The following is a 56,406-nucleotide window of genomic DNA, read 5'->3' on the forward strand; positions in this document are numbered from 1 at the left end:
GAAATCGCCGTGGCTCAGATCATATTCGCGGCGAATGTCACCATTCGACAGCGCGATATAGAAGGTCTGCCCGAAGGACGAGAAGAACATGAGCAGGAAGCCGCCGGCGAGCCAGCGGGCATTCCGCCCCATAAAGGTCAGCAATTGCATGATCCGTCCGTTTTCAGGCTGATGGACCGAGTCCGACACAGGCGCCCGAGCCCGGCCGGGCGCGCATCAAATGTCAGAGGCGGTCCATTGAAAGGCCGCAAGGCCTGAAGATTACACTGTCTCTCTTATCATCGACCGAGGACGACGCAAAATACGCCTCCGGCCGCGTCGGGCATCCTGTCGATATCGCGGATGGGGTGCCCGGACGACAAGACTGTGCCGGCCCATGACGGTGTCAAGCACGAGCCAGAGGTTAATGTCCGCCGAGGCCGATGATTCACGCCCGACGCGATCGACATCACATCACATCCGCGTCACCCTCGGTGACAGGATAGGCGTCCCGGCGTGCCAAGCCTTTTCTCCAGCGATCGCTTCCCACGTCTCGAATGCTGCCCTATCGACCTAATATGAGATGGCTTTTTCAATACTTCTCACGAATAATTTCACTGATCCGGCTACACCGGACCGAATGCAAGCACTGATCAAGCCCTTATTGACAACAATCCAAAGTTATATTCTTATGTATGCAGAGGAGCTAGAAAGCTCCCTTGGGTAATATATCTGGAAGATCGGTTGACGCGCCGACCCCGTTAAAGCCTGCACGCGGACCGTCTGAGGGATCGCGTACTCGTACCGAAACAGTCATTTATTCTCTGCCAGGGTTGTGACGCAGCCGCTGGAAAGGCTCGCACTGTCCGGTAGCCGGCGACCCGCCGGGCGAGTGACACCCGCGACGATCTTCCTCAGCGCATTGCTGTATCAGTGCCGTGTGCCTCGCAAATGTGGCCGTTTCCGCTTCGGGTCACTGGATCGACATGCGTTCGTTCAAAGCAAAATCGTCAGCAAAAGCAAAGCATCGGGAGGATTACGGAATGGGCTCGATCAATATTACTGCGTCCGGCATCGTCTTCAACGATCCGAAGCCAAGAACGCTCGGGTTGAACGCCGCCGGCCAGGCGGAAAATTCGTTTTCGATTCAAGTCGCGGGGATGGGGCAACTCGTCGGCCTCGCCTACACCGTTCCGGCCCATTCTTCCGGCACCATCAAGGCCGATCTCCAGATTTCCGCCATGTCCAGCCAGGACGTCAAGAACCTGAACGATCTGGCGATGAGCATGCTGAGCGCCTCCTACCAAGAGGAGGTCAAGGAATACGAGAAGACATCCGCAAGCGCCAATCTGTCGCTCTGGACCTGGGCCTTCGGCGGCGGCGGCGCCTCCGCGTCCTACGAAAAGACCAAGAATACCATGAAGTCCAAAGGTTTGACGGAGGCCCAAATCACTCAGCTGATGGACACGTTTCTCGATGTCGCATCGAAGATGTCGTCGGTGCAGATCAATTTCTACGTCAACAATCAGGACAACGACTATTCCGTCTCGGGCGATCTCTATCTTTACACGGTGTCGGGATCGATTAGCACCGAGAAGGGCACGCAGGAGTACCGGATGCTGGCCGATCAGGCGGCTGCCGGAGGGCCGCCGCCGACGGGTGGCGGAGCGCCCGCTTCCGGCCAGGTCATTTCCCTGAACTAGGCACCGCGCTGCCGCTCGAAACCGGCGCGCGAGCCATTCCGGCGGCGACCTTCCGAAGGCGGCGCCGGAAGAGCGGGAAGCGCCCTCAGGCCCCGTCGCGAAAGCGGTTGGTGATCGGGTAGCGCCGGTCCCGACCGAAATTCTTGCGGGTCACCTTCGTGCCCGGGGCCGACTGCCGGCGCTTGTATTCGGCGATGTAGAGCAGTCGCTCGATATGGGCGACCGTCTCGGCGTCGAAGCCGCGCGACACGAGTTCCTCGACGCCGCCGTCATGCTCGACGAGATGCTCGAGGATCGCGTCCAGAACGTCGTAGGGCGGCAGCGAGTCCTCGTCCTTCTGGTCGGCCCTGAGCTCCGCCGAGGGCGGCTTGGTGATGATCCGCTCGGGGACCACCTCGCCCTTGGGCCCGAGGACGCCCGCCGGCCAGTTCGCGTTTCGCCAGCTCGCCAGGCGGAAGACCTCGGTCTTGTAGAGGTCCTTGATCGGATTGAACCCGCCATTCATGTCGCCGTAGAGCGTCGCATAACCGACACTCATCTCGCTCTTGTTGCCGGTGGTGACGACCATGGCGCCGAACTTGTTCGAGATCGCCATGAGGATCGTGCCGCGCGTCCGGCTCTGCAGGTTCTCCTCGGTGATCCCGGGAGGGCTGCCGGCAAAGAGCGGCGCCAGCGCACGCTCGAACCCCTCGACGGGCTCGGCGATCGGCACCGTGTCGTAGCGGATGCCGAGCGCCTTGGCGCAGGCGGCGGCATCTTCCAGGCTGGTTTCGGCCGTGTAGCGATAGGGCAGCATGACCGTGTGGACCCGCTCGGGTCCCAGCGCATCCACGGCGAGCGCTGCGCAGACCGCCGAATCGATCCCCCCGGACAGACCGAGGACGACGGACTTGAAGCCGTTCTTGTTCACATAGTCGCGAAGCCCGAGGACGCAGGCCTGCCAGACGGCAGCGTCGTCATCAGGAATGGTCGCCGTCTTCCCGTCGACGCACCGCCATCCCTCCTTAGAACGCTGCCATTCGCTGACGAACACGCCAGCCTCGAACTGCGGCCCCTGAAATGCCAGCGACCGGTCGCCGTGGAAGGCGAAGGAAGCGCCGTCGAAGAGAAGTTCGTCCTGCCCACCGATCTGGTTGGCATAGACGATCGGCAGATCCGTCTCGATCACCTGCCGCAGGACGGTCTGATGACGGATATCGAGCTTGCCGCGATAGAAGGGCGAGCCGTTTGGCACCAGGAGGATCTCGGCGCCCGATTCGGCCAGCGTCTCGCAAACGTCGAGATCGCCCCAGACATCCTCGCAGATCGGAACGCCCAGGCGAAGACCGCGAAAACTCACCGGCCCCGGCATCGCTCCCGGCGTGAAGACCCGCTTCTCGTCGAACTCGCCATAATTCGGCAGGTCCACCTTCGAGCGCCAGGTGACCACCTCGCCCTCGTCGAGAAGCGCGACGGCGTTGAACAGCCCCTCCTCGGTCTGCAACGGACAACCGATGAGGACGCCTGGACCGCCATCGGCCGTGTCCTTTGCAAGAGCCTCGACCGCCTCCATGCACGCGGTCACGAAGGCCGGCTTCAGGATCAGATCCTCCGGCGGATAGCCCGCGATGAAGAGTTCGGTGAACAGGATCAGGTCGGCGCCGGCCTCGGCCGCTTCCCGGCGCGCCGCCCGCGCCTCGGCGAGATTGCCGGCCAGATCGCCAACGGTCGGATTGAACTGGGCCAACGCCAGACGGAATCGATCACTCACTTGTCTCAACCGGCCATCCCCTTCTTCATCGACCCCAATTTGATCAGCCTCGTCTCGCTTGCCACGAATGTTTTCGAGAACCGAATCCGCTTGCCGCTTCAGCGAATTGACCCATCTTGAGGCCAGTCTTCCGGCGATTGGCTGCCTCAAGCATCATCGTCATGCCACTTTCTTGCGCCGCAAAGTTCTGCAACAAGCGCGGCAGCGGCCAAAGGCAAGCGCAAAATCGTTGGCGAGCGAGACCCTCAAGGCAAGGGTCCCGGATGACCTTCGCTCGCCAGAGCATTCGGAGCGTCCGTGTACGAGATTCTGAGCCTGATCGCCCAGTTCGGCCCGATCATCGTTCTGGCAGGCACTTTCTTCGAAGGGGAAGTGTTCGCGATCATCGGCGGCTTTCTGGCGTATCGCGGCTCCTACCCGTTCGAGATGATGATCGCGCTCGCCTTCACCGGCTCGTTCTTCGGCGATCTTTCCGTCTTTCTCTTCGCGCGCTTCTTCTCCACCCACCGCTGGGTGACCGTCTGGCGACAGCGAAAGCGGTTTGCCAATGCACTGGCGCTGGTGGAGCGCTACCAGGCCTATTTCGTCATCGTGAACCGCTACATCTACGGGCTTCGCATGCCCGGCCTGATCGCGCTCGGCCTGTCGCGCATTTCGATCATCCGCTTCCTGATCCTCAACTTCATCGGCGCCGGCCTGTGGGCCGGCATCTTCACGACAATCGGCTTCGTCTTCGGCTATTCGATCGGCTCGGTCTTCGCCCATCTGGAGGTGATGGAGCGGGGCGCCCTGGTGGTCCTGGCCACGATCGCCGTCGCCCTTGCGAGCTATTTCGCCTGGAGGCAATGGGGTCCGCTCGTCGTCGCCTGGTGGAAACGCCGGCGCGAGCGCCAGAAATTCTCCGACCGGACCGAGGCCGAAAAGCCCCGTTTCGTTCAGCTCATATCCCGAGACCGGCCTCTCCGCGATCGAGGATCAGAGGAATGATCAGGTCCTCCTCGTCCTCCAGATGGCGCATCAGCCGCTGGATCAGCTTCTCGCTGGCGAGCGCATAGGCATCGCGCGCGCGGCGGCCGTCGTCAGAGGTTAGAGACTCGACATCGGCGAAGCCGAGAAAGCGATTGGCGGTCTCGGCCACAGCCTCGAGATCATGATGGATGGTATCGTGATCGCCTTCCAGAAGTTCGAAGCCACGCGCCAGGCGCGGCTCGGCCCGCTGATAGACCGGGAAATAATGCATGTCCTCGATCTGATGGTGGCCTTCCAGCTCGCGCAGGAAGAAGCTCAATCGCGGCACGAACCAACGCCGGAACGGGTCGAGCTCGACGCGGCCCTCGCGGTGCTCTTCGAGCGCGTGGGTCAGCGCCTTGCCGAGTTCGCGGAACATGTCATGACGCGACAGCCAGAATCGCGCCGTGCCTTCGAGATTGGGGTGGGCCTCCCAGCTCTCTCGCGGATATTTCTCGATCAGAAGCCTGAGGTCGGCCGGCAGTCCCGGCCGCGTGTCGAGATCGAACGCAACGTTCATGACAGCCTTTCACGCGTCGTGCTTGTCGTGGAAGATCGGTCGGCCGGAACAGAAGCTCACGCGGCCTGACGGAAGGCGAAGGCCTCCATGGCGAGTGCGCCATAATCGCGGCTCTCGTGGAGCTTTTCGGTCCGAACCTCGCCACCGCCCGCTCCGAGCGCGACGTAGAGCGGCATCAGATGTTCGTCGGTCGGATGGTTCTCGCGAGCATAGGGAGCCCGTGCCCGGTAGTCCAGCAAGGCGGGCAGGTCGCCGGCCGCCAGCTTGTCGCTCATCCAGGTGACGAAGTCCTCGACCCAGACCGGCGTCTTGGCGGTGCGGTTCCCGATCCGAAGATGCTGGAAGGCCTCGCGCAGATTATGGGTGAAGGAACCGCTGCCGATGACGAGAACGTCTTGTCCGGGCAGTTCACGGAGCGCCTCACCGAGAGAATAGTGATAGGCGGCGTCGCGGGACGGATCGACAGAGATCGCGACCACCGGAATGTCGGCTTGCGGATAGATCAGCGACAGGGGCACCCACGCGCCATGGTCCAGCCCGCGGGCGGCGGCCGGCGCCGCCGCGAAGCCGGCTGTCTTCAGCATCGCGACGATTTCTGCCGCGAGCGCGGGATCGCCCGGGGCGGGGTAGCGCATCTCGTAGAGTTCACGCGAAAAGCCGCCGAAATCGTGAATCGTCTCCGGCCACTGGTCGCTCGTCACGAAGACCCGGCCCTGCGCCTCGAAATGGGCGCTGGCGACGACGATTGCGCGCGGACGCGGCAGATCCTGACCGAGCTGGCGCAGAAAATCCGTGGCCGGCGTCTGTGACAGGGCGATATCCGGCGAGCCGTGAGAGACGAAAAGAGCGGGCAGCATGGCGATCCACCGACGAAAGGGAGCAATAATCTTCAAGATAATTGCTGCCGCGCTCCGCGTCAGTTGCCCAAAGCCCGACGGATCGTTCACCGCTGCGTGGGGAATGGCCTAAGGCCGGATCGCCCGATCCAGAGCCTCCAACCCGCGCTCCAGACCATTCCGCTCTTCCGCTGAGAGGGAGTTGAGCACCGAGTCTTCGGCCTGGTAGATCTTCGGGAGCAGGCGCTCGAACGCGGCGATGCCGGATCCGGTCAATGCGAGATGCTCGAACCGCCGATCGGATACGGCCCGCGTCCGCGTCAGCCATCCGCGCTGGTCCAGAGACGACACGGCGCGACTGACCTTGGTCTTGTCCATGGCCGTCATTTCGACGATGTGCGAGGATGTCAGGCTCTCGCGTCCGCTCCGTCCCAGCGCCATCAGGACGGTAAATTCGGGGGCGGTCAGCCCCTCTTCCCCCTTGTGAACCTTTGCCGTGATCCGTCCCAAGGCTGTCGCCGTCCGCAGCAAGCGGTTGGTGATGGAGATCACCGCACGTTCTTCATCCCATTTCCTACCCATGGGTCCACCCTAGTGGTCTTGCGCCGACATTCGCGTGTTACTCATTTTGTTCGCCGGCTTGAATGTCGGATGAAAGGATCACCAGCGAACGTGTCGGCTCCGTTTCGTTTTTGGCTGGTCGCTGTGCGGCCCCACGCAGCGCCGCATATGATTTGACGAGCTCTGCAATCTGTTCGACCGTCCTGCTTCGTGGCGGCAGGCGATCACGACCCTCCTCAGCGACCAGGAGTTGAGCTCAGAGAAGAGAAACACTTTTATCTTCTATTCGATGCACACTCTTCCTCTTTCCAATCTTTCCCGGGACGCACCCACCCCCACTCCTGCGATCCTGAATACCCGGTCACCACTCGATCGCAAACTCATGCGAATCAAAATGTTGTCGACAAAATGTCGCGCAATGGTCGGCTTCGCAGGAGACGAGGCGCAAGCAGACCGACAGCCCGACACAAAAGGTCACACAACGATCTTGGCCTCAATTGAATCTGTTTCAAGTGCAGTCTGTAGCACTTCGCATCAAATTTAAGAGTGAATAATCTTTGTTTATCAAAATAGATGAAATAAACGTCATGCTGCGTCATCGAGCAAGGCACCGGTATTCGATGACCTATTGCCACGACAAGCCGCCCCGCCTCTGCAACTCAAATGCGAATCGGCGAGCATTCTCGGAGCCCATCGGGGACGGGGTTCCTTGCCTCGGCTTCCGACCGTAGCGGTTCGGCCACGCTTGCCTCTCCATTACCGACAAATGGCTTGAGGCGCTTTGCTTTTGGGATTCGTTTGCCTATAGCATCCCGCCAAATCCAACATTTCGAACGCTCAAGGGTAGGTCATTGTCTTCCACATTCGACCGAGTCGCTGATATCATTGCCGAAACCAGTGAAATCGACCGCAACGAAATCACGCCGGAAAGCCACACGATCGACGATCTTGGGATCGACTCCCTGGACTTCCTGGACATCGTCTTCGCGATCGACAAGGAATTCGGGATCAAGATTCCGCTGGAGAAGTGGACGCAGGAAGTGAACGAGGGCGAGGTCGCGACGGAAGAATATTTCGTCCTGAAGAACCTCTGCGCCAAGATCGACGAGTTGCGCGCCGCCAAGGCCGGCTGAGCCGTCTGGCCAGGGAAGGCCGGCGCGCTCACCCGGTCGGCCGCACCGGCAACGCCTGCCCGGCCGAAAAGAGCGACGATCATCCCGCGTGACGAGACGCGGCGAATTCGTCTGGCCTGCCGGTGATGGTCGGGAAGAGACGTCGGCAATCGCTCTTCCCGGCACCTCCGAGGCAAGCGTCGCAGCGATCATTTGTCGGCCCGTCGATTTGATCGGCACTCGCCACATCGGACAGACCGCCGGGAGGCCGACGGCCTTGCCGGGGCCAGGCTTTGCCGATACGGCTCCCTCACCGGCCCGGCAACCGTCACAGCTCAGCCATTTTCATCCCCGAAGAGCGCTGTGTCGACGGATCTGCCGACACGAGAGAGGAATGGGACAAATTCATGACTGATCGGCCACGCGATGTCTTGATCACGGGGATCGGCCTGGTTTCGTCCCTCGGCGAGGGCATCGCCCATCATCTCGACCTCTTCGCACGCGGCCCCGGTCTGCAGCCGAGTATCGTCACCGAGGGCTACGAGCCCTACTTCGTCCACGCCCTGCCGGCGATGGACTGGTCCCGCCAGATCCCCAAGCGCGGCGACCAGCGCCAGATGGAAACCTGGCAGAAGCTCGGCACCTACTCCGCCGGCCTCGCGCTGGAGGATGCCGGTATTCCCATGGACGAAGGAGTGCGCAGCGAGATCGACATGATCGTCGCGGCCGGCGGCGGCGAGCGTGACGCGAATGTCGACGCGATGGTCATGGAGCGGGCTCGCGGCTCGAACGATCCCGGCCGGGTCATCAACGAGACGCTGTCGACCGAGCTTCGGCCGACGCTGTTCCTGGCGCAGCTCTCCAACCTTCTCGCCGGCAACATCTCGATCGTCCACAAGGTGACGGGCTCGTCCCGGACCTTCATGGGCGAAGAGGCTGCTGGAATTTCCGCGCTCTATTCGGCCAGCGCGCGGATCGCCTCCGGCCAGAGCGAAATCTGCCTCGTCGGCGGCGCGTTTTCCGCCGAACGAAAAGACCTGATCCTGAACTTCGATCTGGCCGGGCTGATGCTGCGCGACGAATGGCGGCCGGTCTCTGCGCGTAACGAAGCGCATTCGGGAATCGCGGTCGGCAGTGTCGGCGCCTTCCTCGTGCTGGAATCGGCCGACCATGCGGCCAAGCGCTCGGCAACCGCCTATGCGCGGCTGGTTTCGGCCGTGGGCGATCGCGGCCGCCGCGAACGCGAGAAGACCGCGGAGCGTTTCACCGCGCTCTTGCCCGACAATTCCACTTCGGCTGAAGAGACGCTGGTGCTTTCCGGCGCCACCGGCCTCGCCGATCTGCTCGACATCGAGCGTCAAGTGCTGGCCGACAAGCTGCCCGGGAGCCCGACGCGCGCCTATGGCACGATGCTTGGCCATTCCTTCGAGGCTCAGATGCCGGCGGGCGTCGCCCTTGCGGCAGGTGCCCTCGCCCGCGGTGTCGCGCTGCCGCCCTTCGACAGCGGCGAGGAGAGCGAGGCCAATGCGGCCCCGCGCCGAGCCATCGTGACCGCATTGGGCCATCTGCATGGCGAGGGCGTCTGCCTCGTCGAATCGATCGCGGGCCCGAGCCGATGATTGAAAGAAAGACAGGCCTGCGAAGCGGGAGCGTCGCTCCTGGCCGCGGCGAGAACGAGGTTCGATGACCATGAGCGACACCGATTTTCTCGGCCGGCCGATCATTGCCGTGACCGGTCTTGGCATCGTCTCCTCTCTGGGGCGCGGTGTCACCGACAATTGGGCGGCCCTGACCGCCGGCCGCTCGGGCATTCACGCGATCGACCGCTTTCCCACCGATGGTCTGCGCACCACCATTTCGGGCAGCGTCGATTTCATGGGCGAGATGGGCGCGACCTCGACCGGCCTGTCCTACGCCATGGCGGAGGCCGCCGGCTCGGAAGCGATCGTCATGGCGGGGCTGAACGACGCCGATTTCGGCGGGCCTCTGTTCCTCGCCGCACCACCCGTCGAGATGGAATGGCAGCATCGGCTGAAGCTCGACCGGATGGATGGCGCGACACGGGAGGAGGCCGGCTACGACCGCCTGCTCGAAATCGCCCGCAAGCATCCCGATCCGTCGATCTACCATCTGACCCAGTGCAGCCGGATTTCCGAGCTGCTCGCGAATCGTCTCGGTACGCGCGGTCTGCCGATCACGCTGTCGACCGCCTGCGCCTCCGGGGCGAGCGCCATTCAGCTCGGTGTCGAAGCCATTCGGCGAGGCGAGACGGATCGCGCGATCACCCTCGGGACGGACGGTTCGATCACGCAGGAATCGCTGATCCGCTTCTCGCTGCTTTCGGCGCTCTCCACCCAGAACGACGTCCCCGAGAAGGCCTCGAAGCCCTTTTCCAAGGACCGCGACGGCTTCGTCATGGCCGAGGGCGCCGGCGCGCTGGTGCTGGAATCGCTTTCGGCGGCCAAGGCCCGCGGCGCGAAGGTGCTCGGCATCATCCATGGCTGCGGCGAGCGGGCCGACGATTTCCACCGCACCCGCTCCAAGCCCGACGGCTCGCCGATCATCGCCGCGATCAAGGCCGGGATCGACGATGCCGGCCTGAAGCCGGAAGAGATCGACTACATCAACGCCCATGGCACGTCGACGCCGGAGAACGACCGGATGGAGGCAACGGGTCTGGCGGCGGTCTTCGGCGACCGGCTGCCCGAGACGCCGATTTCCTCGAACAAATCGATGATCGGCCATACGCTGACGGCTGCGGGCGCCATCGAGGCGGCGTTCTCGATCCTGTCGCTCAAGGAAGGCATTTTGCCGCCGACGATCAACCACAACAATCCCGACCCGGCTCTCACCCTCGACGTCGTGCCGAACGAAGCGCGGCGGGGGGATATTTCGGCCGTGCTCTCCAATTCCTTCGGCTTCGGCGGACAGAACGCCTGCCTGGTCCTCGGCCGCGAACCGCGCGGCTGAGACGGCAGACCGATATTTCAGGACCAGACCATGCGCGCACTTCAACTCTTCGGCGACCGGGACCTCAAGGCGGTGGACGTTGCGCCGCCCCCTGCCCCCGAGGCTGGCGAGGTGACGGTCGCGATCAAGGCGGTCGCGCTGAACCACATCGATGTCTGGGGCTGGCGCGGCATGGCGTTCGCCAAGCGCAAGCTGCCGCTGACCGTCGGCGCCGAAGCCGCGGGCGTCGTCGAGACGATCGGCCCAGGTGTGTCCTCGGTGCTGCCGGGTCAGCTTGTCTCCATCTATGGCGCGCGCACCTGCGGGCTCTGCCGCCCCTGCCGCGAAGGCCGGGATAATCTCTGCGAGAATGTCGGCGGCGTGCACGGCTTCCATCTCGACGGCTTCGCCCAGGAGAAGATCAATCTGCCGGCTCGCCTTCTGGTGCCGGCGCCTCCGGGCTGCGACCCGGTCGCCGCGGCCCTCGCCCCGGTGACCTTCGGCACCGTCGAGCACATGCTGTTCGACAATGCCAAGCTCGAGCCCGGCGAGACGATCCTCGTCCATGCCGGTGGTTCGGGCATCGGCTCGGCGGCGATCCAGCTCGCCAAGCGCCATGGCGCCACGGTGATCACCACGGTGGGCTCGGACGAGAAGGCCGAGCGCGCCAAGGCGCTCGGCGCCGATCACGTGATCAACTACCGGGCCGACCGGTTCGAGGGCGTCACCCGCAAGTTGACCAAGAAGAAGGGCGTCGACGTCGTCTTCGAACATGTGGGCGCCGATACCTGGGCCGGTTCGATGCTGTGCATGAAGCGCGGCGGGCGGCTCGTCACCTGTGGGTCCACCTCCGGCGTGTCGACCCAGATCAATCTGATGCAGCTCTTCCAGCAGCAATTGAAGCTCCTCGGCTCCTTCGGCTGCCGGATGGAGAACATGACCCACGCCATGGAAAAGATGGCGCGGGGCCTCGTCCACCCGGTCATCGACACCGAGATCGGCTTCGAGGGAATCGATCTGGCGCTGAAGCGCATGGAAGCGCGCGAAGTCTTCGGCAAGATCATTCTGCGGCTCGACGAGGTCGGCGACACGACCGCTGCATGAACCCCAAGCTTCTCAAATTTGCGCTCCGGGCCAAACGCACCAGCGACTATGCCGTTGCCAAGCTCCTGTTCGGCATTCTGAAGATCCTGCGGCTGCTGCCGGCCGATACGGGTCTGAGATTTGCCGACCGTGTCGCGCGCCTCCTGGGCCCGCTCTCGCCCCGCCACAAACTGGCGCTGACCAATCTCAGGCGCGCCTTTCCGGAAAGGGACGAAGCCTGGGTCAGGGCGACCGCGATGGCGAACTGGGGGCAGATGGGCCGGATCGCTGCCGAATTCGTCTATCTGGACGATCTCTTCGACTTCGATCCCGACCATCCGGGCGAAGGCCGGATCGAGGTGGTCGGCGTCGAGACCTTCGTCGAGCTGCGCGAACGAAAAGGGCCGTTCATCTTCTTCACCGGCCATCTCGGCTGCTTCGAGCTTCTGCCGATCGGGGCTGCGGCCTATCACCTGCAGTTCACCGCCCTCTTTCGCCAGCCCAACAACATCTACATCGCCAAGCGCGTGCAGGCCGCGCGCCGCACCAGCGGCGGCCACCTCGTCCCTTCCAAGGCCGGAGCGGCCTGGGCGCTCGCCGGCATCCTGAAGGGCGGCGGCTCTGTCGGCATGCTGGTCGACCAGAAATTCAGGAAAGGCGTGAAGACGACGTTCTTCGGTCTGCCGTGCAAGACCAATCCGCTGCTACCAAAGCTCGCCCGCCAATACGATGCGGAGGTCTATCCGGCACGCTGCATCCGCCTGCCCGGCAATCGCTATCGCCTTGAACTGATGCCGCGCCTCGACCTGCCGACCGATGAAGAAGGCGCGGTCGACGTCGCGGCGAGCTGTCAGTTGCTCAACGACGTCGTTGAAGGCTGGATTCGCGAATATCCGGATCAGTGGATGTGGTTTCACGACCGCTGGAAGATCGCCCCGAAGCGCAAGAAGCGACGCTGACACGGGCGAGCCCGAGGCGCAGATCGCAAGAAAGCACCTCCAGCATGAGCAAACACAAACGACCGGCCCCATGAGGAGCCGGTCCCAGATCGTCGCGATCTTCTCGAACTCCTGCCGGACAAGAGACAGGCGCGCCGGCGCATGTCTCCCGCTATTCGGTCGGGTCAGCGCTGAACGATGATCCGCGTGTTGCCCATGCCGTGCTTGCGCACCAGCGAGTAGAAGCGCTTGGCGTTCGCCGGATGCAGCCGCACGCAGCCATGGGACGCCGGACGGCCCAGCCGGCTGATCGCGCCGGTGCCGTGAATGGCATAGCCGCGGTGGTAGAACACCGAATAGGGCATCGGCGACATGTCGTATTTGCGCGAATACCACATGCGGTGCAGACGCTTGGGCTTCCAGGTGCCCGTGGGCGTGACATAGCCGCGCCGCGCCGTCGAGACCGGCCAGCGGTACACTACCTTGCCGTTCTGGATGACGGTGAGGGTTTGAGAGGAAAGATCGACCTTCCCGACCAGGCCGGCTTGTGCCGCCGAAAGCGTCAGGAAACACGATCCGACGATCATCGCGATCGCCAGAGCCAAATTCTTCATTACGCCACTCCTGCCAATTCGTTGTCGTCTTTTTGCCACGAAAAAGACTATTTCCGCCTGTGGCCGGAAAATCAATTGCCAAGTTCGTGAACGGTTAAGCGCGTCACTCTCGGAGGTTAAATCGGCTCTTACGCAGGGTCATTTGTAGATTGTCTCGGACTTGACCGCGGGGGTGGGGCCGTCCTGAACGAGGGCGGTTTTCCGCGACGTCGGGACGCATCAGAATTGCATAGACCGTTCGCGGGAGCATGCGAATCGGCCTTTGACCGGGTAGATTGCCGGGATGGCTCCAACGATTCTTTCGATCCCGCCCGGCCGGCCGTTCCTGAAGACCCTGGCCGAGGGTCTCCTCGCCGGGCAAGTGATCGAGGGTTTCCGCTATGCGGGCGATCCGCTGTCGCTCGCCGATGTCACGATCTACGTTCCGAGCCGGCGCGCCGCGCGCAGTCTTGCCGGCGCCTTCGTGCAGGCCTTGGGCGGCAGGGCGGCGATCCTGCCGCGCATCCGCCCGATCGGCGAAGGGGATGAGGCTGAGATCTTCGCTGCCGGCGCCGATGCCGATCCCGCCGCACGGCTGTCGGCGATGCCAGAACTCGAACGGCGCCTCAGCCTGGCCCGCCTCGCCCGGCAATGGCGCCATCTGGCCGACCGGGTGGCCGGCGAGCCGGTGGAAGGCGCGCCCGAGCGGATGACCTCGGCGGCCGAGGCCCTGTGGCTGGCCGGCGATCTGGGTGCCCTTCTGGATGAGATCGAGACCGAGAAGACCTCCTTCGCCAAGCTCGCCGGGCTCGCCCCGGAATCTCTCGCCGCCTGGTGGCAGACGACGCTGTCTTTCCTGTCCATCGTCACCGAGCACTGGCCCGCTCATCTCGAGGAACGCGGCGTCATGAGCGAGGCCGCGGCCAAGAACCGCTGGCTCGAGAACGAGGCTGCACGGCTTCGCGCAGGCGAAGCGGACGGCCCCGTGGTCCTCGCCGGTTCGACCGCGACGGCGCCGGCCACGCGCGATCTCATGCATGCGATCGCCCATCTGCCGCAGGGCGCGCTCGTCCTGCCCGGCCTCGACCGCCACATCGGTAGCCAAGGTTTCGCGGCGATCGACCGCGACCTTGCCATCGCCTCACCCGGCCATCCGCAATATGGCCTGAAGACCATCCTCACTCGTTTCGCCCTTTCGCCGGAACAGGTGCCGCATCTCGATGCGGAGCTTTCGCCGAAGCTTGTGTCGCGCGAGGCCTTTCTGTCCCACGCCCTGCGGCCGGCCGAAACCACCGCCGCCTGGGCCGACGACGCCGAGCGGCATGGACCGGATGCCCTCGACGACATCGCCCTGATCGAAGCCGCCGAGCCACGCCTTGAAGCGCTCGCCATCGCGGTCGCCATGCGAGATGCACTGGAGCACCCCGGCAAAAGCGTGGCCCTGATCACGCCGGATCGACGGCTTGCCCGCCGGGTCATTTCCGAACTCGACCGCTTCGGCATCACGGCGAATGATTCCGCCGGCCAGCCGCTCGATGCGACCGCGCCCGGCACACTTCTGTCGGCGCTGCTGAAGGTCGTGTTCGAACCCGGCGACCCGGTCGCGCTTCTCGGGCTCCTGAAACACCCGCTCTGCCGCCTCGGCCGTGTCCCGATCGAGGCCCGCAACGCCGCCCGCGCCATCGAGCTTCTGGTGCTGCGCGGCACTGTCGCCTTCGCCGATGGCGGCGCGCTGGCGACGCTGGTGAAGGAGCGGCTGGACGAGATCGAGGCCCTGCCGGCCGGCGAGGCCGGGCGTCTGCTCTCGAGGCCCGCCCGCCACATCAAGGCAAGCGACTACGAATCGGTCCGGCAATTCGCCGCCGATTTCGAGGCGGCGATCGCCCCCCTTACCGCCCTGCGAGAGGCCGATCCGGCCGAGCTTCCGGACTACGCCGTCTCCATCACCAAAGCGCTGGAAGCGCTGGCCTGCGATCCGGCCGGCCACCCGAAGGAGCTTTATTCCGGAGAGAATGGTGCCGCGCTCGCCGGGCTTCTCTCCGAACTGGTCGCCGCGCCACGAACCGGCTTCGCCTTTCCGCCCTATGAATTGCCTGACGCCATCGCCGCACTGTCCGCCGGCGTGACGGTGAAGCCCCGCGGTGGCCTGTCGGCCCGGGCCTTCGTCTGGGGGACGCTGGAGGCGCGGCTCGAAACCGTCGACACGGCGATCCTCGGCTCGCTCAATGAGGGCGTCTGGCCGGCCGGCGCGCGCAATGGCGCGTTCCTCTCTAGGCTGATGCGCCGCGAGATCGCCCTCGACCCGCCAGAGCGCCGGATCGGACTGGCCGCCCACGACTTCTGGATGGCGATGGGTGCTGAGCGCGTCATCCTCACCCGCTCGCGTCGGATGGACGGAGCGCCGACGCTGGCCTCGCGCTGGCTGCAACGGCTGACGACGCTGGCCGGCGCCGAGGCGACGAACACGATCCGGGAGCGCGGCGATGTCTTTTTTGCTGCCGCCGAAAGCCTGGACGTGGCGGAAGACAGGCCGCGCATCCCGCGCCCGGAGCCACGACCGCCAGTCGAGATGCGCCCGCGCCGGTATTCGGTAACGGAAGTCGAGACGCTGATCCGCGACCCTTACGCGATCCACGCCAAACGCATCCTGAAGCTGGAACCGCTGCCGCCTCTGATGCGCGCCCCCCATGCGGCCGAGCGCGGCAGTCTGGTCCACGCAGTCGTCGCAGATTTCGTCATCAAGGGAATCGACCCGATGGCGGCGGATGCGGCGGAAGAGCTGATCGCGATCGCCCGCCAGCATTTCGACCGCGAGGCCCTGCCGCCGGATATCGAGGCGGTGTGGTGGCCGCGCATGGTCGGCACGATCGGCCATTTCCTCGGCTGGGAGCGGGACCGCCACGATACTTTGCGAGAGCGCATGGCCGAGCGACAGGGGACCAGCGATTTTCCGGCGATTGGCATCAAACTCACCGGCCGCTCGGACCGGATCGACCGCCTCACCGACGGTTCGCTCGTCATTCTCGACTTCAAGACCGGCACCCAGCCCTCGGTGAAGCAGGCGCGCAGCCTTCTCGCGCCGCAGCTCGCGCTCGAAGGCGGCATGGCGCTGCGCGGTGATTTCGAGGGAACCCGGCCGGGCGATCGTCTGAACGATCTCGCCTATGTGCGGCTGCGCGAACGCGAACTGAAAGAGGAGACGATCGCCACCGCCGGCACGAAGAGCGAACCGCCCGTCGACCCGACCGACCTGTCGCGGCAGGCGATCGCCCGCTTCGAGCGGCTCGCCGCGCGGACGCTTCTCGCCGACACGCCGTTTCGCTCGCGGGTCCGGCCGGTCTATGCCCGCGAATATGGTGGGGACTACGACCATCTCGCCCGGGTCAAGGAATGGGCCGTCGCCGGCGATGACGAGAGCCCGAGCGAAGCGGGAGGCGGCGCATGAGCCAGAGCCTCGCGCCCTTTGTCGATCCGGAAACGATTCGCCGCCAGGAGATCGCCTCGGACCCGAAGACTTCCGTTTTCGTCGCGGCGAATGCCGGCTCGGGCAAGACCCATGTCCTGACCGAACGCGTCGTGCGGTTGCTTCTCTCCGGTGTGGACCCGTCGAAGATCCTGTGCCTCACCTTCACCAAGGCGGCGGCGGCGGAAATGTCCACGCGCGTCTTCGCCCGCCTCGGCGCCTGGGCGACCATGCCGGATGACGCGCTAGCCGCTGTCCTGGGGCCTCTGATCGGCAAGCGGCCCGACGAGCCGGCGCTGCAAAAGGCGCGGCAGCTCTTCGCCCGCGCCCTGGAGACACCGGGGGGCCTGAAGATCCAGACGATCCATGCCTTCTGCGAGGCGATCCTTCACCAGTTCCCGCTGGAAGCCGACGTGCCCGGCCATTTCCAGGTGATGGAAGAAGCGGAGACCGCGCGGCTTGTGGCCGAAACGCGCAAGCGGCTCCTGACGGGTGCAGTCACAGCAGACCATCGCTTGAGAGAAGGCGAACGCGGAGACGCATCGATCTCCCCCCTTGTGGGGGAGATGGATGGCAACCCAGAGGGGGGTGTGGCGCCAACTCTTGGAGGTTCGCGGTCGGGATACCCCCCTCTGCCTGCCGGCATCTCCCCCACAAGGGGGGAGAGAGGGCCAATCGCTACCGACAAAGCAAGCTTCGACGGCTTACCGTCGGCCTTCGCCGACGTGCTGGACATTGCTGGCGAGAACGGTCTCGATCGGCTTCTGGAGGACATCGCCCGCAAGCGCGACGACATCGGTCGGCATCTCGAGGAAGTCGGCGGGGTGGGGGAGGCGGTGGCGCACCTTGCCGAAAGTCTCGGGGTCGAACCGGTTGAAGAAGAAAGCGGTGCCATTACCGCCGCCCTCCCCTGCCCGCATCTGCCGCCCGAGATCTGCGAGACGCTGAAGGCCGCCGCGAGCGCCAGCCAGTCGGTCTCCGACGTCCGGTTCGGCGAGCGGCTTGTACGGCTTCTGGATGAAGGCCTCGAACCCGAGCAGCGCTTCGCCGCCTATCGCGCCATCGTGCTCGATTCCAAGGGCGAAGTTCGCGCCTCGCTTCGGGGCGTCGCCACCAAGTCCGTAGCCGAATTCGTGCCCGATCTCCTCGAACGCCTGCAGGCCGCGGGGAACCGCGTTGCGGCGATCGAGGAAAAACAGGCCACGCTCCGGCTCTTTCGCGCAAGTCGCGCCGCGCTCGTCATCGCCGATGCCTTTGAGCGCGACTATGCCGGGCTGAAGCGCCGGCGCGGGCGGCTCGACTTCACCGATCTCATCGCCCGCACGGCCGATCTCCTACTGCGGTCCGAAGCGGCGAACTGGGTGCATTACAAGCTCGATCAGGGGATCGACCACATCCTGATCGACGAGGCCCAGGATACGAGCCCGCGGCAATGGCAGGTGATGCGCCAGCTCGCCGACGAGTTCTTCGCCGGTGCGGGCAGTCATAACCGCCGCCGCACGCTGTTTGCCGTCGGCGACGAGAAGCAGTCGATCTATTCCTTCCAGGGCGCCTCGCCGCACATGTTCGACGAGGAGCGCCGGCGGGTGGAACGCCGGGCGGAAACCGCCGGCATCGCCTTCGAGGCGATTCAGCTCAATCGCTCCTTCCGCACCGTGGAAACCGTGCTTTCGGCGGTCGACCGGGTGTTTCTCGATCCGGACAATCGCAAGGGCCTCTCCGCCGGCAACGAGGCGCCGGCCCATTCCGCCGCCCGCCGCGACGGGCCGGGGCTGGTCGAGATCTGGCCGCCCTTCGAAGCCCAGAAGATCGACGAGCCCGACGACTGGACGATGCCGCTCGACGAAGAACCGCAGGGTTCGCCCACCCACCGGCTCGCCCATCGCATCGCCGACACGATCCAGCGCTGGATCGGCGATCCGATCCGGGTCAAGGGCGCGACGCGGCCGCTCGATCCGGGCGACGTCATGGTCCTGGTCCGCAAGCGCTCGGGCTTCAGCGCGGCGCTGGCCGCCGCGCTCCGGGACCGGCACATAGCCGTCGCCGGCACCGACCGACTGGTCATCACCGATCACATCGCCATCGAAGACCTGGTGGCGCTCGGCCGGGTGGTGGCGAACTTCGACGACGACCTGTCGCTCGCCGCGGTACTGAAGAGCCCGCTGTTCGAGTTCTCCGACGACGATCTGATGGCGCTCGCGCTGTCGCGCGACGGCAGCGAACCGCTCTCCTACGCCCTGCGGCTGCTCGGGGGCGAGGATGGTCTTGCCAGGCTGCCGGACTTTGCGCCCGATGGCGACGCCGCGATCGCGCTTGTCGCGAAGGCCAAACGCGCGATCGACCGTCTCGACGAATTGCGCGACCGGGCGGGCTTTACCGGAGTGTTCCAGTTCTACAGCCGCATTCTCGGGCCGGAGGGCGGCCGCAAGGCGCTGACCGCCCGGCTCGGCCGCGATTCGAACGAGGTGATCGACGCCTTTCTCGATCTGGCGCTCGCGAAGGAACAGGAAGGCGTCACCGGCCTCGACGCCTTCCTCGCCGAGCTTGCAGAATCGCCCCCCACCTTGAAGCGCGAACTTGGCCATGGCCGGGGCGAGGTGCGCATTCTCACCGTCCATGCCTCCAAGGGCCTGGAGGCGCCGGTGGTGTTTCTCGTCGATCCAGGTTCGGCGCCCTTCTCACACGCCCATGGGGCGAGCCTGATCCCCTGGGAGGCCATGCCGGGCCTCGCGCCCGGTCACGCTCCGGGGTTTTTATGGTGTCCGACGAAGGATTGTCGCAACGGTGTCGTCTCCGATCTCAAGAGCGCCGAGAAAGAGCGGGCCGAGGAGGAATATCGCCGGCTCCTCTATGTCGGGATGACACGGGCGGCCGATCGTCTGGTGGTGTGCGGCATCGCCGGGCTGAGGGGCCCGAACGCGGAATCCTGGCTGCAGCGCGTCGCGGCCGCACTTGAGGGCGAGGCCGAGGAGATCGTCGATTCGAATGGCGAACGCATTGCGCTGCGGATCGGCGCACCGCCCAGCGGCGAAAAGCTCCAGACGCGCCGCACGATCGCGGCCGAGCCGCCAACCTTGCCGCTCGCCCCGCTTCAGCCGGAAGTGCTGCCGCCCCGCCCCCTGTCGCCCTCGCTCGCGAGCGCGGCAGCGGAAATCCTGCCCGAACCCGAGCCGGACACGGCGCCCGCCATCGAGGGCGAAGTCCCGCAGTCGCCGGTCCTGAGCGGCGCCGACACACCGTCCTTTGCCATCCGGCGCGGGCTCGCCGCCCACCGGATGCTCGAAGTGCTGCCCGGGGTGGCGCCGGAGGACCGCGAAACGGTGGCTGGCGACGTTCTGGCGGCGCTCGCGCACGATCTTCCTGAGAGCGAATGCCGCCACCTGACCGCCTCCGTCCTCGCCGTCATGGCCGAGCCGGATTTCGCGCCGATCTTCGCCGCCGGAAGCCGGGCCGAGATCGCGATCGCCGGCGAGCTGACGCTCCGCGGCAAGAGCTATACGGTCAACGGCACGATCGACCGGCTGGCCGTGACCGATGACCGGGTGCTGATCGTCGACTTCAAGACCAACCGGCCGCCGCCCGAACGGCTCGACGCCGTGCCGCAGGCCTATATCCTGCAGCTCGCGCTCTATCGCGCGCTGGTTCAACCGCTCTACCCGGACAAGCCGGTGGAAGCGGCGCTTCTCTTCACCGAGGCGCCGCGCCTGATCGCGGTTCCCGCCGCGGCGATGGATGCCGCCGTTTCCGATCAGAAAACGCAGCGTCCGACAGATGACGACCTTGCTTGAATTGGCCGGAACAGACGTCTACCTAGATGATCGAAACACGGAACAAGGAGCCGGAATATGGCTACGAAGAAAGTCGATACCCAGAGCTTCAAGACCGACGTTCTGGAGAGCCAGAAGCCGGTCGTCGTCGACTTCTGGGCCGAATGGTGCGGCCCCTGCAAGATGATCGCGCCGAGCCTCGAGGAAATCTCCGAGGAAATGGACACGATCGAGGTCGCCAAGGTGAACATCGACGAGAACCCTGACCTCGCCGCCCAGTTCGGCGTGCGCTCGATCCCGACGCTGCTTCTGTTCAAGAACGGCGAACCGGCCGCCGTGCAAATCGGCGCGCAGTCGAAGTCAAAGCTCGTCGACTGGATCAAGGGCGCGGCGTAAGCCTTCGCCCATAGCCTTGATGTCAGATTTGAAAGGGCTCGCGCCGAGGCGCGGGCCCTTTTCGCTTATGAAGGGGTAAGATGGGGCCCGTCTGATTTATTCTCGACTCCATCCGTGTTGCGTTATCTCGGCGTGACGACACGGCTTGACTCAGGAAGCGTGATCGAGGGCGTTTCAGAGGACAAGACCTCTCCGCGTCGTCATCCTCGACCCGCAGGGTCGGGGATCCATGCCTCCTCGCTGAGACTGGCAATCGGGTGCAGATCGTGCTCGACTCTTCTTGCACCGGATCGGCGGTTAAAGCGGTGAGGCATGGATCCCCGTGCTGACGCAGGAGGATGACGAAGCAAAAGGGTGGCTCTCATAAGAAATCCGGGCGATACAGCGCGCTGACCACCGGAATCCCAGCGAGATAAGAAGCCCATGACGACAGGCGAACGGCACGAGCGCTTTCATGCCCTGCATCAATCCGGCTGCTTCGTCATCCCTAATCCGTGGGATGCCGGCTCGGCGCGGCTGATGGCGGCGCTCGGGGCAAAGGCGCTCGCGACGACCAGCGCCGGCTTCGCCTTCACGCTCGGTCGCCCGGACATGGGCGGCGTCAGCCGCGATGAAGCGCTCGCGCACGCCCAGGACATTCTCGCCGCCACGCCCCTTCCCGTCAGCGGCGATTTCGAGAACGGCTTTGCCGACGATCCGGACGGCGTCGCGGAGACGGTGCGGCTGGCGGGCGAGATCGGCCTGTCCGGCTGTTCGATCGAAGACACGATGATGGTGGATGGCAACCCGGCCTATCCCTTTGCCGAGGCCGTCGAGCGGGTACGGGCCGCGGCCGCTGCGGCCCGCACGACGGGACGGCCCTTCACTCTCTGCGCCCGAGCGGATGGCGTCATGAACGGCGTCTACGACCTCGCCGAGGCAATTCGGCGCATTCAGGCGTTCGAAGCGGCCGGCGCCGATCTACTCTACGTTCCCCATCCCGGCGATCTGGCTGGTCTTCAGACCGTGGTGGCGAGCGTCTCCAAGCCGGTCAACGCCCTTGCGGCCGGCGCATTTGCGAAACACACGAAGTCCGAATTCGCGGAAATCGGCGTCAGACGCATCAGCGTCGGCTCGGCGGTCGCCCGGCTTACCCACCAGGCGATCCTCGACGCCACAAGCGCAATGCTGGAAGGCGGCGACTTCTCCCCGCTTCTCAAAGCCGCCAAGGGCGATATGATCGACGCCCTGCTGGCCGAGGGCGCGAGGGCCCGCTGAGACAAAAGGGAACATCCGGGAGGAGGACAGGCACCTGAACGCCCTGATCGTGCGCGTTGTCGCTGCGCTGTTCGCCGGCACGCTGTTCAGCCAGTCGGCCGAATTCACTCAGCAATATCTGCAGCGCCTAGGCGGCGCCGCCGACGAGATGCGCGTGGTCGTCGAACGCTTCGCCGAAAGCGCCCGGGCGTCCGAGCTTTCGCCCGACGAAGCGATCGCGCGTCTCAAGGAGAATTCCGACGATCTCGCGGCCCGGCAGGGAATAGACGCAGAAGCCAATCTCGCGCGCTACGCCTCGCTCGAAGAGCGTTACCGCGACCTAATCGCGACCACGCCGCTCTTCCGCCCCTTCGAGGTGCTCAGCGATCCTGACTGGGCGATCGTCGAGCGTACCGGCGACGACTACCGTCCGGCCTTTCCCGCCACGTTCGACGGCCTTCTGCTGGCGGCGATCGGTTTTCTTTTCGGCTGGGCCTGCGGCGCCGGAGGCCATGGCGCGGTCGCCATGCGCAAGCGCCGCCGTGCTCGTGCCCGCCATGTCGAAGAAGACATGCTGCAATAGGCTTGGAACCCCCAAAAAGGCTCAGCGGGGGACGATGCCGCTGCGGCCGAGAACCTCGCCGATCAGATAGAGCGATCCGCAGATGAGGAAGCGCGGCGCGGGATCCGCCTGCCAATTGGCGGAGACGAGCTGGATCGCTTCCTCGACCGAATCGCAGGGTTCGGCATCGAGCCCGGCTTCGATCGCCACATCCGCCAGTTCATCGGGATCGATCCCGGCTTCCGTCGTGCTGAGCGGCACGGTGAACACCCGCCGCGCCATGCCGGTGAAGGCGGAGAAGAAACCAAGCGGCTCCTTGGTGTTGATCATGCCGGTGATCAGGAAGAGCGGACGCTGCACCCGGTCTTCCATATCCGCCAGAGTCTCGGCAATGGCGGCCCCGGCACCGGGATTGTGCCCGCCATCGATCCAGATCTCCGAGCCCGGCGCCGCCATCTCGACCAGGGGACCGCTGGTCAGGCGCTGCATGCGGCCATACCAGTCGACATTCGCCATGCCGACTTCGATCGCCTTGTCGGAGGGCGGAAACGGGCTCTTGCGAAGGGCGGCGATCGCGGTTGCGGCGTTGACCATCTGGTGTCGGCCCGGCAGTCGCGGCATCGGCAGGTCGAGAAGTCCGTCCTCGTCCTGGTAGACCAGCCGCCCCCGCTCGTCATAGGCGAAGAAGTCCTGGCCGTAGACCGAGGCCGGCGCGCCCTGCCGGTCGGCGATGCTGGTCAGCACCTCCATCGCTACCGGCTCGACCTGCTGGCCGATCACCACCGGCACGCCGGGCTTGATGATTCCGCCCTTTTCGGCGGCGATCAGCTCCACCCGGTCACCGAGGAACGACTGATGATCGAGCGAGATCGAGGTGATGACGCTGACCGCTGGCCGCGCGATCACATTGGTCGCGTCGAACCGCCCGCCGAGCCCCACCTCGACGACCGCCATATCAGCCGGATATTCCGCAAACAGGAGAAAGGTCACCGCCGTGAGGATCTCGAAGACGGTGATCGGCCGGCCGCCATTGAGTTCGGCCGCCTTGCGCACGGCCGCCGCCAGCACCTCGTCGGAAACGAGTTGCGATCTTCCCGCACCCGCGGCGAGCCGGTAGCGCTCGTGCCAGTTGACCAGATGCGGCGAGGTATGGCTGTGCACCGCGCGGCCGTCGGCTTCCAGGATGGCCCGCGTGAAGGCGGTGACCGAGCCCTTGCCGTTGGTCCCCGCGACATGCACGACCGGGGGCAGGCGCAGATGCGGATCGCCCAGCGCCGTCAACAGGCGCTGGATGCGATCCAGCGTCAGGTCGAAGCCTTTGGGATGTCGCTCGAGAAGCGCGTCGATTTCCGCCGCGGCAAGGGAAGTCGTAGTCATTGCGGCGTGTTACGCGAGCCTCAAGGCGGATGCAAAGCCGTGTCTCAAGCCCTGCTCTCCGGCTGTTCGGCCGGAGCCGGCAGAGCATTCTGGTTATCTGCTTGTTCGACAACGGGATTGGGTGCTTCGGCAAGCGTTGCCGGCGCCTTGGTCAAAAGCTTGAGAAGGGTCGCGATCTTCTCCTTCAGCTGATGCCGGTGGACGACCATGTCGACCATGCCGTGTTCGAGGAGATATTCGGCCCGCTGGAAACCGTCGGGCAGCTTCTCGCGAATCGTCTGCTCGATCACCCGAGCGCCGGCAAAGCCGATCACGGCACCAGGCTCCGCGATATGGACGTCACCCAGCATGGCATAGGAAGCCGAAACGCCACCCGCCGTCGGATTGGTGAGAACGACGATATAGGGAAGCCCTGCTTCCTTCAGCATTTCGACCGCGACGGTGGTGCGCGGAAGCTGCATCAGGGACAGGATCCCCTCCTGCATGCGGGCGCCGCCGGAGGCGGAGAAGAGAACCAGCGGCCGGTGCTCGGCGACGGCGGTCTCGAAGCCCTTGATGATCGCCTCGCCTGCCGCCATGCCGAGCGAGCCGCCCATAAACGCGAAGTCCTGAACCGTCGCGACGATCGGCAGCCCGTCCACATCGCCCTTGGCGACCAGCACAGCGTCGTCCATCTCGGCCTTGGCGCGATATTCCTTCAGCCGGTCGACATAGCGCTTGGAATCGCGAAACTTCAGCGGATCGACGGGAGCCGATGGCAGATCGACCAGATCATAGGCGCCCTTGTCGAAAAAATGGTTCAGCCGGTCTCTCGCGCGGATGCGCATGTGGAAATCCGAGGACGGCACCACCCACTGATTGGCCTCGAGGTCCTTGTGGAAGACCATCTCCCCGGTCTCGGGACATTTGATCCAGAGATTTTCCGGCACCTGGCGCGCCGAGAGCAGGCTGGAGATCTTGGGGCGAACGTAGTTGGTGATCCAGTTCACTTGAGACACGTCTCTTTCGTTGTCGAGCCGGACGGCGGATGAGGGCTGGCGAGACCGCTGTGGGTCCCTGCCGGCCGCGTGGCCGGCTTCACGCCGATGTGCCCAGCTGCGCACCCTTCGTGGCACATTGCCGACCGAGCATTCAGATGGTCCGCCGCTCAGACCTTCGCAAGGCGGGCGGTGCGAACGCCATCGGCCAGGCGCTTGACGATGTCGGACACGGCGGTGACGGAATCAAGGCCACCGGCCTCGTCCTTTGCTGCCGCCTCGATGGCAGAAACCAGAGCCGATCCGACGACGACGCCGTCAGCGCCGCGGCCGATCTCGGCCGCCTGTTCGGCACTACGCACGCCGAAACCGACGCAGACCGGCAGATCGGTGTGGCGCTTGATGCGGCCCACAGCCGCCGCGACCTTGTCGGCATCGGGCGCCGCCGAACCGGTGATGCCGGTGATCGAGACATAATAGACGAAGCCCGACGTGTTCTTCAGAACTGCCGGCAGGCGCTTGTCGTCGGTGGTCGGGGTGGCGAGACGGATGAAATTGAGCCCGGCATTCAGCGCCGGCAGGCAGAGCTCCTCGTCCATCTCCGGCGGCAGATCGACCACGATCAGCCCGTCGACCCCGACTTCCAGCGCATCCTTCACGAAGGCATCCACGCCGTAGATGTAGATCGGATTGAAATAGCCCATCAGGATGATCGGCGTCTCGTCATCGCTCTTGCGAAACTCGGCGACGGTGGCGAGCGTCTTCTTCAGCGTCGCGCCGGCCTTCAGGGCGCGCAGCCCCGCCTTCTGGATCGCCGGCCCGTCGGCCATCGGGTCGGAAAACGGCATGCCGAGCTCGATGATGTCGGCCCCGGCCTCAGGCAACGACTGCACGATCTTCAGCGCCGTCTCCTGATCCGGATCGCCGGCCATGACGAAGGTGACGAGGGCGGGACGGTCTTCGTCCTTCAGCTTGGCGAAACGGGCTTCGATGCGGGTCGTCATGGGGCGCTTTCAGGTCACGGCGTCCGGGCGGCGGGCGCTTTCCGGACGGGCGGCATGGGTTTTCGTGCGGTTTCGAGCGGCCACCCTTACGCCATCAGGCAAGGCCCTGCCAAGCGCGCGGCGACGCCTCTGGACCGCAAATCCACCCTGTTGCCCGATCACGGCTGACGACAGGATTCCTCGATCCACGCCGCTGTGGCGTCGTCCACGTAATCGATCTTGTAGCCGAAGATCGCGGGCGTCTCGTATGGATGATTGGCGCGGATCGCCGCAGCGCAGGCATCGAAGAGGTCGGCGCGGGTCTTGATCACCAGCGGCCACTCGTCCTGCCGCTCCTGCTTGCCCTTCCAGATGTAGCGGCTATCCACCTCCTTGCCGCCGATATTGCAGCAGGCGGCCAGCTTCTCGTCGAGCAGGATATGGGTGAGTTCGCGTGCGATCAGAAGCTCCGGGCAGGTGACGTGGATTTCGACGACGTCGGTCATGGGTCGTTCTCGTTTGGTGGCTCTTGCGGTTTGACTTCAAGTCCCACCTCGGCACATAGGCGGAGCGCCCCATGACTTAAGGGGGTGGCGCCGCCAAACCGTACCCGACCCGATCACGATCGAGACCAGATTCGATGTCGACACAACCGAGCCCATCCGATTTCAGCGCCCTCACACGCGACAAGCTGCGCTACCGAGACACCGACCGGCAGGGCCATGTGAACAATGCGGTCTTTTCCACCTTCTTCGAGACCGGGCGCGTCGAGATGCTCTACGATTTCGACCAACCGCTGACGCCGGCCGGAACCGCCTTCGTCGTCGCGCGGCTGGCGATCGATTACGTCGCCGAGGTCGTCTGGCCGGGCGAGGTCGAGATCGGCACTTCCGTCCGCTCGATCGGCCGAAGCTCGATCCGGCTGGATCAGGCGCTCTTCCAGAACGGAAAGCTGGCGGCGAAGGCGGAGACCGTCATCGTCCTGATGGACGAAAGCACAAGGCGCTCGACTGCACTGCCGGAAACGGCGCTTGAGCGGTTGAGGCCGTATGTGATGGAGAAGGACGCTTCGGCGTGATTCGTGCTTCGACGTGTCCAGACAAGGCAAAGTGCATCGTCAAGCTTCGTCTTCCGGGAAGGCATCAGAGTTATCGGCGCGCTTGTCCCAAATCCTGAGCACTTCGATACGCTCGCTCTTGAGCCGATAAATCACGCAGAAAGGCGTCCGGCGGATCGGCCATTCGCGGACGCCGCCCTCGACTTCTCTGCCAGCCATGGGATGTACCGCCAGCAGATCCATCGAACGCCGATAGTGTCTTGCCGCACCGATCGCACCGCTTTGAAAGACTTCCTGATAATACCGTTTGAACCAGACGAGATCGGCAACCGCCTGTTCAAGGAAGACGATTTTCATCGTTGCGGAAAAATGTTGGCCTTGGGCGGCTCTCCCGGCTCACCATCCTGCCAGCTATCCACCCAACGATCGACGGCTTCCCGGGAAACAAAAACGCCCCGATCCGCTTCGCGCACCGCCTCGGTGATAACGGTACGCCTGCGTTTCGCCGCCTCGAGATAGGCCCCGATCGCCTCTTCAGCGAGCGAAGCCGGAGAGAGCGACCGTCGCCTTGCCTCGTCGTCGAACTCAGCGAGCACGGCGTCGTCGAGATCGAGCGACAGATCGAGCGTTCCCATAACCTATCTCCAGCGTGGCAGGCCTTTACAGCTCCAGACCCAGATGCTTCGCCACCGTGTGCACGTCCTTGTCGCCGCGGCCGCAGAGATTCATGACGATGATCTGATCCTTGCCCATCTTCGGCGCGCGCTTGATCACCTCGGCGAGGGCATGGGAGGGCTCCAGCGCCGGGATGATGCCTTCGAGGCGGGTCAGCATCTGGAAGGCTTCGAGCGCTTCGGTGTCCATGATCGGCACATATTCGACGCGGCCGGAATCCTTCAGCCAAGAGTGCTCCGGGCCGATGCCCGGATAGTCAAGACCGGCCGAGATCGAGTGGCCTTCCTTGATCTGGCCGTCGCCATCCTGGAGCAGATAGGTGCGGTTGCCATGGAGGACGCCCGGTGAGCCGGCGGTGAGCGAGGCGCAATGCTCTTCGCCGCCGAGCCCCTTGCCGCCCGCCTCGACGCCGACGATCTTCACGTCCTTGTCGTCGAGGAAGGGGTGGAACAGGCCGATCGCATTCGAGCCGCCGCCAACGGCCGCGACCAGCATGTCCGGCAGCCGGCCTTCGGCTTCCATCATCTGCTCACGCAGCTCCTTGCCGATCACGCTCTGGAACTCGCGCACGAGTTCCGGATAGGGGTGCGGGCCGGCGGCGGTGCCGATCAGATAGTAGGTCGATTCGACATTCGTCACCCAGTCGCGCAGCGCCTCGTTCATGGCGTCCTTGAGCGTGCCGTGGCCGGCGGCGACGGGACGGACCTCGGCGCCCAGCAGCTTCATGCGGAAGACGTTCGGCGCCTGCCGCTCGACGTCGGTCGCGCCCATATAGACGACGCAGGGCAGGCCGAAGCGCGCCGCGACGGTGGCCGAGGCCACGCCATGCTGGCCCGCGCCGGTCTCGGCGATGATCCGCGTCTTGCCCATCTTGCGCGCGAGCAGGATCTGGCCGAGGCAATTGTTGATCTTGTGCGAACCGGTGTGGTTCAGCTCGTCGCGCTTGAAATAGATCTTCGCGCCGCCGAGTTCCTCCGTCAGCCGCTCGGCGAAATAGAGCGGCGACGGGCGGCCGGTGTAATGCTTGTTGAGGCTGTCGAGCTCGGCCTTGAAGGCCGGATCGCTGCGCGCGTCCTTCCATGCCTCCTGGAGATCGAGGATCAGCGGCATCAGCGTTTCGGCGACGAAACGGCCGCCGAAAATGCCGAAGCGACCCTCTTCATCGGGGCCGGCGCGGAACGAATTGGGTGTGAGCTGCTGGTTCATGGGGCAAACACTTTCTGGCTCTGGCATTTTCCGGCTCAGGCCGTCGCTTTCAGCCGATCGAGCGCATCGAAGAAGAGGTTCAGGCGGCCGACATCCTTGACGCCCGGTGCGCTTTCGACGCCTGAGGATATGTCGATGCCGGAGGGCCGCGCAATCCGCACCGCCTCGGCGACATTCGTGGCGTCGATCCCTCCGGAAAGCATGTAGGCGAGCTCCGGGTCAAGGGAATCGAGCAGCGTCCAGTCGAAGGAGACGCCGTTTCCGCCGGGCAGCACCGACCCCTTGGGCCGCTTGGAGTCGAGCAGGATGCGATCGGCCACGGGTCGGTAGGGTTCGATCGCCTCCAGATCAGCGGCCTCGGCGACGGGCAGTGCCTTCATCACCTTCAACCCCGTATTCGCCCTGATCTCGGCGACACGCTCCGGCGTCTCCCTGCCATGGAGCTGCAGCCAGTCCGGCCGCGCCTCTTCGGCGAAACGCGCCACCAGTGCATCGTCGGGATTCACGGTGACGATCACGGTCTCGGCCCGGCCGTCCACCAGCCGCACCAGTTCAGCGATCCGCTCCACGGACAGATGCCGCGGGCTCTTTGCAAAATGCACGAACCCGATATGCGTCGCGCCGCGCGCGATGGCGGTTTCGACGGTTTCGGGGGTGGAAAGGCCACAGATCTTGATGTCGAGCGTCATGGAAAGGCAAGTGGCATCAAAGCTTGGCGATGTCGAGGGCGAAAGCAATCGGTGACGATCTGCTGTGGACTTGTTTGAGGCAACTCCGGTCGATCATTCATTGATCCGCACGTTCGGTGGATCCGCGCTCTGCTGTCGTCGCGACGTCCCCTCGCCCTTCGACAGGCTCAGGATGAGGGGACGACTTTGAAGTCCGCGAGACGGCACCCTCCCCTGTGAAGCCTGGCGAGGGCCGCAGCGGTCATCCCGCTCCCTCATCCTGAGCTTGTCGAAGGACGAGGGAGCGGCTCTGAGCCCTGCGAGCCGGCCCTTCTCCCCGTGAAGCCTGTCAAGCGTCGCAACGCTCCTCCCATTCCCTCATCCTGAGCCTGTCGAAGGGCGAGGGAATGGCGGCACCACGCCAGAGAAGGCTTTCACCCGACTCCGATCGCATGCAGCCCCGACCCGTGCCGCTTCAGCCAGGCCTTCCCCGCTTCCGTCTCGGCACAGAGATCTCGACACAGTGCCCAGAAGTTCGGCCCGTGGTTCATCTCCCGGAAATGGGCGACCTCGTGGGCGGCGAGATAGTCGAGGACGTGGGGCGGGGCCATGATGATGCGCCAAGAAAAGGCGAGGCGGCGGTCGTGGCTGCAGGAGCCCCAGCGGCTGGTCGTGTCCTTGATGGTGATCCCGCGCGGCTCGAGCCCGACGGCGGCGGAATGGCGCTTCACGGCCATCAGGAGATCGTCGCGCGCCTCGCGTCGGAGGAAGTCGAGGACGCGGCGGGAGAAGTGCTCCGGCGCCCCGCCCACGAGAAGCTCGCGCGCCGGCCCCTCACCGGCTTCGTTCGCGATTTCCAGACGCGTCGTCATCCGCCCGCCGCGATGGACGAGCAGCACCGGCTCACCGCGGATCGGAATCGTCGCACCCGGCACGATCGTGACGCGCTCCGGTCCGCGCGAGACGCGCTCCTCCACCCACCCGCGATGGCGATCCAGAAACTCCCGAATCTTGCGATTGGCCATGCCGCGCGGCGCCGTCACCACCAAGCCCGTTCCGCCCGGCGCGATGCGCAGGATCAGGCGTTTCGCACGCGGATTGTGGCGAACGGTGAGAGGCAGTCGACCGCCTTCGAACTCGATCGCATCGGGCAGCGGGGTCTCTTGTTTGCGGCGGAGCAGTTTCGGGAGGTTCGGCGCCACCTTACCCCCCTCTGTCCTGCCGGACATCTCCCCCGCAAGGGGGGAGATTGGCCGTCGTGAATGACAGCGCGCACCACTCCCCCCCTCCTGAGCTTGTCGAAGGGCGGGGGAGAGGCCGGCAAAGCCGGTAGAGGGGGGTATCAAGCGGAAAGCGATGGAGTGAAGGCATTCAGGATAGCGACCGTAGCAATTATGGAGGAGAGCAGAGCCTCAACGTCCCCTCGCTTTCCTTCAATACCCTACCCCACAAACCAAAACAAAACGGCGGCACCCCGAAGGATGCCGCCGCCCACAGCTTGGCTGAAGGAAATGCTCGAACTCAGGCGGGATGGCCGTCGACCACCTGGCCGCCATTGTCGCGGTTCTTGCGGTCGCGCATGAACTTGTCGAACTCTTCCTGGTCCTTGGCGCGGCGCAGTTCGCGGGCATAGGATTCGAACTCGGCCGAGGCTTCGTTCAGCTTGCGGCGCTCCTCGTCGAGACGGGCCAGTTCGGCTTCGCGCCAGTCGTCGAAGGCGACGTTGCCGGTGCGCTCCATGCCGAAGGGCTGCTTGAAGCCGGCCCGCTTCATCGAGCCCATGAACTTGTCGGTCGAGCGATTGACGTCCGTCTTGAAGCCTTCGAGGCGCTCGCCCCAAAGGATGTAGGCCAGCATCGCAAGACCAAGCGGCCACCAGACGATGAAGCCGCCAACCATCACGGCGATCGTTACAGGCGTCCAGGCAGGACGAATCAATGCGTGGGAAGTCATCGCAGTCACGTTCCTCTCGAATATGGCCGCGACGTCCAAGCATCGCGGGAGATTTCAATCTCGTTTCTTTCTGATACGAAACAGATGGTGAGCGATTTCTCCCCGTTCAATGGAATTTGCACGAAAATCGTACTTTCACCCGTCGATTTTCGGCACGATCCCGACCCGAGCGAGCACCCGCCTCAGCGAATACCACGCTCGGCCGCCTGTGCCCCCTCCTCGGGCTCGGCCAGGGTGCGGACGATGTCCTTGGAGACGAAGTCGGCCGCGCGTTCGAACGCTGCGTCGTTGTCTCCGCGAAACGAGATGACCCGGTCGAACAGGATGCGATCCTTCGCGACGTCGAGGACGTCGATCCGCCCCCAGCCGACGAGGGTGCTCATCTTCTGAATCGAACCGAAGACCAGATAGTCGGCCTCGGCCCGCTGTGCGGCTGCAAGCAGTTTCTTGCCGCCCAGCGTCTCCAGGCTGCATTCCTCCGTGCCGAGGCAGTCGAGTTCGACGAGATCGTAGACGCCCTCACCGGTCAGGTTTTCCCCGATCCGCGTCGCGAAGGCCGCGACCCGAGCCTCGTGTTCGGCAGTCTGGTCCTGCGGTTCGCCGGAGGTGTCCTTATAGTCGAACCGGGCGACGGCAAACGTCTCGGGCTCGGCCGCATGGGCCGGGGATGTCGATGGGAACGGACCGGCACCGACCAGCGCGCACACGATCATCAAACTCGTACCGATCCCCCGATGCGATTTCCCCATGCCATCAACTCCCTGTTCCATCCTATAACGCGATCTGCGGGCGCAGAATGGCCGTCTCCAACGATCGGCCAGGCTGCATTCCGGCTCTCCCCTGCACCATGGCTCGGCGAACTCGCGGCAGGCAACCAGGGAAGCGGCGATCGGGAAGCTCCCAGGGTCCTGACGGGCAAGTTGCCCGAGGCCGGGAAAGCCCGCGAGCGTCGCGGGGCTGTCATCGGACTGGTTTATAGGCGCCGCGAGATCCACAAAAGCTCGGGAGTTGCCTGTGTCCTCATCCGTCTTCGCCGCTGCGCTCGCTGCATCCGTCTTAGTCCTGTCATCGGTGGGGGGGGCACAGACCGCCGATCTGCCGCCGGTGCCGACCGAGAACGCCGCCGTCGGCGTGCGTCCGCTCGCCCTTCTCGACAGCCTCGAGGCCGGACCGCTCAAGGAGAAGCTCAGCCAGTGCGTCGGCCAGGAGATGAAGGTCTCCGACTGGTCGATCGGCCATCGCGGCGCCCCGCTGGAATTTCCCGAGCATTCCCGCGAGTCCTATATTGCGGCCGCACGGCAGGGCGCTGGCGTCATCGAGTGCGACGTCGCCTTCACCAAGGACCGGGAACTTGTCTGCCGGCACGCCCAGTGCGACCTTGCGACGACGACCGACATTTTGACCCGGCCGGAGCTCGCCTCGAAATGCTCCGACCCCTTCACGCCGGCAGATGCGGCCAATGGCGTCGAAGCCACCGCCACCTGCTGCACCAGCGATCTGACGCTCGCCGAATTCATGACGCTGAACGCCAAGATGGACTCGTCCGACAAGACGGCGACCACGGCCGAAGCCTTCCAGGGCGGCAACCCGACCTGGCGCTCGACGCTCTATTCGCCGGGCACCGTGATGAGCCACAAGGACTACATCCAGCTGATCAAGGGGCTCGGTCGCAAGTTCACGCCGGAACTGAAGACGCCGGAAGTCGAGATGCCCTATGAGGGCGACTACAGCCAGGAAGCCTACGCAGCCCAGATGATCGAGGATTACAAGGAGGCGGGCGTCCCCGCTTCCGACGTCTATCCCCAGTCCTTCCTGCTCGATGACGTGAAATACTGGATCGAGAACTATCCCGAGTTCGGCCAGCAGGCCGTCTATCTCGACGATCGCTACGAGACGCTCGAAGGCTTCGACCCGATGAAGCCGGAGACCTTCCAGCCGACCATGCAGGAACTGGCCGAGTCCGGCGTCAAGATCGTCGCGCCGCCGCTCTGGATGCTGGTCACGGCGGGCGAGAACGGCGCGATCGTCCCCTCCCCCTATGCGGATGAGGCGAAGGCCGCCGGGCTCGACATCATCACCTGGTCGCTGGAGCGGTCCGGCCCGCTCGCCGGCGGAGGCGGCTGGTACTACCAGAGCATTTCCGACGTGGTGGACTCCGACGGCGACATGCTGCGCCTGCTCGACACGCTGGCGAACGATACCGGCGTGATCGGGGTCTTCTCTGACTGGCCAGCCACCACCACTTTCTTCGCCAATTGCCTCGGCCTCGGCATGGCGGAATAGACAGCCAACGAAATTCGGCCGGGATTTTCCTCCTGTCGCCGAAATTTCATTGGGACGGGCCCGGCGATTCGCGCATAATATCGACGATGCTCGGAGATCGTTCCGGGCCCTCTGAGACAAGCTGGCAACCGGTCTGGAGACCACAATGACCTCGACCGCCGATCCGACGCTACGTCCCTCCTACGGGCGAACCATGATCGACTGGTTTCATGCCGTGTTCCGCTCCGAACGCGGCATGGTTGCCGGCAGGCGAGCGGACGATCTGTCGCCGCTCGAATACGCCTTTGGCGACGGCATGGCCGGCCCCGGCAATCCTGGCGAGAGCCCGGCTGGCAGCTTTGCCGTATTGAAGGACGAGCCTCGGACCGGACCGCGGCCCATTCGGGACATCGATCAGCTCTATGCGGTGGCGCAGGCCGCCGGGTCCACCATCGTGACCAATGGGGATGATGACGCGGCCGACCTGCCGCTCACGCGCCACGATCCCGAAGCGCCCATCCGCGTCCGCAAGGTCGACGATCGTTCCTGACGCGACAGATAGTTCGGGGCTTGTCGCGACATGGTGTGGTGACATGATCCGGACAGTTCAGGACGCGGGCTGATACTCTCATGGACTGGTGGGCGACGATCGACGCCTATTGCGAACGGACGAGTGCGGCGTTCTGGGCCGAGCCGATCAACGCCATTTCCAACCTTGCCTTCTTCGTGGCGGGGACCGCAGGGCTGTGGCTCTTGCGCCAGCGAGGCGGCCGGGACCGCCCGGCTCTCGCCTTGAGCTTCCTGGTCCTGGTGATCGGGACCGGATCCTTCCTGTTCCACACTTTCGCGACGCGCTGGGCGAGCCTTGCCGACGTCCTTCCGATCGCGATCTTCATCTACAGCTATTTCGCCCTGGCGCTCTTCCGCTTCCTCGGACTGAGCCGCCTCTGGGCAGGGCTCGGGACGCTTGCCTTCTTCGCAGCGTCCTTCCTCGCCGAACCGCTCTTTGCGCCGCTGGTCGGCTCCTCCGCCGGCTATGTGCCCGCCCTCCTTGCCATGCTCGGCATCGGCGGCATCCTGGTCTTCGTGGGCTCGCCCATCGGCAGTCTGGTTCTGATGGCCGGCGGCGTGTTTCTCGTCTCGCTCACCTTCCGGACTCTCGACGGACCGCTTTGCGAGACGTTGCCGATCGGGACGCATTTCCTCTGGCATATCCTGAACGGGACAACGCTCGGCCTGCTTCTCGTCGCGGCGATCCGGCATGGACCGGTCAGACGCCCCGCCGGAAACTGATCGCTATCCGGCACGCCGAACGACGGCCCCACCCCTGCCAGGGCGACTCAAAACCGGCATTTGTGGATCCGGCCCCCTCTAACGACAAAGGCCGGACGCCTCCCCCGAAGCGCCCGGCCGAACGGCGTCCCCCGCCGTCTGAATGTCGTGTCCGTCTCTTAGCCCCGGAACTCTTGCCCGAAGCTGACCTCGCAGGCGTTCAGCGCTGGGCGAGGAGCTCGTTGCCCTGCTTGACGACGACGCGGGCGTTCATCGGCACGCGCTCGTAGAGGTCGATGATATCCTGGTTCATCAGGCGGATGCAGCCCGAGGAAGCGGCCGTGCCGATGGTCCACCATTCCGGCGTGCCATGCAGACGGAACAGCGTGTCCTTGCCGTTCTGCCAGAGATAGAGGGCACGGGCGCCGAGCGGGTTACGCAGGCCCGGCTCCATGCCGTCGCGATAGGGCTCGAGCTCCGGCTTGCGGTCGATCATCTCGGCCGGCGGAAACCATTTCGGCCAATGCTGCTTGTCGTTGATGTAGGCCTCGCCCTTCCAGGAAAAGCCGGAACGGCCGACGCCGATGCCGTAGCGCATGGCCATACCGTCGGCCTCGACAACATAGAGAAAGCGGTTCGGCGTATCGACGATCACCGTGCCCGGCTCGTAGGCGGCGCCCTCCGGATAGGAGACGCGCTGGCGCAGATATTGCGGGTCGATCTTCTCGGTCGGAATCGCCGGCAGATCGTAGCCGTCGTCGACAGTGGCGCTATAACCGAAATTTGCGGTGGCTGCGACGCTGCCTTCGTTCGGGAGCGCAGACGGGCCGGTATAGGCCGTCGCGATCTGCGCATCCGAAGTTGGCTTCATCGTCACCCGCTGCGGTCCGTTCGCGCAACCGGCGAGGAAGAGCGAGGCCGCGGCAGCGCAGATTGCGAGGGTGGTCTTGAACGTCATGACGGGTGCCAATGCGAGATGTGAAGTTTCCGGGTGTTCCAAAACGGCCCAGCTCGGCTGCTTTCGCCGGCTATCGAATTCCCATTTTCGATAGGCTTCATCAGCTTGCTGGGCAATGTCCGCATTGCACATGATCATAGTTAAGAAAGGGTTTGTTGCCGGCTTGTCACAGTTGACGCCGGCCCCCTGCGCGACATTTCGCGGACGACGATGGTATCCGCGAACCGTGAGGTTCAGATATGAACATCGGTGAGGCATCCCGACAGTCCGGTCTGCCGGCGAAGACGATCCGCTATTACGAAGAAGTCGGGCTGATCAAGCCGTCCCGGGCCGTGAATGGCTACCGAGACTACAAGGAGCGAGACGTGCATGTGCTGCGCTTCCTGCAACGCTCGCGTTCGCTCGGCTTTTCGATCGACGAGGCGCGAAAGCTCCTCGCGCTCTATGGCGACGAGCGGCGCCAGAGCGAGGACGTGCGCAAGCTCGCCCGCCGCAAGGTCGCCGAGATCGACCGCAAGATCGCCCAGCTCCATTCGCTGAAGCGCGCCATCGGCGAACTCGCCGACCGCTGCCCGGGCGGCAGCGGACCCGACTGCCCGATTCTGGAAGAAATCGCCGGCGAACACGCCAAGTGAGAACATTCCGACATAGCTCCCCAAAGTCGCCAGGATGATCACGTTCCGTTTCTGATTTGTTTCGAATTTCGCTTGTCGTCTCGGCCGCCAACCGGTAAATCCGGCCGATGCCACTCGTTTCGCCCTTTTCGACGGATCCCCTGATCGACGGCCGCCAGTCCGAACGCGCCATGATGGTGCGCCGCGGCGTTCAGCGCCTGATGATGGCGCGGCGCGTGTCGCTTCTGCCGGAGATGCCGCTCGATTCGGGGCGGCGGGCCGACCTCGTCTGCCTGTCAGACAAGGGCGAGATCTCGATCGTCGAGATCAAGACCTCGATCCAGGATTTCCGGGTCGACCAGAAATGGCCGATTTACCGGCTGCATTGCGACCGGTTTTATTTCGCCACCCATCCCGGCGTTCCGGCCGATATCTTTCCCGAGGATTTCGGCCTGATCCTCTCGGACGGTTACGAGGCGGAGGTCCTGCGCGAGGCGCCGATCGAGCGCCTGCAGCCCGCCACCCGCCGCGCCATGACCCTGCGCTTCGCCCAACTCTCCGCCGACCGCCTGCTTCAGGCAGAATGGGCATCCAATCCGGCGGTTATCGACGGATCATAGAGAGCCACTCGCGCTTGCTCAGCCGGGGCGTCTGTCGGCCGGCGCGTTTCCCGACTCGTCCTCGTCATTGAGAATCCGCCATGCCGCGCCGTCCAGATCCTCGTACTGGCGATTGCGCACCGACCAGACGAAGGCGGCGAGGCCGGCGAGCCCCATGAGGAGGGCGACGGGGACCAGCAAGAGCAGAACGTTCATTGCATCGCTCCCTCTTCGAGTGCGGGCAAGCCAAGCCGCGCCGCGGTCTCATCCCGTGACGGGCGCGTTTTCCTCTTGTCCGTTTCGGACGTTCGAACCTCGCCGAGATTGAGCCGCAGGCTGTTGGCGACCACGAGGATCGAGGAGGTGGACATGGCGATCGCGGCGACGAGGGGCGTCACGAAACCGGCGACCGCCAGCGGCACGGCCACGCAATTATAGGCGATCGCGAGCCCGAAATTGCCTTTCGCCAGGGCTTTCGCCCGCACCGCCACGTCATGGGCCACGGTCACGGCCGACAGGGTGTCGCGGGTGAAGACGAAGTCCGCGGCCAGCCGCCCGGCGTCGCAGGCCGAGGCCGGTGCAATGGACACGTTGCCGGCTGCCAGCGAGGGCGCGTCGTTCAGACCATCACCCACCATGAGGACGTTGGCGCCGCTCGCCTTCAGGGCTTCGATGCGTGCTATCTTGCCGGCGGGCGTCGCATGTGCGGAAATCCTCTCGACTCCGACCGCATCGGCGATCCGGCGCACGGCCGGCTCGGCGTCGCCTGAGAGGATTTCGCAGGCAATCCCGTCCCGCTTCAGCTGTTCGATGGCCGAAGCCGCATCGGGGCGCAGCGCCTCGGCCATGAAGAAGGCCTGCGGCGGCTCGCCTTCGATGGCGAAGGCCACACGGCTGCCTTCACGCGGCGTCGTGGCAGCGATCTCTGCGACGAAATCGGGCCGGCCAAAGCGACAGAGCCGGCCGGCAATCCGGGCCTCGATGCCAAGACCGGGCAACTCGCGAAGTTCCGCGATATCGGCAGTATCCCCGGGCCCGAAATAGGTGGCGATCGCCTTCGAGACCGGATGGGCAGACCGCCCCGCGAGCGCGCGCAGGATGGCTTCAGTCTCATCTGTTCCGGTATCGGCCGCCGTCACCTGCGGCACGCCCAGTGTCAGCGTACCGGTCTTGTCGAAGACCGCGGTGTCGATGTCGGCCAGCCGTTCAAGTGCCCCACCGTCCTTCATCAGGATGCCGGCCCGGAACAACCGCCCGGCGCCGACCACATGCACCACGGGCACGGCCAGGCCCAGGGCGCAGGGACAGGTGACGATCAGAACCGCGATGGCCGTCGTCGTCGCCTGATACCAGTCGCCGGTGAGAAGCATCCAGCCGACAAAGGTCACGGCCGCCGCCAGATGAACCGCCGGCGCGTAGAGCCGCGCCATGCGATCGGCGATCCGAGTGTAGCGTCCCCGCCCGGTCTCGGCCGCCTCCATCATCCGCACAATCTCGGCGAGATAGGAATTCTCGGCCGTGGTCAGAGCCTCGATGTCGATCGAGCCCGAAATCGTCTGGGTTCCCGCTTCGAGCGTCATGCCCGGGATGGCCGCAACCGGTTCGCTTTCGCCGGTGACGAGGGATCGGTCGACATCCGATGCGCCGGAAACCACACGCCCATCCACCGGCAGCCGCTCGCCTGCCATGACGCGCAGCCGCATGCCGGGCTGTACCTCGTCGACCGGGATGGTCTTCAGGCTCGTCCCTGAAACCTCGACCGCGCTCTTGGCCGCCAGTTTCGCCAGCGACAGGACGGCGCCCCGGGCGCGCTCGCGCATGAGCTGGTCGAGATAGCGGCCGACGAGGAGGAAGAAGGTCAGCGTCACCGCCGCGTCGAAATAAGCCTCGGCACCCCCGGTAAAGCTCTCGTAGATGCTCATGGCGACCGCGAGGAAGAGTGCCAGCGCGATCGGCACGTCCATGTTCATCCGGCCAGCCGAAAGCGCGGAAAAGGCCGAGCGAAAGAACACGCGGCCGGAGAACGCCACCGTCGGCACCGCGATCAGGCCGGAGATCATGTGAAACAGGTCGCGGGTCGAATCGTCGGCGCCAGACCACACCGAAACCGACAGAAGCATGATGTTGGCGGCGGCAAAGCCAGCAACGGCCATCGCGGTCAGGAGCGCCGTCGACTGCCGGTCGCGCTTCAGGTCGGACAGGTCGCCGAGATCGATGGGCGTCGCGGGATAGCCAGCGCCGACGAGCGCGGAGAGAATGTCGGCCGGGCGGGCGGCCTCGGTCGCGACGACCGTCACCCGCTTGAGGCTGAGATTGGCCCGGGCCGAAAGAACGCCTTCGACCGCGGACACCGCCCGTTCCACTGCCGGCAGGCATGCCCCGCAATACACATCCTTGACCGAGAGGACATAGGCCAGCGTGCCGTCCGGCTGACGGCGCGCCGCATGGGCCAGCGCGTCGGCGGCAGGATCATGCAGAAGCGTCGTTCCCTCCTGCAGGTCGACGCGGGCATCGGCCGGGCTGCAGCAACTCATCGTCGTTCCTCAACGAACCGAGAAGCGTACGGCCTGATGCCAGGGCGAAAGGTCCCGGGCCTCCACCGTGAACTTGGCTTCCCATCGGCCGGGCGTCAGGTCGGTCTCGGCGGCATAGAGACCGTCGGCGCGGCGCGAGAAGGTCACCTCGCGGTCGAAATTGCCGTTCACCGGATGGCCGACCGTTGCGGTGATCGCCTTGGGATAGAGCGGCTTTCCAGCCTCGTCCTTCAGGTCGACGGTGATGACACCGTCGGCATAGTCGGTCGCGAGCGTCCAGCCTCTTGCCTGCTCGGCTTCGCGCGCCCGCGTGACTGCGTCGAAATGCTGGCTCGCCACATAGCTGTTCTCGACCACGAGGCCGCTCCAGCTCGAATTGGCGAAATAGGCCATCGTGAGATTCACGCTGATGATCGTGCCGAAGAACAGGACCATGACCAAGGCCATGTGGCGGCCGGTGAATTCGCGCGGGGCGCTGGCATTCGTACGCATTGTCACTTCTCCGGTGCTTCGAAGACGGCATCGTAGGAATCGGCTTCCGAACTGTCGAGATCGCGCACGACGAACTCGAAGGACGTGGAGCCGGGATCGACCGCGTCGGCCGGCTGTACGACGAAGAACTTCATCGTGCGAACGCGGTCGGGATCGACGGTGACCGCGAAGCTGCGGCCCTCGGGCTGACGGAGCTCGTCGGAATACATCGTCGCGCCCGGCAGGCCGTCGAGCGACAGCACGAACTCGCGCGGCTCGGGGACCATGTTGGACAGTTTCACCGTGTAGCCGTTGCGGATCGAGCCGTCGGACAGCGTCACGAAGATCGGATTGCGGTCGCGCTGAACGCTGAGCTCCAGCCGGTCGCGGGCAAGCAGCGCCACCAGAAGCGCCACGCCGATCAACGACCAAAGCCCGGCATAGAGCAGGGTCCGCGGGCGCAGGAAGACGTGCCAGTCGAAATGGCGGAGGCCGGACAGGAAGCGGCCCTGACCGTCACGCACCCGTTCGGGCTCGATCGTGCCGGTGACCGGATTCGTCGCGATCGCCATGTTGGCGTTGTAGTCCTTCAGCGTCGCATAGGAGATCAGCCCGCGCTCGCGGCCGATCTTGTCCATGACGCCGTCGCAAGCGTCGATGCACAGGGCGCAGGTGATGCAGGCCATCTGCTGGCCGTCACGAATGTCGATGCCCATGGGGCAAACGGCGACACAGGCATTGCAGTCGACGCAGTCGCCGACCGACAGACCCGCGGCCTGAGCCTTCTTGGCGTGGCGGCTGCGAGGCTCACCGCGCCAGTCATTGTAGGTGACGGTGAGAGAATCCTCGTCGAGCATCGCCGCCTGGATGCGCGGCCAGGGGCACATATAGATGCAGACCTGCTCGCGCATCAGCCCGCCAAAGACGTAGGTGGTCGCAGTCAGGATGCCGACGGTCGCATAGGCGACGAAGGGCGCGTCGCCGGTCAGGAAGTTCATGAGCAGTGTCGGCGCATCGGCGAAATAGAAGATCCAGGCGCCGCCGGTCGCGACCGCGATCACCAGCCAGGTGGTGTGCTTGGCGACGCGCTTGGAGATCTTGTTCGCGTTCCAGGGCGCCTTGTCGAGCCGGATCCGGGCGTTGCGGTCGCCCTCGAAGAAGCGCTCCACGACGAGAAAAAGGTCGGTCCAGACGGTCTGCGGACAGGTATAGCCGCACCAGGCGCGGCCGACGACGGAGGTGATCAGGAACAGGCCGACGCCGGCCATCACCAGAAGGCCGGCAACGAAGAAGAACTCCTGCGGCCAGATCTCGATGAAGAAGAAATAGAAGCGGCGATTGGCGAGATCGACCAGCACCGCCTGGTCGGGCGCAAACGGACCGCGGTCCCAGCGCAGCCAGGGCGTGACGTAGTAGATGCCGAGCGTCACCGCCATGATGATCCATTTCAGGCGGCGGAACTGGCCTTCCGCCCGCTTGGGATGGATCTTTTCACGCTTGGCATAGAGTGGCTGGCTCTGCTGCTTCGCCGGTGCGTTGACCGGCTCGACATCGAGGCGGTGGATATCGTCGGGACGCTGGTTCAAGTTCTGCTCCGGGCCTTGGTGAAAAGACGCCCACGGTTTTGGAACTGCTCAATAATCTTCGCTGATGGTTTGGGCCTTGACCCAGATCAATCAGGCCAGCTCCCGCCTGCGACAAGTCGTCCATGTCCAGCCATGCTCAGGCCAACCGACCCGTCCTCGTGATCCGGAGGGCGCTTTCTGGAACGCCCGAAAAAAATCCGCCGCCGCTGTGGCCGCATGAGAGGTAATGGTAACGAAGTTTTCGTTGGATGATGGGATCAAGGTCGCGGAGGCCCATGGTGACCACGCATCATTTCCTGATCGTCGACGACGACCCGATCTTCACGGCTGTGGCGGAAAGCGTCATCCGGTCGACGGGGCCTCACCACACGTCCGTGGCCAGCGATGGCCAGGACGGGCTGAAACGCCTGTCGGAGGCGAATCCGCCCGTCGACGTCGTCCTTCTCGATCTCAACATGCCGAAGCTCGATGGCCTGGCCTATCTCCGGGAACTCGGCGATCGCGGCTATCGCGGCGCCGTCATCATCTCCAGCGGAGAGTCCAAGTCGATCATCGAGGCCGCACGGCAACTCGGCCGTATGCTCGGCGTCGAGATCTGTGGCACCCTCGAAAAACCCCTGCGTCGGGAGACTTTCCTCGCAGAACTGGAGAACTGCGAAGCCTGCCTGCGCAAGGCTTCGGAACCGGTCCTGGCGTCGGGAATGTCGGCAGCGATGCAGGGCCAGATCGTGCCCTACTTCCAGCCGCAGATTGCGCCACGCGACGGGCACCTCGTCGGCCTGGAGGCACTCGTACGGCTTCGCACCGCCGATGGCCGCGTGCTCGGACCTCCCGCCGTCTTTCACCCCGGCATCCGGGATGCCGACTTGCCGCGGCTGACACTCTCGATTGCCGACCTTGCCATGGCCGAGGCCGCGCGCTGGCGCGCATCGGGCCATGAGCGGCGTATCTCGATCAATCTCGACGCCCGGACCCTCGACGCTGCGAACTTCCAGGCCAACCTTCTGGCTCTGGTAGAAAAGCACGGGCTGGAACCCCAGTCGGTGGTCTTCGAACTGACCGAGACGGCGCTTCCGAAATCCCTGACCGGGCTGATCGAGCAACTCACGCGGATCCGGATGTGTGGCTTCGGACTCTCGCTCGATGATTACGGCACGGGGACGGCCAATTACGCCCTTCTGCGGCTCTGCCCTTTCAGCGAACTGAAGATCGACAAGTCGGTCGTCCAGTCCGCCGTCGCGGATCGGGTGTCCCATCTCTTCTTCAAGACCTCGATTTCCATGGCAGCCGATCTCGGCATGGAAGTCGTCGCCGAAGGCGTGGAGACCCCGGAACAGTTGCAGATGGTCGTCGATGCGGGCATCTCGACCGTCCAGGGCTTCATCTACACGCCTGCCATCCCCGCCGAACTGGCCTTCCCGAAGAGCTGTTGGCGACCGGAGTCGATGCGCCAGACCGGCTGAACGCGCAGTGCGAGATCATCACAAGGCGGACCCTTTCGAATGCCGGCCCACCCAGCGATTGCCCCGGTCAAGCGACTTCAGCCCTGGCGCACGCTCGGCTTTCGCCTTTCGCTCGTCCTGGTGCTTGCCGTCATCAGCGCCGTCGCCTGCACGATCGGATTCTTCCTCGTCCAGGACTTTCATCAGACCGTGGACGCCGAACGCAGCCGATTGCGCAGTTCGGCCTCGGCCTTCGCCGCAGCGTCGTCGCAGGCCGTCGAATCCGGGGACCGACGCGGCGTCCTCGAAGTCATCCGCGGGATCCGCGGCCTGTCCCATGTCGGCTACGCCGACGTGACCACCGCCGATGGCCGGATGCTCGCCGAGATCGGCACGGCGGAGTCCCTGGTCAGCTCCAATCGTGAACTCGGCGAAGGTGGCCCTCTGGCGATGTTCTTCGCCGATACGATCACCGACCGGGTCGAGGTTCGCAATGGTGGCGAGATCGTCGGCTGGCTTTCGATCCATGCCGACGTCGCCTGGCTGAGAGACCGCTTCTTGACCCGCCTGCTGATCGCCGTGGCGTTCGGCCTGAGCGTGCTGGTGGTGGCGCTCATGGCCGCCTGGTGGCTGATCGGCCGGATCGTGCGGCCGCTCCGTAGCCTGGCGGGCGAATTCGCCGATATCGGTCGGCGGTCCGATCTGTCCAAACGCCTGGTTTCGACCTCGAATGACGAGGTCGGCGTGCTGACCGACGCCTTCAACACCATGTTCTCGAAGATCGAAGAGCGCGATCATCTTCTGCAGAAACACCGCGAGACGCTGGAGGAGACGGTTCTCGAACGAACCGCCGAAATGCGCGCCGCCAAGGAGGAGGCCGAGCAGGCGAATGCGGCGAAATCCGAGTTCCTGGCAACCGTCAGCCACGAGATCCGCACGCCGATGAACGGCATGCTGGTCATGGCCGAAATGCTGTCGAAGGCGCGGCTGCCGGAACAGCCGAACCGCTATGCCCAGATCATCCTGCGCTCCGGGCGCGGCATGCTGAACATTCTCAACGACATTCTGGACCTGTCCAAGATCGAATCCGGACGGCTCGACCTCGAATCGATCCCGCTGTCGCTGGACACGCTTGCGGAAGACGTGGCGAGCCTGTTCGCCGAACGGGCGCGGGAGAAGTCGCTGTCGATCGGGCTCGTGGTCGGCTCCGACGTGCCGGGCGAGGTTCTCGGAGACCCGGTCCGCATCAGCCAGGTCCTGACCAATCTGGTCAACAACGCCCTGAAATTCACCGAGACCGGCGGCGTGACGGTCGAATTGCGCTGCCTTGGCAGAAGCGCCGACGGCGCGAAGCAGCGGCTGGGCTTCTTCGTGCGGGACACGGGCATCGGCATTGCGGCGGACAAGCTGGACGGGCTGTTCAGCCGGTTCGCCCAGGCGGATGCGACGATCACCCGCAAGTTCGGCGGCACGGGGCTTGGCCTCGCCATTTCCAAGCAGCTGGTCGAGGCGATGGGCGGGACTATCCGGGCGACGAGCGAGGAAGGGGTCGGGTCGTGCTTCAGCGTCGAGATCGAGTTCGCCGTGACGCGGGCGGCCCCTGCCCCGGCCTCGCTCGCGGGACACTCGGTGCATCTTCTCGATGACGATCCCATCACCCGGGCGGCCACCGCGACGGTTCTTTCCGAACGCGGCGCCCGCATCGTTGACGCCGATGACGAGAGCGACTCCGGCGTCGATGTCGTCCTCGCGAGGGCGACCAGCGAACTCGCCGCCGCCGATCCGACACGACCCGTCATCCTGCTGCTTGAGGCCGGCGAAACGGTTTCCGGCAAGGGCCATGCCGGCGAGATCGCGCTGCCGCTTCGACGCGCCGAGATCGACACGCTGGCCCGCTGCATCCAGGAGCGGGACTTCGCGCCGCTTCGCAACGGTGAAGCCGAGGCCGGGCCTGCCGAGACATCCGGGGCGCGATATGCCGATCTGCGCGTGCTCGTCGTGGATGACGGGCTGGTCAATCGCGAAGTGCTGAAGGAAGCGCTCGCCAGCTTCTCGGTCGCGCCGGACCTTGCCGAAAGCGGCATGACCGCGCTGACGATGATCGAGAACGCCGCCTATGACGTCGTCTTCATGGATTGCTCGATGCCGGAGATGGACGGCTACGAGGCCACGCGCCGGATCAGGGCGACGGAGGCGCGGCTCGAACGCCCGCGCTCGCGCATCGTCGCGCTGACGGCCCACGGCCAGGACACGGATGCCGCCGGATGGCGGGCGGCCGGAATGGACGCCTATCTGACCAAGCCCTTCACCATCTCCGAGATCGAAGAGGTGCTGCAGGATACCGCCCGGCCGGATGCCTCGCTTCCGGCCGAAGAGGCGGCCGACACGCCGGCAGGGGCGGCCGAAGCGGCGCCGGCCGAATGGCAGGACGTGCCGATCCTCGAAGCCGAGACGGTGGACATGCTGCAGATGCTCGCCGAGCAGAACGGATCGGCCTTTCTGGAACGGATCGTCGGCCTTTTCCGGAACAACGCTCCGACCGCATTCGCCGATCTGACCGGCCATGAGGGCGACGCGGCCGAGACCGCCCGTCTCGCCCATGCGCTGAAATCCATGTGCCGGAGCGCCGGTGCCGGTCGCGCGGCGGCGATCTGCGAAGTCATCGAGGAGCGCGCCAAGGCAGCGCAAGAGGTCCCCCCGGCGCTGTACGAAGACCTCCGCATTGTCCTCGCGGAGTCGGAACGCCAGCTCTGCGCCCTGATCCCGCCGCCGCCTGCGGAGGTGATCAACGGTTGAGCAGGGCCGTGAACGCCGCTGCACGATGCAGTGTTCGGGCGCTTTCTATCCTCTGTGCTAAGCTCTTCTTAAACGTCTCTATTAGCTGGGCTTTTATGAAATCGGGCGACAATCGGAAGTCTGAAACGAGACTTCTGGATGCTGGCCAAACTTCGATCATTCCTGGCGTGCCGAAATGGCAACTTCGCGCTCATCACCGCGCTGGTGATGCCGGTGTTGCTGCTCGTCGCCGGCGGCGGGGTGAACTATTCGCTGGCCTTCGCCACCCAGACCCGCCTGCAGTCGGCGGCCGACGGGGCGGCGCTCGCCGCGGCGCGCGAGCTCTATCTGGCGAACACCAAGCCCGAGCTTCTCCAGCGCACGATCGAAACCATGGTGGCGGTGAACCTCAACGTCGATCCGGCGGACGTCACGACTGAGGTCTCCTTCGGAAGACCGCAACAGGACACGGCGGCGAAGGCCGGGGTCCTGAACGAGGTGACCGTCGAACTCTCGATGGATGTCGATCTAGCCTTCCCGATCATGGGGTTCGACGAGATGTTCGGCCGCACCAGCGCGCTGGCGACGGCGCGGGTCTCGGGCGGCGGGCGGATCTGCATGATCGCGCTCGCCGAAACCGGCAACAAGATCGTCGACATGTCCGGCGATGCGCAGATCCTGGCCGACACCTGCGCGGTCTATTCCAATTCCGTCGCCACGATCGGCGTGTCGGTCACCCAGCTCGCGAAGCTTTCCAGCGAACTGACATGCTCGGCAGGCGGCTATTTCGGTCTCTTCACCAATTACGAGCCGATGCCGCTGACCGACTGTCCGGCGGTGAAGGACCCGCTTGTCTCCCGCGTCGCCGAGACGCCGACCCATTGCGACCATGAGAAGCTGACGATCAAGGACACCAACAAGAACCTTTATCCCGGCATCTATTGCGGCGACATCAAGCTGTCGGGCACCTCGGACGTCGTGCTTCTGCCCGGCACCTACACCTTCTGGAACGGGTCGCTGCGGGTCGAGAAGGGCGCGACGCTCACCGGCGAGGGCGTCAGCCTGGTCTTCCTCGGCAAGAAGGCGGGCCTGCAGGTCAAGAACGACACCGAGATCGCCCTGTCGGCCTCCCAGACCGGCGCCATGGCCGGCATCCTGATCTATGCCGACCGGGACACGGACAAGGACCGCAAGTTCCGGATCGAAAGCCACAACGCCCGCAAGATGGTCGGCACGATCTACATGCCCGAAGACACGCTCACCATCGGCGGCGACAAGAACGGCGACGGCGTATGCGACCCCGACCCGGTGACCGGCGTGGTCGAAGGCCTGTTCGGCTGCGATTCGGAGGTCGGCCAGATTTCCGAATGGACGGCGATCGTGGCAAAGGCGGTCGAGGTCACCGCCGGCGTGAAGCTCGTCCTCAACACCGACTATGAAGGCTCAACCGTCCCCGTCCCGGCCGGCGTCGGCCCGGTGGGGCGGAATATTGCGCTGACGCGGTGAGGGTTAAAGTCGGTTGCGTCTGTGCTTGAACCGCCGATTGGCAGAGATGGGCCGAAAGCGGACTGACGGCTCTGGAGCGGTGGAACTGAGAAGCTGCCGTTCCGCACTCGATCCCATTGCGGACGCGAAAGAACGTAACGGAATCGGAACTGGATACCCGGTGTGAAGGGGAGTTTGGGCGATTGGTTCGAAGCCACCTTCAGAAAGGCCAGTGGCTCGCGACTTCGCCTTTTGTCTCAGGCGAAATCAGGTCCGCAATTTCTTCGAGGAGCGGCCGCAGTTTAGCGCTGTCTGCCTGCGCCATACTGTTCTCAATTGTCGATGACGACCAATGATCGGCTTGGAAAACTGAGGCGGCGCGCCCGCGGATCTCCAAAGCCGCGTCATCACGAAGCTCTTTGGAAGGTAAACCTCCTGCCGTCATCCGCGCGCTTATTTCTGCCTTAAGCCAAGCCTCCGAAATACTCTCGTCCCCAAGAAGCGTGAGTGTCACGAGTGCGTAGACTCCCCGTTCCAGTATCGCCCAGCCAGTTTGATGTCGGCCTGCTTTGAATGTCCACGACAACAGCATGTTACCAATGTCGTTCCCAAGCTTTGGACACCCGTACTTGTGCGCATCCACCGCCGCTTCAAACAGTATTTCGGTCATCTGGAAATTCTCGACGAACTTCACGGTCTCTTCGTCGTCGGGCACCCAAGACAAGACCGCGATCAGCCAAGCCGCGTGTTTGCGCAGTTCCTGCTGTCTATGCTCGTCACAAGGGGAGGTGTTCGACACAGCGATCAGCATCGAGGTAACCGCCGTGATCCAGTGAATCATGTCGGACGTGAATTGCGATCGTTTTTCGATGGCATGAAGGAGAAGGTCCTTCTCAGTCTGATACATCCCATCCGCCCATTCCCCGAGATTGGCGATAACCTGCTGGGCGTTCACATCGTCCGCCGGCGCATCCGCGACGGCGTTGACCAGTTGGGAAAGCCGCGCCGCGAGCCCTTGTGCGCTCGTGACTGAGTAGTAGGGCGCAAGATAGGTGCTGTGGACGCTCATCAACGGTGCGTCCGGCAGGGCCATGAACAGCTTGGCGATCAGCTTCATGCTGCTGCGGATGTCCCGCGCCGCGAACTGGACTTTCCGCGACTTTGTCCGCAACAGCTCGAAGCTTAGGCACGCGAGCTGTTCAACCCCGGTGGACGTGACGGGTCGGAAATCCTTGCGCGCCACCCCGGCGCATGAAATGATGCCGATCTTCTGCACCAGAGCCGTGATGCCCTGCGGGCCTTGCACTGCGAGCAGCATGTCGGCGCATTGCCCCATCAGCCGCACGCCTTCCATGAGTACGTCTGGCATGTTGTGTGGCAAAAGGCGCTCGACGTCTGCAGTGAGGTATCCTGCCGCGAGATGCGCGTGGGTCTTCGACGCATGCGGGCTGGCATAATCGATTGCGAGGTACACTCGGACGAGTTCGGCCATAGCCTGCAGCGTTTGTTCGATCTGCTGTTCATCGCCGCGCTTGATCGCTATACGCGCCGTCTGCCGTAGATGCTCAAGCGTATTATTGATGAAATCATCCGTGGTGAGCGGGTTATCAAAAATCAGCTGGTTGGCGAAGAAAGTCTTTCCCTTCGCGTCAACATACGAAGCGTTGATCCTGATGATCGCGTTCATCGCCACAGCGCTGACCTCATGGTCACCTTGCTCGGCATAGCGGCGCGCGAACGACACGGAATAGCGAACGCTCTGCTGCGCCCCGTCCGTCCAGCCACGATTGACCTGAAAATACTTGGTGCGCGCCAGGTCATGTTGGGGGGAGTAGGGATCGGTCTGAAGCGGTCGGCTGCCATCCGACAACAGCGGGTCCGCACGTTCCGCTCGTCTCGCCCACGCTCGCAGCTCGCGTTGCGTCCGCTGAACGATCATGCCGAGTTGTCGCACCGGGTTCACCAGAATCAGCGCGCGACAGTAGCCGTAGAGAAACAGCCCGAGGATAATCGCGGTGGCCCAGAAAGCCGCAAACACGACGACGCCGACCCGCTTTGGCTCTAGGACAAGCGACAGGCCGGTAATTGCCACCGCGAAAAGAAACGTCGCCGCAAACGCGCTTAGAAGCCTTCGATCAGCGCTGAGTCTGCGGAACAGGCCGTGCGGCATCCTCTCAATATTGACCTGCATCGCGAACAGCACGAGCGACGAAACGATGGCCGCCGCTCCGATCAGCGGGCCGCCAACGGCAAGCAAGAGCGACCGCAACAATGCGAGTCGTGCTTCGGTCGAGAAACAAGGTTCGAGTATCCCTTGAAGCGCCGGAATCCAGAACGCGCTTATGCTGATCAACGCCAGTAGCAAGATGGCCATCGCTAACGGGCCATGCCGCTTCTGCCAGAGCAGATACGTGTAGCGGGCGCCATATAGCCACTGCCAAAGCATTGCCCTGAGACGGGCTAATCTTATTAACGCCCGCCGAGCTTTCTTTTTGAATCTTTGCGACGCCAAGCGGAAACCGACTCGTAACCTCTTCCAGATCATCTTGCCCTTTTTTGTCGGACGCTCAGATCGCATTGCCTCCCTCTACATCAGGTGTCGCAGCAAGGAACGCGAATAGGGCACAATTGGGCACGTCTTTCCATGAAGAGTGGAATGATACGTGTTGTTTGAACGCAGGCACGAGAAAAGCTCCGCCCCTCGCCCCAGGAATGCGGACTTGAAATGTCTACTTCTTAGCGAGTTTTCCAACAGTAGACGGTCGAGAATCCACGCACTTACAACGTTGCCTTAGCGACGGGTAGCGTCCGCTTTGGAGGAGTTGGCTGATCTGTAGCAACGGCTTGAATGGGCGCCAACCTGCCACTCCCCCCAACACCAACAGACCCCGGACGCTGCCGTCCGGGGTCTGTTGCCGTAAGCCGTCGATGCAGCGAATGGGGCGTTATTCGCCGCCGCCGAGGCTGTGGACGTAGACGGCGAGTTCCTTGACCGTCGTCTCGCCGAGCCGGTCGCCCCAGGCGGGCATCTCGCCGTGGCGCGGTGCGGTCACCTGGGCGACGATGTCGGCCTTGTCGCCGCCATAGAGCCAGATCGCGTCGGAGATGTTCGGCGCGCCGACCTCGTTCATGCCGCCGCCGTTCTCGCCATGGCAGAAGGCGCAGTTCTCGGCATAGACGCTCGCCCCGCGCTCCGCCGCTTCCGCGTCGCCCGCCCGGTCCGACAGGGACAGGACATATTCGGCGACGTCGCTGATCTGCTCGCGCTCCAGAAGGCCGTCGGCGCCGAAGGCCGGCATGTCCGACACGCGGGTGTCGTCGTCGCCGTGGAAGCGGATGCCGTGCATGATCGTCGTGTAGATCGCCTCCGGGTCGCCGCCCCAGATCCAGGCGTCGTCGTTGAGGTTGGGATAGCCCGGCCCGCCCTGGGCGCCCGAACCGTGGCACTGGACGCAGTTGACCTTGAAGGCCGCGCGCCCGGCGCCGATGGCGAAGCTTCTTAAGTCCGGATCGGCGACGATCTTGGTGACCGCCGAGGTCTGGATCTGGGTGATCCGGTCGACATTCATCATGTCGGCCCGGGCGATGTCTTCCCGGAGCTCGGCCCGGCTCGACCAGCCGAGAACGCCCTCGGTCGCCGAGTTGATCAGCGGGATCGCCGGATAGAGGATCACGTAGATCAGCGAGAACAGGATCGTGGCGTAAAAGGTCCACAGCCACCAGCGCGGCAGCGGATTGTTCAGTTCCTTGATGCCGTCCCAGCTGTGGCCCGTCGTCTCGACGCCGCTGACCGCGTCGACTTCCTTATGCTCGGCCATTGGCTCAATCCTCTTTGAAGGGAATGGCGGCCGCGTCGTCGGCCGCCCGGCGCGCGCCGGGTCTGAGGACCCACAGGACGACGCCGATGAAGAACAGGGTCATCGCCAGGAGACCCCAGGAGTCCGCGAAGGTGCGCATGGAGTGGTAGTCGAATTCCATCTTCGCCTCCCTCAGCGATCGTTTTCTTGCGGGTCATAGGCCGAGAAATCGACCAGCGTGCCGAGCATCTGGAGATAGGCGACGAGCGCATCCATCTCGGTCAGCCGCGTCGGATCACCGTCGAAATCGCCGACGACGGCCTTCGGATAGCGCGCGAGCAGCGCCTCCGTGTCACCGTCGGCCGCGGCCTGGACGAGGAGGTCGTTCCGGGCGTTCTCGACCATCTCGTCGGTGTAGGGCACGCCGACCGTGCGGTTGGCGAGGAGATGGCCGGAGGGGTTGTCCATCTCCAGTTCCGTCGATGCCAGGAAGGCGTAGGACGGCATGATCGATTCCGGCACGACCGAGCGCGGCGCCTTCAGGTGCTCCACATGCCAGTCGTTGGAATAGCGGCCGCCGACACGGGCGAGATCCGGACCGGTGCGCTTCGATCCCCACTGGAAGGGATGGTCGTACATGGATTCGGCGGCGAGCGAGTAGTGCCCGTAGCGCTCCACCTCGTCGCGGAAGGGCCGGATCATCTGCGAGTGGCAGACATAGCAGCCCTCGCGGATGTAGATGTTGCGGCCCGCCAGCTCCAGCGGCGAGTAGGGCCGCATGCCCTTCACCTTCTCGATCGTGTTCTCGAGATAGAAGAGCGGCGCGATCTCCACGATGCCGCCGATCATCACCGTGATCAGCGACAGGACGAGAAGCAGCGTGACGTTCTTCTCGATCTTGGAGTGGTTGGCGAGGATGCCCCTCGCCACCGGGTCTGCCTTGAGTTCGGGCCGCGCGCCTTTGAGGGCCGGGTCCTGATTGTCCTTGGTCATGGTGTTCCCCCTTAGCCGGCAGCCTGGGCGACCGGCGCACCGCCGCCCATCGGGACCTCGCGGCGCAGATCGCCGCGGATCGTCTTGTAGATGTTGAAGGCCATCACCAGCGCGCCGAGGAGGTAGAGAACACCGCCGAAGGTGCGCAGCACATAATAGGGATGCATGGCGGAGACGGTCTCGGCGAAGGAGTAGACCAGATAGCCGTCCTCACCGTATTCGCGCCACATCAGGCCCTGCATGATGCCCGAGACCCACATCACGGCCGCGTAGACCACGATGCCGAGAGTCGCCAGCCAGAAGTGCCAGTTGACCATGCGCAGGCTGTAGAGCCGCTCCCGGTTCCAGAGCTTCGGAACAAGGTGATAGACCGCACCGAAGGAGATCATGCCGACCCAGCCGAGCGCGCCGGAATGGACGTGTCCGATGGTCCAGTCGGTGTAGTGGCTCAGCGAATTGACCGCCTTGATGGACATCATCGGGCCTTCGAAGGTCGACATGCCGTAGAAGGCGACGGAGATCACCATCATGCGCAGGATCGGGTCGGTGCGGAGCTTGTCCCAGGCGCCCGAGAGCGTCATCAGGCCGTTGATCATGCCGCCCCAGGAGGGCATCCACAGCATCACCGAGAACACCATGCCGAGCGTCTGCGCCCAGTCGGGCAGCGCGGTGTAGTGGAGGTGGTGGGGACCGGCCCAGATGTAGAGGAAGATCAGCGCCCAGAAGTGGATGATCGACAGACGGTAAGAGTAGACCGGACGGTTCGCCTGCTTCGGGATGAAGTAGTACATCATGCCGAGGAAGCCGGCGGTGAGGAAGAAGCCGACCGCGTTATGGCCGTACCACCACTGGGTCAGCGCATCCTGAACGCCGGCGAAGGCCGAATAGCTCTTGGAGCCCAGGAAGGAGACCGGCATCGCCAGATTGTTGACGACATGCAGCATCGCGATGGTCACGATGAAGGCGAGGTAGAACCAGTTGGCGACGTAGATGTGGGGTTCCTTGCGCTTCACCAGCGTGCCCACGAAGACCGCCAGATAGGCGACCCAGACGATTGTCAGCCACAGATCGACATACCATTCGGGCTCCGCATATTCGCGGCCATCGGTGATGCCGAGGAGGTAGCCCGTCGCGGCCAGCACGATGAAGAGCTGGTAGCCCCAGAAGACGAACCAGGCGAGATCACCGCCCCACAGGCGGGCGCGGCATGTGCGCTGGACGACGTAGAAGGAGGTGGCGAGCAGCGCGTTGCCGCCGAAGGCGAAGATCACCGCCGACGTATGCAGCGGGCGCACCCGGCCGAAATTGAACCAGGGCTCGATGTTGAGATCGGGCCAAGCGAGCTGCGAGGCCGCGACGACGCCGACAAGAAAGCCGACCACGCCCCAGAACATCGTCGCGATGGCGCCGTAGCGCACGACATCGTCCTGATACGCGACCGTATCGGCAGTGCCAGCCGTACCCCCGCCATTGGCGCGGAGCGGAATCATCTTGTCGCCGGAAAAATCGATCTGCCGCATGAGCACGATCGTTGCCATAACCAGCACGAAGAAGAGCACATAGGAATGCGCTCTGAAGGAATCGTCTGCCGCGAAGCCGGCGCTTAGCAACGCCAGGAACGCGGCCAGACCGATGAACACCGTCACGGTCGTATGCTTCATTGTCTTGCCACCCTCCAATAACCGCCGCTCGGAGGCGGCCGTCGGGCCGTCCGAAATCGGCGGGGATTGGGCGCTGAAGTGTCAGCTTTTGGGCAAATGCGCTTTGACTTGGATCAAGGTGATGCCGGGCAAGACGGGGCTAGAAGTCGCAATCATCCCTTTCCAGCCGGAGCCGTTTCATGACGTTCCTTCCTCAATTCCCATCGGAAGATCGCCGAGAACACGATGATGGCGCGGTCGTCGTCATACATCCTGCAGCGAAACGGCCAGCGCCGCCAGTCTCCGCCAGCGCCGTCGCTCCGGACTTGAGCGTGACGGCGCTGCTTCGCCGGCAACTCGCCTGTCAGCGGGAACTGTGCCGCTCGCTGGAAGCGATCGCCGACGCATTGCCGGACAATCTGGATACGCAGCACACGCTGCACGTGGCGCGCTCCATCGGGGCGACCATCCGCAAGGCTCATCATTTCGAGGAAAACACCATCTTCCCGCTCCTGAGCCAGCATTTCGAGAAGCGGCCGGAACTCTTCGGCACGCTTCAGCGGCTCCATTACGAGCACTGGGAAGACGAGAGTTTTGCCGACGAGCTCTGCGAGAAGCTGACCGACTATGTCCGTCGCGGGGAAAGCTCGGATGCCGAAGCGCTCGGCTACATGCTGCGTGGCTTCTTCGAAGGGCTGCGACGCCATCTCGCCTTCGAGGAAGAACATGTCGTTCCCCTGATTGCAGAACTGGACCGTAGCAATGAGCGGTGAAGCGCCGGTCACGATCGACTATCGCGCCGTCCTGAACCGCTATGGGGCGCAGATTCCCCGCTATACAAGCTATCCGCCGGCACCGCATTTTTCGGCCGATGCCGGGCCTGCGCTGAAACAGGCCCTCTTCGACGGCCTCGTGCCGCACGACCCGGTCTCGGTCTATCTGCACATTCCCTATTGCGATAAGCTCTGCTGGTTTTGCGGCTGTCACACCAAGCAGACCCGGCGCTACGAGCCGGTCGCCACCTATGTCGACACGCTGATCGCCGAGATCGCGGCCACACGCTCAGAGATCGGATTCTCTCCGCTGCTCGGTGCGCTGCATCTGGGCGGCGGTTCGCCGAGCCTGTTGCGCAAGGAAGATCTCTTCCGCCTGAACGAAGCCCTGCGCGCGGCCTTCGACTTTGCGGCGGATGCCGAGATCAGTGTCGAGATCGATCCGTCGGATGTGACGGCAGACACGCTGACCGGGTTGCGGGCGCTCGAAATGAACCGCGCGTCCATCGGTGTCCAGGATTTCGACCCTGCCGTTCAGGCTGCGATCAACCGGCCGCAGACCTTCGAACAGACGCGCGACGTGGTCGAGGAACTCCGTTCCTCCGGACTGTGCAGCATCAATATCGACGTGCTCTATGGTCTGCCCCTGCAGACGCCCGAACGGCTCGACCGAACCGTCGACAAGGTGATCTCCATGGCGCCGGACCGCGTGGCCCTGTTCGGCTATGCGCATGTGCCCTGGGCCAAGAAGCACCAGACGATGATCCGCGAGGAGGATCTGCCGGATTCAAAGGCCCGGCTCGCGGATGCGGCGCGCGCCGCCGAGGCGTTCCAGCGAGCCGGCTACGAGCCCATAGGGATCGATCATTTCGCCCGCCACGGCGACCGGCTGGCCAAGTCGGCGCGCTGCGGCCAACTGGCACGCAACTTCCAGGGCTACACGACCGACCGCTGCAGCGCGCTGATCGGTTTCGGCGCCTCGGCGATCAGCCAGTTTCCCGGCGGCTTCGTCCAGAACATCGTGCCGACGGCGAATTATCGCGAGGCGGTCAAAGCCGGCTTGACGACCGGCGACCGGGGCTATGCCCTGACCCCAGACGACCGCATCCGCGGGCATATCATTGCCCGGCTCATGTGCGATTTTGCGCTGGATTTCGCCGAGTTGAAGCGTCAGTTCGGCGCAGACGCCACTTCCTATATCCGGGAGGCGCGACGTCACGCCGCAACCGACAGTCTGGGCCTCGTGGCGATCGAGAATGACCGCTTCGTCATCCGGCCGGAAGCCAAGCCCTATACGCGGGTGGTGGCCTCCTGGTTCGACGCGCATCTGGCGGCCAAGGCGGCGCGTTACTCGAAGGCTGTCTGACGGCCCGCGCCCGGCAATCGCTGCGATACGCCGGGCAGGCGCCTATCCCCAGTCACGGCGCATGGTCGCCATGCCGCCCGAGCGGCCGAGTTCCTCGTAGCCAGCAGCCTGGTAGACCGCGAGTGCCGGCTCGTTGTCGAGTTCGACCTTCAGGGTGATCGAGATGGCGCCGAGATCCCGGGCGGCCTGTTCGGCGAGGGCGGCGAGTTCCTTACCCGCCCCGCCACGGGACTCTTCCTCCACGAAGACGTAGACGAGATGGCGCACTTCGGGACCGATCCCGACACGCAGGGCGAAGAAGCCAACCTCCTTCCCATCCGCGTCGACAAGGTAGAAAGACGCATCGTCCGGCTCGTTCAGCCACTTCTCCTGCCATTCCAACGGATCGAAGGGATGCTTGGCGCTGGGATTGACCAGCGCCAGATCCTCTTCCTTGTCGAGAAGCCTGGCGAGTGGTGCCAAGTCGAAAGGGGCATTGGGGCGAAGG

Annotated in this window: 51 protein-coding genes (2 of these 51 only partly in view); 23 read left to right on the forward strand and 28 right to left on the reverse strand. The window is 64.5% G+C overall.

Annotated features, from left to right (window positions below; genetic code table 11):
* On the reverse strand, positions 1–150 hold the 5' end (the start) of the coding sequence (locus MF134_RS12645) for an MFS transporter (RefSeq protein WP_255339824.1). The gene continues 1,149 nt to the left of window position 1, outside the view; only the first 150 of its 1,299 coding nucleotides appear in the window; its start codon is at positions 148–150; the stop codon falls past the left edge of the window.
* An 872-nt stretch (positions 151–1,022) separates the two neighbouring features.
* On the opposite strand from MF134_RS12645, the gene MF134_RS12650 reads away from it, so the two are divergent.
* Positions 1,023–1,682, forward strand: a complete 660-nt coding sequence (locus tag MF134_RS12650; protein ID WP_255339825.1) for a hypothetical protein — start codon at positions 1,023–1,025, stop codon at positions 1,680–1,682.
* A gap of 85 nt (positions 1,683–1,767) precedes the next feature.
* Here the strand turns inward: MF134_RS12650 and MF134_RS12655 are convergent, their stop codons facing one another.
* Positions 1,768–3,441, reverse strand: a complete 1,674-nt coding sequence (locus tag MF134_RS12655; protein WP_255339826.1) for an NAD+ synthase — start codon at positions 3,439–3,441, stop codon at positions 1,768–1,770.
* Between the two features lie 288 nt (positions 3,442–3,729).
* On the opposite strand from MF134_RS12655, the gene MF134_RS12660 reads away from it, so the two are divergent.
* On the forward strand, positions 3,730–4,419 hold the full coding sequence (locus tag MF134_RS12660) for a DedA family protein (protein WP_255339827.1): 690 nt from the start codon (positions 3,730–3,732) through the stop codon (positions 4,417–4,419).
* Here the strand turns inward: MF134_RS12660 and MF134_RS12665 are convergent.
* The 3 genes from MF134_RS12665 to MF134_RS12675 all read right to left on the reverse strand — a co-directional run bounded on the left by MF134_RS12665 (position 4,373) and on the right by MF134_RS12675 (position 6,378).
* Entirely contained in the window at positions 4,373–4,960 is a 588-nt protein-coding gene (locus tag MF134_RS12665) for a hemerythrin domain-containing protein (protein WP_255339828.1), read from the reverse strand. The two genes, MF134_RS12660 and MF134_RS12665, sit on opposite strands and share 47 nt — an antisense overlap.
* A gap of 56 nt (positions 4,961–5,016) precedes the next feature.
* Positions 5,017–5,817, reverse strand: coding sequence for a DODA-type extradiol aromatic ring-opening family dioxygenase (locus tag MF134_RS12670; RefSeq protein ID WP_255339829.1), 801 nt, complete (start codon positions 5,815–5,817; stop codon positions 5,017–5,019).
* A 108-nt stretch (positions 5,818–5,925) separates the two neighbouring features.
* Entirely contained in the window at positions 5,926–6,378 is a 453-nt protein-coding gene (locus tag MF134_RS12675) for a MarR family winged helix-turn-helix transcriptional regulator (protein ID WP_255339830.1), read from the reverse strand.
* Between the two features lie 830 nt (positions 6,379–7,208).
* Between MF134_RS12675 and MF134_RS12680 the strand changes: the two genes are divergently transcribed.
* From MF134_RS12680 to MF134_RS12700, 5 genes are all read left to right on the forward strand, one after another.
* Positions 7,209–7,490 (forward strand): acyl carrier protein, encoded by a 282-nt coding sequence (locus MF134_RS12680; RefSeq protein ID WP_255339831.1) that lies wholly within the window; start codon positions 7,209–7,211, stop codon positions 7,488–7,490.
* A 386-nt stretch (positions 7,491–7,876) separates the two neighbouring features.
* Positions 7,877–9,088 (forward strand): beta-ketoacyl-ACP synthase, encoded by a 1,212-nt coding sequence (locus MF134_RS12685; RefSeq protein ID WP_255339832.1) that lies wholly within the window; start codon positions 7,877–7,879, stop codon positions 9,086–9,088.
* 64 nt (positions 9,089–9,152) lie between these two features.
* Positions 9,153–10,439: a beta-ketoacyl-ACP synthase gene (locus MF134_RS12690; protein ID WP_457589983.1), complete on the forward strand. Its 1,287-nt coding sequence runs from the start codon at positions 9,153–9,155 to the stop codon at positions 10,437–10,439.
* A gap of 30 nt (positions 10,440–10,469) precedes the next feature.
* On the forward strand, positions 10,470–11,522 hold the full coding sequence (locus tag MF134_RS12695) for a zinc-binding dehydrogenase (RefSeq protein WP_255339834.1): 1,053 nt from the start codon (positions 10,470–10,472) through the stop codon (positions 11,520–11,522).
* Positions 11,519–12,460 carry a lipid A biosynthesis lauroyl acyltransferase gene (locus MF134_RS12700; RefSeq protein WP_255339835.1) on the forward strand — a complete coding sequence of 314 codons (942 nt, stop codon included), beginning with the start codon at positions 11,519–11,521 and terminating at the stop codon, positions 12,458–12,460. Before MF134_RS12695 ends, MF134_RS12700 begins: the two co-directional genes overlap by 4 nt.
* A 164-nt stretch (positions 12,461–12,624) precedes the next feature.
* Here MF134_RS12700 and MF134_RS12705 read toward each other — a convergent pair whose 3' ends face one another.
* Complete coding sequence (locus tag MF134_RS12705; protein ID WP_255339836.1) at positions 12,625–13,053, reverse strand: L,D-transpeptidase; 429 nt, start codon at positions 13,051–13,053, stop codon at positions 12,625–12,627.
* Positions 13,054–13,336: 283 nt separating this feature from the next.
* Between MF134_RS12705 and addB the strand changes: the two genes are divergently transcribed.
* From addB to MF134_RS12730, 5 genes are all read left to right on the forward strand, one after another.
* A complete protein-coding gene (addB, locus tag MF134_RS12710; RefSeq protein ID WP_255339837.1) occupies positions 13,337–16,477 on the forward strand; it encodes a double-strand break repair protein AddB in 3,141 nt (1,046 codons plus the stop codon).
* A complete protein-coding gene (addA, locus tag MF134_RS12715; RefSeq protein ID WP_255339838.1) occupies positions 16,474–20,283 on the forward strand; it encodes a double-strand break repair helicase AddA in 3,810 nt (1,269 codons plus the stop codon). Before addB ends, addA begins: the two co-directional genes overlap by 4 nt.
* A gap of 57 nt (positions 20,284–20,340) precedes the next feature.
* Positions 20,341–20,658: a thioredoxin gene (gene trxA, locus MF134_RS12720; RefSeq protein ID WP_255339839.1), complete on the forward strand. Its 318-nt coding sequence runs from the start codon at positions 20,341–20,343 to the stop codon at positions 20,656–20,658.
* Positions 20,659–21,081: 423 nt separating this feature from the next.
* On the forward strand, positions 21,082–21,915 hold the full coding sequence (locus MF134_RS12725) for an isocitrate lyase/PEP mutase family protein (protein ID WP_255339840.1): 834 nt from the start codon (positions 21,082–21,084) through the stop codon (positions 21,913–21,915).
* Positions 21,916–21,964: 49 nt separating this feature from the next.
* A complete protein-coding gene (locus MF134_RS12730) occupies positions 21,965–22,477 on the forward strand; it encodes a DUF2937 family protein (RefSeq protein ID WP_255339841.1) in 513 nt (170 codons plus the stop codon).
* Positions 22,478–22,498: 21 nt separating this feature from the next.
* On the opposite strand, the gene MF134_RS12735 is transcribed toward MF134_RS12730, so the two are convergent.
* The 4 genes from MF134_RS12735 to cutA all read right to left on the reverse strand — a co-directional run bounded on the left by MF134_RS12735 (position 22,499) and on the right by cutA (position 26,299).
* Positions 22,499–23,833, reverse strand: a complete 1,335-nt coding sequence (locus MF134_RS12735) for a bifunctional folylpolyglutamate synthase/dihydrofolate synthase (RefSeq protein WP_255339842.1) — start codon at positions 23,831–23,833, stop codon at positions 22,499–22,501.
* Positions 23,834–23,877: 44 nt separating this feature from the next.
* Entirely contained in the window at positions 23,878–24,822 is a 945-nt protein-coding gene (gene accD, locus MF134_RS12740) for an acetyl-CoA carboxylase, carboxyltransferase subunit beta (protein ID WP_255339941.1), read from the reverse strand.
* Positions 24,823–24,980: 158 nt separating this feature from the next.
* Positions 24,981–25,814 carry a tryptophan synthase subunit alpha gene (gene trpA, locus MF134_RS12745; protein WP_255339843.1) on the reverse strand — a complete coding sequence of 278 codons (834 nt, stop codon included), beginning with the start codon at positions 25,812–25,814 and terminating at the stop codon, positions 24,981–24,983.
* Between the two features lie 158 nt (positions 25,815–25,972).
* Positions 25,973–26,299 (reverse strand): divalent-cation tolerance protein CutA, encoded by a 327-nt coding sequence (cutA, locus tag MF134_RS12750; RefSeq protein WP_255339844.1) that lies wholly within the window; start codon positions 26,297–26,299, stop codon positions 25,973–25,975.
* 134 nt (positions 26,300–26,433) lie between these two features.
* Here cutA and MF134_RS12755 point away from each other — a divergent pair, with 134 nt between their 5' ends.
* Positions 26,434–26,871, forward strand: a complete 438-nt coding sequence (locus tag MF134_RS12755; RefSeq protein WP_255339845.1) for an acyl-CoA thioesterase — start codon at positions 26,434–26,436, stop codon at positions 26,869–26,871.
* 39 nt (positions 26,872–26,910) lie between these two features.
* On the opposite strand, the gene MF134_RS12760 is transcribed toward MF134_RS12755, so the two are convergent.
* The 7 genes from MF134_RS12760 to MF134_RS12790 all read right to left on the reverse strand — a co-directional run bounded on the left by MF134_RS12760 (position 26,911) and on the right by MF134_RS12790 (position 32,101).
* Positions 26,911–27,207, reverse strand: a complete 297-nt coding sequence (locus MF134_RS12760) for a type II toxin-antitoxin system RelE/ParE family toxin (RefSeq protein WP_255339846.1) — start codon at positions 27,205–27,207, stop codon at positions 26,911–26,913.
* Positions 27,204–27,485 carry a CopG family ribbon-helix-helix protein gene (locus tag MF134_RS12765; RefSeq protein ID WP_255339847.1) on the reverse strand — a complete coding sequence of 94 codons (282 nt, stop codon included), beginning with the start codon at positions 27,483–27,485 and terminating at the stop codon, positions 27,204–27,206. The genes MF134_RS12760 and MF134_RS12765 overlap by 4 nt, the downstream gene beginning before the upstream one ends.
* Before the next feature lie 25 nt (positions 27,486–27,510).
* Positions 27,511–28,731, reverse strand: a complete 1,221-nt coding sequence (trpB, locus tag MF134_RS12770; RefSeq protein WP_255339848.1) for a tryptophan synthase subunit beta — start codon at positions 28,729–28,731, stop codon at positions 27,511–27,513.
* 35 nt (positions 28,732–28,766) lie between these two features.
* On the reverse strand, positions 28,767–29,420 hold the full coding sequence (locus tag MF134_RS12775; RefSeq protein ID WP_255339849.1) for a phosphoribosylanthranilate isomerase: 654 nt from the start codon (positions 29,418–29,420) through the stop codon (positions 28,767–28,769).
* A gap of 413 nt (positions 29,421–29,833) precedes the next feature.
* The gene (locus MF134_RS12780) at positions 29,834–30,601 is read right to left on the reverse strand and encodes a M48 family metallopeptidase (protein WP_255339850.1); all 768 of its coding nucleotides are present in this window, start codon (positions 30,599–30,601) and stop codon (positions 29,834–29,836) included.
* Positions 30,602–30,920: 319 nt separating this feature from the next.
* Entirely contained in the window at positions 30,921–31,352 is a 432-nt protein-coding gene (locus tag MF134_RS12785) for a DUF2852 domain-containing protein (RefSeq protein ID WP_255339851.1), read from the reverse strand.
* Positions 31,353–31,534: 182 nt separating this feature from the next.
* Positions 31,535–32,101 (reverse strand): DUF2380 domain-containing protein, encoded by a 567-nt coding sequence (locus MF134_RS12790; RefSeq protein WP_255339852.1) that lies wholly within the window; start codon positions 32,099–32,101, stop codon positions 31,535–31,537.
* A 322-nt stretch (positions 32,102–32,423) separates the two neighbouring features.
* On the opposite strand from MF134_RS12790, the gene MF134_RS12795 reads away from it, so the two are divergent.
* The 3 genes from MF134_RS12795 (at position 32,424) to MF134_RS12805 (ending at position 34,907) form a co-directional block, all read left to right on the forward strand.
* Positions 32,424–33,635, forward strand: a complete 1,212-nt coding sequence (locus tag MF134_RS12795; RefSeq protein WP_457589986.1) for a glycerophosphodiester phosphodiesterase family protein — start codon at positions 32,424–32,426, stop codon at positions 33,633–33,635.
* Positions 33,636–33,780: 145 nt separating this feature from the next.
* Entirely contained in the window at positions 33,781–34,164 is a 384-nt protein-coding gene (locus tag MF134_RS12800; protein ID WP_255339854.1) for a hypothetical protein, read from the forward strand.
* A gap of 80 nt (positions 34,165–34,244) precedes the next feature.
* Positions 34,245–34,907: a ceramidase domain-containing protein gene (locus tag MF134_RS12805; protein ID WP_255339855.1), complete on the forward strand. Its 663-nt coding sequence runs from the start codon at positions 34,245–34,247 to the stop codon at positions 34,905–34,907.
* Between the two features lie 199 nt (positions 34,908–35,106).
* Here the strand turns inward: MF134_RS12805 and MF134_RS12810 are convergent, their stop codons facing one another.
* Positions 35,107–35,844 carry a L,D-transpeptidase gene (locus MF134_RS12810; RefSeq protein ID WP_255339856.1) on the reverse strand — a complete coding sequence of 246 codons (738 nt, stop codon included), beginning with the start codon at positions 35,842–35,844 and terminating at the stop codon, positions 35,107–35,109.
* 239 nt (positions 35,845–36,083) lie between these two features.
* On the opposite strand from MF134_RS12810, the gene cueR reads away from it, so the two are divergent.
* Together cueR and MF134_RS12820 are read left to right on the forward strand one after the other, a co-directional pair.
* Positions 36,084–36,479 carry a Cu(I)-responsive transcriptional regulator gene (gene cueR, locus MF134_RS12815; protein ID WP_255339857.1) on the forward strand — a complete coding sequence of 132 codons (396 nt, stop codon included), beginning with the start codon at positions 36,084–36,086 and terminating at the stop codon, positions 36,477–36,479.
* A 107-nt stretch (positions 36,480–36,586) separates the two neighbouring features.
* A complete protein-coding gene (locus tag MF134_RS12820; RefSeq protein ID WP_255339858.1) occupies positions 36,587–37,078 on the forward strand; it encodes an MmcB family DNA repair protein in 492 nt (163 codons plus the stop codon).
* An 18-nt stretch (positions 37,079–37,096) separates the two neighbouring features.
* Here MF134_RS12820 and ccoS read toward each other — a convergent pair whose 3' ends face one another.
* Genes ccoS through ccoG form a run of 4 tightly spaced genes read right to left on the reverse strand, consistent with a single transcriptional unit; the run spans position 37,097 to position 41,648 of the window.
* Positions 37,097–37,273 carry a cbb3-type cytochrome oxidase assembly protein CcoS gene (gene ccoS / locus MF134_RS12825; RefSeq protein ID WP_255339859.1) on the reverse strand — a complete coding sequence of 59 codons (177 nt, stop codon included), beginning with the start codon at positions 37,271–37,273 and terminating at the stop codon, positions 37,097–37,099.
* Positions 37,270–39,591, reverse strand: coding sequence for a heavy metal translocating P-type ATPase (locus MF134_RS12830; protein WP_255339860.1), 2,322 nt, complete (start codon positions 39,589–39,591; stop codon positions 37,270–37,272). Before MF134_RS12830 ends, ccoS begins: the two co-directional genes overlap by 4 nt.
* A 9-nt stretch (positions 39,592–39,600) precedes the next feature.
* Entirely contained in the window at positions 39,601–40,083 is a 483-nt protein-coding gene (locus MF134_RS12835) for a FixH family protein (RefSeq protein ID WP_255339861.1), read from the reverse strand.
* Between the two features lie 2 nt (positions 40,084–40,085).
* Positions 40,086–41,648 carry a cytochrome c oxidase accessory protein CcoG gene (gene ccoG / locus MF134_RS12840; protein WP_255339862.1) on the reverse strand — a complete coding sequence of 521 codons (1,563 nt, stop codon included), beginning with the start codon at positions 41,646–41,648 and terminating at the stop codon, positions 40,086–40,088.
* Between the two features lie 275 nt (positions 41,649–41,923).
* Here ccoG and MF134_RS12845 point away from each other — a divergent pair, with 275 nt between their 5' ends.
* From MF134_RS12845 to MF134_RS12855, 3 genes are all read left to right on the forward strand, one after another.
* The gene (locus MF134_RS12845; RefSeq protein WP_255339863.1) at positions 41,924–43,111 is read left to right on the forward strand and encodes an EAL domain-containing response regulator; all 1,188 of its coding nucleotides are present in this window, start codon (positions 41,924–41,926) and stop codon (positions 43,109–43,111) included.
* A gap of 39 nt (positions 43,112–43,150) precedes the next feature.
* On the forward strand, positions 43,151–45,886 hold the full coding sequence (locus tag MF134_RS12850) for an ATP-binding protein (RefSeq protein ID WP_255339864.1): 2,736 nt from the start codon (positions 43,151–43,153) through the stop codon (positions 45,884–45,886).
* Between the two features lie 138 nt (positions 45,887–46,024).
* A complete protein-coding gene (locus tag MF134_RS12855; protein WP_255339865.1) occupies positions 46,025–47,371 on the forward strand; it encodes a pilus assembly protein TadG-related protein in 1,347 nt (448 codons plus the stop codon).
* Between the two features lie 199 nt (positions 47,372–47,570).
* Here MF134_RS12855 and MF134_RS12860 read toward each other — a convergent pair whose 3' ends face one another.
* The 5 genes from MF134_RS12860 to ccoN form a co-directional block, all read right to left on the reverse strand.
* Positions 47,571–49,895 (reverse strand): hypothetical protein, encoded by a 2,325-nt coding sequence (locus MF134_RS12860; protein ID WP_255339866.1) that lies wholly within the window; start codon positions 49,893–49,895, stop codon positions 47,571–47,573.
* A gap of 400 nt (positions 49,896–50,295) precedes the next feature.
* On the reverse strand, positions 50,296–51,168 hold the full coding sequence (gene ccoP, locus MF134_RS12865; protein ID WP_255339867.1) for a cytochrome-c oxidase, cbb3-type subunit III: 873 nt from the start codon (positions 51,166–51,168) through the stop codon (positions 50,296–50,298).
* 4 nt (positions 51,169–51,172) lie between these two features.
* Positions 51,173–51,328, reverse strand: coding sequence for a cbb3-type cytochrome c oxidase subunit 3 (locus MF134_RS12870; protein WP_255339868.1), 156 nt, complete (start codon positions 51,326–51,328; stop codon positions 51,173–51,175).
* Between the two features lie 11 nt (positions 51,329–51,339).
* On the reverse strand, positions 51,340–52,140 hold the full coding sequence (ccoO, locus tag MF134_RS12875; RefSeq protein WP_255339869.1) for a cytochrome-c oxidase, cbb3-type subunit II: 801 nt from the start codon (positions 52,138–52,140) through the stop codon (positions 51,340–51,342).
* Between the two features lie 11 nt (positions 52,141–52,151).
* On the reverse strand, positions 52,152–53,801 hold the full coding sequence (ccoN, locus tag MF134_RS12880; protein WP_255339870.1) for a cytochrome-c oxidase, cbb3-type subunit I: 1,650 nt from the start codon (positions 53,799–53,801) through the stop codon (positions 52,152–52,154).
* A 311-nt stretch (positions 53,802–54,112) separates the two neighbouring features.
* Between ccoN and MF134_RS12885 the strand changes: the two genes are divergently transcribed.
* Complete coding sequence (locus MF134_RS12885) at positions 54,113–54,553, forward strand: hemerythrin domain-containing protein (protein WP_255339871.1); 441 nt, start codon at positions 54,113–54,115, stop codon at positions 54,551–54,553.
* The gene (gene hemN, locus MF134_RS12890; RefSeq protein WP_255339872.1) at positions 54,543–55,919 is read left to right on the forward strand and encodes an oxygen-independent coproporphyrinogen III oxidase; all 1,377 of its coding nucleotides are present in this window, start codon (positions 54,543–54,545) and stop codon (positions 55,917–55,919) included. The genes MF134_RS12885 and hemN overlap by 11 nt, the downstream gene beginning before the upstream one ends.
* Before the next feature lie 42 nt (positions 55,920–55,961).
* Here the strand turns inward: hemN and MF134_RS12895 are convergent, their stop codons facing one another.
* A protein-coding gene (locus MF134_RS12895; protein WP_255339873.1) for a GNAT family N-acetyltransferase crosses the window boundary here: on the reverse strand, positions 55,962–56,406 show its 3' portion. 29 nt of this gene lie beyond the right edge of the window; the window shows 445 of its 474 coding nt (coding positions 30–474); its start codon lies beyond the right edge, outside the window — the gene reads right to left on this strand; the stop codon is at positions 55,962–55,964.

This window comes from Jiella marina (genome assembly GCF_024359545.1).
Taxonomy (GTDB): domain Bacteria; phylum Pseudomonadota; class Alphaproteobacteria; order Rhizobiales; family Rhizobiaceae; genus Jiella.

Bases quoted from the DNA above. Each gene is read 5' to 3' on its own strand.
- MF134_RS12650 (WP_255339825.1), top strand. From the start codon at position 1,023: ATGGGCTCGATCAATATTACTGCGTCCGGCATCGTCTTCAACGATCCG.
- MF134_RS12665 (WP_255339828.1), bottom strand. From the start codon at position 4,960: ATGAACGTTGCGTTCGATCTCGACACGCGGCCGGGACTGCCGGCCGAC.
- MF134_RS12670 (WP_255339829.1), bottom strand. From the start codon at position 5,817: ATGCTGCCCGCTCTTTTCGTCTCTCACGGCTCGCCGGATATCGCCCTG.
- MF134_RS12675 (WP_255339830.1), bottom strand. From the start codon at position 6,378: ATGGGTAGGAAATGGGATGAAGAACGTGCGGTGATCTCCATCACCAAC.
- MF134_RS12685 (WP_255339832.1), top strand. From the start codon at position 7,877: ATGACTGATCGGCCACGCGATGTCTTGATCACGGGGATCGGCCTGGTT.
- MF134_RS12690 (WP_457589983.1), top strand. From the start codon at position 9,153: ATGACCATGAGCGACACCGATTTTCTCGGCCGGCCGATCATTGCCGTG.
- MF134_RS12695 (WP_255339834.1), top strand. From the start codon at position 10,470: ATGCGCGCACTTCAACTCTTCGGCGACCGGGACCTCAAGGCGGTGGAC.
- MF134_RS12700 (WP_255339835.1), top strand. From the start codon at position 11,519: ATGAACCCCAAGCTTCTCAAATTTGCGCTCCGGGCCAAACGCACCAGC.
- MF134_RS12705 (WP_255339836.1), bottom strand. From the start codon at position 13,053: ATGAAGAATTTGGCTCTGGCGATCGCGATGATCGTCGGATCGTGTTTC.
- addB (WP_255339837.1), top strand. From the start codon at position 13,337: ATGGCTCCAACGATTCTTTCGATCCCGCCCGGCCGGCCGTTCCTGAAG.
- addA (WP_255339838.1), top strand. From the start codon at position 16,474: ATGAGCCAGAGCCTCGCGCCCTTTGTCGATCCGGAAACGATTCGCCGC.
- trxA (WP_255339839.1), top strand. From the start codon at position 20,341: ATGGCTACGAAGAAAGTCGATACCCAGAGCTTCAAGACCGACGTTCTG.
- MF134_RS12725 (WP_255339840.1), top strand. From the start codon at position 21,082: ATGACGACAGGCGAACGGCACGAGCGCTTTCATGCCCTGCATCAATCC.
- MF134_RS12735 (WP_255339842.1), bottom strand. From the start codon at position 23,833: ATGACTACGACTTCCCTTGCCGCGGCGGAAATCGACGCGCTTCTCGAG.
- trpA (WP_255339843.1), bottom strand. From the start codon at position 25,814: ATGACGACCCGCATCGAAGCCCGTTTCGCCAAGCTGAAGGACGAAGAC.
- cutA (WP_255339844.1), bottom strand. From the start codon at position 26,299: ATGACCGACGTCGTCGAAATCCACGTCACCTGCCCGGAGCTTCTGATC.
- MF134_RS12755 (WP_255339845.1), top strand. From the start codon at position 26,434: ATGTCGACACAACCGAGCCCATCCGATTTCAGCGCCCTCACACGCGAC.
- MF134_RS12760 (WP_255339846.1), bottom strand. From the start codon at position 27,207: ATGAAAATCGTCTTCCTTGAACAGGCGGTTGCCGATCTCGTCTGGTTC.
- MF134_RS12765 (WP_255339847.1), bottom strand. From the start codon at position 27,485: ATGGGAACGCTCGATCTGTCGCTCGATCTCGACGACGCCGTGCTCGCT.
- trpB (WP_255339848.1), bottom strand. From the start codon at position 28,731: ATGAACCAGCAGCTCACACCCAATTCGTTCCGCGCCGGCCCCGATGAA.
- MF134_RS12775 (WP_255339849.1), bottom strand. From the start codon at position 29,420: ATGACGCTCGACATCAAGATCTGTGGCCTTTCCACCCCCGAAACCGTC.
- MF134_RS12785 (WP_255339851.1), bottom strand. From the start codon at position 31,352: ATGACTTCCCACGCATTGATTCGTCCTGCCTGGACGCCTGTAACGATC.
- MF134_RS12790 (WP_255339852.1), bottom strand. From the start codon at position 32,101: ATGGGGAAATCGCATCGGGGGATCGGTACGAGTTTGATGATCGTGTGC.
- MF134_RS12800 (WP_255339854.1), top strand. From the start codon at position 33,781: ATGACCTCGACCGCCGATCCGACGCTACGTCCCTCCTACGGGCGAACC.
- MF134_RS12805 (WP_255339855.1), top strand. From the start codon at position 34,245: ATGGACTGGTGGGCGACGATCGACGCCTATTGCGAACGGACGAGTGCG.
- MF134_RS12810 (WP_255339856.1), bottom strand. From the start codon at position 35,844: ATGACGTTCAAGACCACCCTCGCAATCTGCGCTGCCGCGGCCTCGCTC.
- cueR (WP_255339857.1), top strand. From the start codon at position 36,084: ATGAACATCGGTGAGGCATCCCGACAGTCCGGTCTGCCGGCGAAGACG.
- MF134_RS12820 (WP_255339858.1), top strand. From the start codon at position 36,587: ATGCCACTCGTTTCGCCCTTTTCGACGGATCCCCTGATCGACGGCCGC.
- ccoS (WP_255339859.1), bottom strand. From the start codon at position 37,273: ATGAACGTTCTGCTCTTGCTGGTCCCCGTCGCCCTCCTCATGGGGCTC.
- MF134_RS12830 (WP_255339860.1), bottom strand. From the start codon at position 39,591: ATGAGTTGCTGCAGCCCGGCCGATGCCCGCGTCGACCTGCAGGAGGGA.
- MF134_RS12835 (WP_255339861.1), bottom strand. From the start codon at position 40,083: ATGCGTACGAATGCCAGCGCCCCGCGCGAATTCACCGGCCGCCACATG.
- MF134_RS12845 (WP_255339863.1), top strand. From the start codon at position 41,924: ATGGTGACCACGCATCATTTCCTGATCGTCGACGACGACCCGATCTTC.
- MF134_RS12850 (WP_255339864.1), top strand. From the start codon at position 43,151: ATGCCGGCCCACCCAGCGATTGCCCCGGTCAAGCGACTTCAGCCCTGG.
- MF134_RS12855 (WP_255339865.1), top strand. From the start codon at position 46,025: ATGCTGGCCAAACTTCGATCATTCCTGGCGTGCCGAAATGGCAACTTC.
- MF134_RS12860 (WP_255339866.1), bottom strand. From the start codon at position 49,895: ATGATCTGGAAGAGGTTACGAGTCGGTTTCCGCTTGGCGTCGCAAAGA.
- ccoP (WP_255339867.1), bottom strand. From the start codon at position 51,168: ATGGCCGAGCATAAGGAAGTCGACGCGGTCAGCGGCGTCGAGACGACG.
- MF134_RS12870 (WP_255339868.1), bottom strand. From the start codon at position 51,328: ATGGAATTCGACTACCACTCCATGCGCACCTTCGCGGACTCCTGGGGT.
- ccoO (WP_255339869.1), bottom strand. From the start codon at position 52,140: ATGACCAAGGACAATCAGGACCCGGCCCTCAAAGGCGCGCGGCCCGAA.
- ccoN (WP_255339870.1), bottom strand. From the start codon at position 53,801: ATGAAGCATACGACCGTGACGGTGTTCATCGGTCTGGCCGCGTTCCTG.
- hemN (WP_255339872.1), top strand. From the start codon at position 54,543: ATGAGCGGTGAAGCGCCGGTCACGATCGACTATCGCGCCGTCCTGAAC.